Genomic DNA, 45,691 nt, shown 5'->3' with positions numbered 1-45,691 from the left:
CCGCGTGATCGAAGATGTAGCGCAGCCCTTCGTCGCAATCGTCGATCGCCGCCGGGTACGGCTCTTCGGGGGCCAATCGATACTCAACGCTGATACAGACGCAGGTAAGCGACCGGGACCATTCGGCCAAGCGGGAATCGTCCATGAAGCGGTTGCCGATTACCGTCCCGCCGCCGTGCATCCAGTAGAGGACGGGCAGGTCCTCGACTTGATGCGCGGCATCGCGGGGCCGCAGCATGGTCATAGTGACGGCGCCGTCGGGTCCGGTCGTCAGTTCGGTGCGCTCGATGTCCGGCGCCGCGACTGGCATGAATACCGCGTTCTCCCGCATCATCGGCACCGTCTCGGCCGAGAACACGAACTCGGGAATGTCGCGGACGGCCTCGCGGATTTCAGGGTCGAGCGCTTCTCGACGCAGGTTCATCAACCGCCTCCCAGCATATCCCTGGCCGCACCGACCAGGCCGCCGTCAACGCGGATGTCGCATCCGGAGATGAAGCCCGCGCCGTCGGATTCGAGGAAGGCGACAAGTGCGGCGATCTCGCCCACTCGGCCGGGCAGCGGGCTTTCGGGTCGTTTAACCGGCGTCAGCTCGATCATCTGCGGAATGATGGGCTGTCGCTCGAGCTCCAGCCGACCCATCGCAGTATCGATAAGCCCCGGCGAGATGGCAACGACGCGTCCACCTTTGGCACCCCAGGGCGTGGCCAGCCGTTCGGCCAGTCGCATCACCCCGCGCTTGGCCAGTACGTAAGCCGTCGCGCTGTCCATCGGCTGGTCCAGGGCCTGCTCCAATGTATTGAACAGCCCGTCGGTCAGGGGATCGCAGAGCAATTTCTCGACGGCTGGGTCCACGTCGCTGTAGCCGGCGATCGAGCCGAACAGGATTGCTGAACTCCCGGGCTCGACCACGGGGAATACCGCGTCAGTGACGCGCACGCTGCCGACCAGGTCCACCTGGATTATGGTGCGTGCGTCGGCCATCTCGGGGGAGACCCCCACGGTGTGCACAAGACATCGAAGACGGCCTGAGGCGCGTACTCGGTCAGCGAGAGCGGCGACGTCAGCAGGTGAGGTGACGTCGCACTGCAGTGTGTCGACACTCGCTCCCTGTGCGCTGAGCAGGGAGCGCGCTTCCGCGAGTTGCCCCTCGTCGACGTCGACAAGCAGTAAGTGGCCCCGGTCGGCGAGAGCGCCGGCACAAGCGAACCCCATTCCTCCGGCGCCGCCGGTAATCACGAGCACGTTGGTATCGGCCATCTCAGAGCCTCTCGGTGATGGGTTACTTGCTGGCGTTAATATAGTATGACCGTTGCATCTGACGCAGATAGCGTTCTACTGTTGAGATGCGACGCCTTTCAGAAAGAGATCACATGCTTCCCGATGACGCAAGAATCATCTCCGTTGATGACCATGTCATCGAACATCCACGCGTCTGGCTTGACCGGCTTCCTTCCAGGTACGAGGACATCGCGCCGCGCATCGTGAAGCTCCCCGACGGCAACGACACGTGGCTCTACGAAGGGCGACCGTCGGGCAACTTTGCTCTCAATGCCGTTGCCGGCAAGCACCCGCGCGACTTCGGCATGGACCCACGCAGCTATGACGACATGCTGCCCGGCTGCCACGACATCGAGGACCGCATCAAGGACATGGACATCGAGGGCACGTGGGCCCAATTGTGCTTCCCGAATTTTGGCGGCTTCGCGGGCAGCACGTTTTACGCCGCCGAGGACAAGGACTTTGCGAAGCTGTGCATCAGCGCCTACAACGACTTCATCCTCGACGAGTGGTGCGCTTATGCCCCCGAACGCCAGATCCCGTTGATGATGGTGCCGTTCTGGGACGTCGAGGCGTCCGTCGCCGAGATCGAACGGACTGTCACCAAGGGCGCGAAGTCCATCTCGTTCATCGAGGCGCCGCACAAGCTCGGCCTGCCGTCGTTTCACACCGACCATTGGGATCCGATCCTGCGCATCTGCGAGGAAGCCGAACTGCCGTTGTCGTTACATTTCGGCTCGGGCGGCATGCCGCAGGGGCTGGCACCGGATGGGGATATGTTCATCAGCATCGCGCTGTTCGGGCTGAATTCGATGATCACGACCGTCGATCTGTTGATGTCCGACGTGTTTTACAAGTTCCCCAATCTCAAGGTCGCGCTGTCCGAGGGAGGCATCGGCTGGATGCCGTACCTGCTTGAGCGCGTCGACTACTCCTGGGGCCGGCACAAGTACTGGTGCAACGTCAACGCCGACAAGCTGCCCTCCGAACTGTTCCGGGAGCACATCTACGGATGCTTCATCTCCGACCAGTCCGGTATCGAGCAACGTCACCGAATCGGGATCGACAACATCATGTTCGAAAGCGACTATCCGCATTCGGATTCCAACTGGCCGCACACCCGCAAGCTGCTCGCTGAGCACCTAGTCGACGTGCCGGACGACGAGGCCCGAAAGATTGTCGAGCTGAATGCCCGCACCCTGTACCACTTTTGGGCCTGAGGCGGCCGATGACCGATCTCACGGTGGGAAAACGCCTGCGCAGCAACGTATGTGACACCAAGGTCATGAGGATGCCCTGGTTGGCTGGCGACCCGAGGTCTTACGCGCCGGTCGACTCGGAGTTCACGAAGTGACAGGAGAGACGATGTCGGTAGATGGAACCGATCTGAAGTTCGAGCCGTTCAAGCCCGGTCCGCCCGAGCAGCTGCCGTCGATTTACGCAGAGTTGCGAGACCGCTTTCCCGTCTATCGGACCGGCTCGAACATTTGGGTGATATCTCGGTTCGACGACGTAAAAGCCGTTCAGTCGAGCCCCGAAGTGTTCTCTTCGCGACCCAACCCCTACGAGGGTGACACTCCGCGGGACGCTGAGATGAAACCGGAGGTCATCGAACGCCTCCTGGCGCTCGCAGCGGGGATTCCCGTCGACATGGAAGAGATGGCGACGGCTAAGACCATCGCCGCGGCGGATCCGCCCCAGCATACGAGGATGCGAAGAATTGTCAGCAGGGGATTCACGCCTCCGCGCATCAAGGAGATGGGCGACGCCATCAGCGGGATCGTCGACCGCTGCCTGGCCGGAATCGGTGACCAGCCAAGCTTCGATGTGGTCGAAAGGCTCGCGGTTCCGCTGCCCGTTGAGATGATCTGCCACATTCTTGGCATAGACCGAAGCGAGTACGGGCGCGTCAAACACTGGTCCGATGGGTTCGCCGCGGCCGCCGGCAGGCAGTTCACCAGTGCCGCTGAACGCGACGAACTGATGCTGGCGACGATCAAGGAATTCAGCACCTACTTCGTGCCTCTCATCGAGTCGCGGCGTGCCGAGCCGAAGAACGACCTGGTCAGTGTGATGGTTGCGGCGATCGACAACGAATCCCTGAGCAACGTCGAAACCCTGATGATGTCGATCACGATCATGGTGGCCGGCAACGAAACGTCGACGAACCTCATCGGAAACACCGTGGTCGAACTGCTGTCCAACCCTGACCAACTCAAGATCTTGCTCGACGATCCAGCGCTGCTGCCCAATGCCGTCGACGAAGCTAACCGATTGACGGCTCCGATCCAGTTTGCGTTCCGCGAGGCCATCGAGGAGACCGAGGTCGCCGGCACCACCATCCCCAAGGGCGCCATCGTCGCGCTGCACATGGCGGCCGCCAACCGCGATCCACGCCGGTTCGAGGACCCAGATCGCTTCCTGATCACACGGCCTCCCTCCAAGAATCTCTCCTTCGGCCACGGCATTCACTTCTGTCTGGGTGCCCACCTCGCCGGTCTTGAAGTGCGGACCGCGATCGGCGGGTTGTTGCCGCATCTCGCCCACGTCGAGTTGACCGGCGCTCCGCTGCAACGCAATCCGACGGCATTGCTCAATGGTTGGCAAAAGGTTGAGCTCGCGTGGGTCTCGTGACCTATTGCTGATGGAACGTGACCGGTTGAAACACGTCAGCGTCGCTCGACCTGCCGCCGATTGCGGTCGACTACTGCGTGGTATCGGTCGCCCAGCTCGTCGAAACTCACTTTGTGCGCGTCGGCTATTTCCCGCTCGGCGACCAAGGCGCTATCGGTGACGGACGCCCAGCCGGTCGTATAAATCTCCTTGAGGCTCCGCATGATCGGCGCCGGCACCTCGGCGATCTGGGCGGCCAGATCGCGGGCCCGCCCGATCAGTCGATCGTGTGCAACCACCTCGGTCACCAATCCGATCCGCTGGGCGAGGCCCGCGTCTATTACTTCGCTCGTCATCGACAACCGCCGGGCCATGGCTGCGCCGACGAGTTGGGGCAGCCGAGCCGTCATTCCGGCGCGGGGCAGGATGCCGACTCGGGCGTGGGTGTCGGCGAACACCGCCCGCTCGGAGGCGAGCAGGAAGTCGCAGCCAAGCGCCATCTCCAGGCCGCCGGTAAACGTTGCGCCGTTAATCGCTCCGATGATCGGTGTCTTCATCTGCGCGACTGCGGTGATGCAGCTGTGGGATCGCAACCGCTCGAAATACGCCATGCCGTCGCGCTGGGCTTCCTTGAGGTCTACGCCTGCGCAAAACGCCGGGTCCGCTCCGGTGAGCACCACCGCGCGCACTGACTCCTCGGCGTCGGCATCGGTCAGCGCCGAATACAGAGTGCCGATCAGGTCGCTGCTCAACGCGTTGCGTGCCGCTGGCCGATTCATTGTCAATACCCGCACCGAGCCGTGATCGGTGATGATGACGAGCCGCTCGATCGACATGACGCGAAACTATCGGGTTGTAGTTAGGCGCCGAACACCATTTCCACTGCTCAGCGCGTTGATAGATATGCTCACGTCAGCCACCAGCCACGGGTTCGGCCGTCAAGCACTCTGGGGAGCTAGTCCGAGGAGGCCATACATGTTGCCGCCCATCATTTTTCGGACATCAGCGGCGGGAAAGAGCTCACCCATCTCTTTGGCCCAGTGCAGCGGGTCGGCCATGCCCTCGGGGTGCGGGTAGTCAGAGCCGAACAGGATGTGTTCGGGTGACATGAGGTTCACGAGGTCCTCGATGGAGTCTTCCCAGAACGGGTTGATCCACAGGTTGCGCAGAAATATCTCGCGAGGGTGTTCAGCGAACTCCCGTGGCATCTTCTGGTAGGTCTTCTCCAACGCCTTCAGGCATGAGATCGCCCAACTGCCTCCGTTTTCCACGCTGGCGAGTTTGACGGTCGGGAATCTGCTGAGCATGCCGTGGCAGATCGCAGCGGTGATCGTATCGTTGATCGCCCGACCGGAGGAGACGGCGTCGTAGAACGGATTGGGCTTGAACGCCAGCGTTTCGCGGCTGGTGCCCTCCCAGTCGTTGATGTATCGCTGGTAGCCGGAGTCGGACGCGTGCAGGGTGACCAGCACGCCTGATTCGGCCACCCGGGCCCAGAAGGCATCGAATTCCGGCAGGAACGGAGACCGGGTGCCGCGATAGCCGGCTACCGGTGCCGGGCGCATCAACACGACCTTCGCACCCCGGTCGAGCAGCCAATCAAGCTCGGCGATGCCGCGCTCAGGGACCGAAGGGTTCACGATCGGCGTGGCGAAGATCCGGTCCTGGAAGTTGAACGTCCACTCGTCGTAGAGCCACTGGTTGAACGCGTGGATCACGGTGCAGGTCAGCTCCGGGTCGTCGGCGAGGCGGACCTCGAGCAGGCTGGCCAGCGTTGGGAACATCAGCGCGGCGTCCAGGCCGAGGTCGTCGAGCAACTTCAGGCGCGGCTCGGCGGTGCGAAACTCCTCACCTGTTCGCATCGGCTTTCCAGCCAGCTCACGCAGGGACTTACCTTCGGGGTTATTGCCGGAAAAGTATTCGGCGAACGCCCCCGGCCGCGCGACCACTTCGAAGGTGGGGTTCGGGATGTAGTCGCTGATGACGTTATCCACGGCGATCTTGGTACGGCCATTCACCTGTACGTACTTGAAGAGTCCCTCGTACTTCGTCGGTAGGTGGCGGGTAAACGCGTCCTCGGTTTCGTACAGATGGTTATCTGCGTCGAACACCGGGAAGTCGAGCTTTGCCATGGTTCCTCCTGTTTCGGTCATGATCGATTCCGTGGGACCGCTGCATTGGTTCGCACCTCACGGAAGGGACGGTCCAGGTCTTCGGCACGCTCGCGGGGCATCCCGAGCACGCGTTCGCTGATGATGTTGCGGGTGATCTCGGTGGTTCCGCCGCCGATACACGGTCCTTGCCGGCCGAGGTAGGCGACGCCGAGATCTCCGGTCGGATCATCGTCGTGCCAGGCGGCGGCACGATCGCCGGCGATCTCGATCGCGATGCTGGCCAGTCTCACCCGCATCATCCCGTTGGACAGCCGGGGGATCGATCCGGCCGCCGCCGGTAGTCGGCCGGTTCGAATGGACGTGCCGATGCGCCCGACGAGCGCCGTGTGCACGCGAGTCAGGACACGAGCTTCGCCGACTAGCTGACGCACTCGTGGGTCGTTCGCGCCGCCGGACACCTGCGCGAGTGCAGCGGCACTCACCTGGTCACTTTCGTGGGCCGCCGTGCGCGGCGCCATCGCGTACGGGGAGGAGCCGCTCATGGCTTCGCGCTCGTGCAGCAGCAGGCGGGATGCGACCTTCCACCCGCCGTTGACCTGTCCGAGGACGTGGTCGGCGGGGACGGGGACGTCATCGAAGAATTCCTGGCAGAAGTCGTCGGTGCCGTCGACGTGTTTGATCTGGGTGATGGTGATCCCGGGCTGGTGCACCTTCACGATCAGGACGCTCAAACCCTGGTGTTTGGGAACGTCCCAGTCGGTGCGGGCCACGCACAACGCGTAGTCCGATTTCCACGCGTAGGTGCTCCATATCTTCGAGCCGTTCAGGATGAAGACATCACCGTTGCGTTCCGCCCGGGTCAGCGCTCCCGCGAGGTCGGATCCGCCGGTCGGCTCAGACAGGAACTGAACCCAGAGCTCCTCGCCCCTGAGCGCGGCAGGGATGAAGCGTTGCTTCTGCTCCTCGGTACCGAAGTCCAGGATGGTGGGCAAGATGATGGTGAAGGTGGGGGTGTTGAACAGCCTCGGCAGCTCGTAACCGTAGGTCACGTCGATGAATGCGTTCTGGTATTCCACGGGCAGCCCTCGGCCGCCGTACTCGACCGGGTAGCAGAGTCCCGCGAAACCGGCGTCCCACAGTTTGCGCTGGATCGCCTTGGCCCGCACGACATGGTCGGCGTCGTCGATGGCGTGGCCAAGGTAGGGATCCGCGCCATTGAGGGGTTCAAGATTAGCGGTGACCCATTCCGTGGCCCGCCCCCGGAACGTGTCGAGATCCTCGACCAGGCCGCCGGGTGCCGCAGTTGTCGCACTCATCGTTTTCCTATCTGCCGGCAAGGATGGCCACTTGGTCGCGGTGGTGCATCGGATCGCCGTAGGTCTGCCGATCGGAGACGACTCGCCGCAGATAGAGATGGAGGTCGTGTTCCCAGGTCACGCCGATCCCACCGTGCATCTGGATGCAGTCCTGGATCAACTCCGGACATCGCTCGCCGACGTAGGCCTTGGCGACTCGGGCCACCTCAGCGGCTTCGAGAGCACCAGACTGGACGGCCCTGGTGGCGTCGACCGTGATGGCCTGAGCGGACTCGATCCACAGCTTCATGTCAGCGAAACGGTGTTTGAGAGCTTGATAGGAGGCGATCGCGCGACCAAACGAGGACCGGTCGAACGCGTACTGGACGGTGAAGTCAAAAACGTGGTCGGTCGCGCCGACGATCTCGGCGCACTGAAGCACCAACGCGGTTTGGATCTGGCGCTCGAACGCGGCGGCAGCCCCGCCGACGGCGCCGATCACTGCGGACGCGGGCACTCGCACGTCGTCGAATCGGACCTCGGCGTACCTGCGGACGAGGTCGAGCCCGCGCAGGGCGGTGATCCGCACGCCGGGCGCTGAGGACGGGACCAGGAATTGGGACAGGCCGTCGGGGCCGGTGGCGGTCACGAGCAGCCAGTCCGCTTCAGCACCCGCTTCTACCGGTCGTTTCACCCCGTCGAGGATGAAGTCGTCGCCGTCACGTCGCACCTGCAGTGTCATCCCGTCGGCAGTTACCGGCCGCCCCGGCTCCGCGACACACCAGGCCGCGATCGCCTCGCCAGATAGCAGCCCCGCCAGTACCCGCTCGGCGAGATCATCGGAGGCGTCACAGGACAGGGTCTGCGCGACGATATTGGTCGCAATCAGCGGGCCGGGCGACACCATCACGCCCATCTCCTCAGCGACCAGCGCCAAGTCACGCAGGCCCTCACCGGAGACACTCCCGCCGCCGCGCGCCTCGTCGACCAGCAGCGAGGTCCAACCGAGTTCAGCCCCCTTACGCCACCATCCCCGGTCGAACCCGGCCGGGTTCTCCGCGAGGGCCCTGACCTCTGTCAGAGGCACTGTCGCATTCAGGAATTTGCGGGTCGTGTCCCGCAGCAGCTCCTGATCGGGAGTCAGTTCAAGTTCCATACGCAGCCTCGGTCGCCCCAAAGGCGGATAACACCATCGTCACACCGGCCCCACATCGCCGCAGATCCCAGATAAGGACATTCTAGGAATATCAGTATATCGAGTGCGGTGCAAGAGGATGTAAAGTGCATCTAACGGTAATCATGTTTCCGTCTGCGGCGTCATCCGTCTACGGGGAAGGAGGCGGCCCGTTGGTGCGAGACATCCGCGATGGACCGACCGAGCAGTACTGGGATCGGCTCCGGAACATGATGGGCCCCGATGGCCTCATCACGTATTGGTACCTCGGCCGCGCGTTCAACCAGGGCGAAGACCCCGACACCGTGCGGCTGCGGCGCGACATGCGCAATAGCGCCGGTGGGATCATGGCCGCCCCGCTGGCAATCGCCGCTCCCGAGACCGGCGGCTGGCGTGACCGCGAAGTGGTCCCGGCGCCATTGGCCTACGCGCTGCACATCATCGACGACGCGCGCGACGTCGCGGAGATCCGGGTGTCCCGCAGCACCGTACGGCGGGGAAGCAGGATCGGGTTCAGCCGCTCGGAGATCACTGACGCCGCCGACCCCTCCCGGCTCATCGCGATCACGACCGGAGTCGGCGTCAAGCTCGGCGACGCGCCGCCAGCATTTCGGCCAGTGGATCTGCCGCCAGAAACGCCTGACACCGACGATCTCCCACCGCTGCACGTCGTCTTCGGAGCACAGCGCGACCCGGATGGCTGGCGGCTGCCCGCCCTCACGCCGCGTCTCGCCTCGACCTCGGCATCGCTGCACCTGGGTCCCATTCATGTCGGATTCGAGGCCGCAGCCACCGAACTCGCCGCCGAACTCGCCGCCGCCGACACTGTCCAGGTCGAAGACTGGGACGTGCATTTCGTCGCTCCCGGCCGCGCCGGCCCGTTCCTGGTCCTCACCGACGGGTCGGCAGGCCCGGGTGGGCGAGTGGTGGTCCGCTTCACCCTCGTCGATGAGGGCCGCGACGGAGCAGTGGTCGCGGCCGGTGCCGCGGCGTTCCGCGCATCCAGCGTGGAGGCGGGTACTGACGGTGCGGGCTGATCATCCCAACGCGTATGACCTCGAGCAGCATTGGTACGCATCGGGTGCCTACGGCGGCGTCACGCTGCCCCAAGCCGTCCTGGCTGCGTCGAGCGCCCAACCCGACCTTCGGGTCGTTTTCGCGGGCGCAACGCGCCGCACGGTCCTGTCGCTCGGGGAGCTCGCGGAGCGCGCAGGACGCTGCGCGGCGGCCTTCCGCACGCTGGGTGTAGGGCCCGGCGACGCGGTCGCGGTACAACGACTGCGCCCACTCGCCGGCCCGCCGACCCGCGTCGTCACCGGGTGAACGACCCGAGGAAGCATCGTGAACGAAGCCAAGTTGGCGTGGGCACTCGCGCAGGCCGCCCACCCCTACCTCACAGGGATTGAACGTCACGACGTTTACGTCGCAATCGGTGGCGGCGAAACGTTTTCGGCGATTCGCTGCCTGCTCACGGCGGTTGTGCGCGCACGGCAAGCTCTTCCTCGGGATCTGCTCATGAAGTTCGAAGAATGGCTCGACGCCTATGTCGGTAGTGACGATGAACCGGACCTCCGCAAACTCATCAGCCTGGTGAAGAGTCACCCGCTCGATGAGTCATCGGTTCCTGAAGCGCGCTACCGGTATTTGCCCCTCGCGGCCAGGTACGGCGCTGACCGCCCAGGCGAGGGCATCGTTGAGTGACGACGAACGGCTTCGTTCGGTGACTAGTCGCATGGGTGCCTCCTACCTCTCAGTGAATAGCAGGGATAACAGACAGGTAGTGTTATCCGTGCAAATTAAGTACTCGAACGGTGCTAGATTAGGAAGATAGCGTTCTCGTTTGGAAAGTATGCTAGCGGCGCGCCGCGGCGGTTCGTGAAGTCCGGGAGGCAGTGCTGGAGAACGAGATGCAGTGCTGCAGAGCCGAAGGGGCGCGTGGTCATTCCTTGCGGCAGGGTCGACTGTGAAAGGTGGTACGGGATGCAGCAACTGAGCTGGACCGACGACATCATCCTGCGCTGCGAACGCCCAGAAACACCCATGCACATTCAGATGTTGCTTATCTATGACCCCTCGTCAGCCCCTGGCGGCAAGGTGACTTTCAAAGGCATTCTCGAGGAGATGGATGCCCGGCTGCATCTCGCGCCCACCTTTCGACGTCGGCTAACTGATCTGCCGGGCAGTCTGCATATGCCGTACTGGGTGGATGACCCGAACTTCGATCTTGAGCATCACGTCCGCCATATCGCGCTACCTCAGCCCGGTGACTGGCGCCAGTTGTGTATCCAGGTCGCGAGGATTCATGCGCGACAACTCGACCTACGTCGTCCGCCGTGGGAGATCACCGTCATCGAGGGCCTGAATTCCGTGTCGGGAGTATCCGAAGGTGCGTTCGCGATTTTGCTGAAGCTCCACCACTGTGCGGCGGACGGGATGGCGAGCGTCGAGCTGATGGCCGCCATGCACGACCTTGCCGCCGCTGGCCCGCGCCCCGCTGCGCCCACACATCCCTGGCAGCCCGACGCGCTACCTTCGACAGCAAGCATGCTTTCGCAGACAGCGATCAACGGTGCGCGGTACCCGTTGCGGGCGGCCAAGGTACTGGCGCCCAATGCCGTGAAGATAGTCCGAAAGTTGGCCGGTCTGCCGGCCAAGATCGTCGGCGGTGTCGCGTCCAGTGTGGCCGGGGGTGCCGAGTCTCGGTTCGCGCCCCCGACACGATTTAACGATGCGGTGTCGCCGCACCGCGTGTTCGAGGCCCGCTTCCATGATCTAGCCGACATCAAGCGGATCAAGGCGAGCGTGCCAGGGTCGACGATCAACGACGTGGCATTGGCCTACGTCGGGGGCGCCCTTCGGAACTACCTGGATTGTCACGGTGAGCTGCCAGATCAGACTCTGGTTGCCGGGTGCCCGGTCTCGCTGCGCGGCGAGGTCGACAAGAGCAGCGGCGGGAACAGATTTTTTGCCAGGCTCCAAACCCTCGGGACAGACATCGCTGACCCGGCCGAACGGCTCAGGTCCATCGCGGATGCGACTGCCGCGGTCCGTGATACGCCCGATACGTCGAAGAACAACAACAGGTTGCTGGATCTGGTCGGGGTGCTTCCCACTGCGCTGGTCGGGATGACAGTGAAGGCTGCCAGCGTACTTCCGTTCTCCGGCCCCACGATCGCCAACACGATCGTGAGCAATGTGCCTGGGCCGGCCGAGCCGATCTTTTTCCACGGTGCCCGGCTCGTGCGGGTCACTGGTCTAGCGCCGCTGATTGGCGGACTGAATCTCTTCCACATCGTGGCGAGCTACAACGGAACGTTCTCGATCGGCGTGACCGCCGATCGTAGTGCGTTGCCGGATCCGGCCACCTACGCCGACTGCATGCAGACAGCGTTTCAGGAGTTGCTGGCATCGACACAGTGACCGCACTGAGCTCGCAACTCCCGATGCCTGACTACTGACTTGCTGCGCCCTGACCCGAGAGCCACCGCCGAGGCGAGGGCTTGCCCTCTGCGACAAACGAATCCGATCGCGGACGCGGTCAGTCATCACCAACCAGAAAGGCGAGGGCAACTATGCGCAGAGTAATCCAATTCTCCACTGGCAACGTGGGGCGGCATTCGTTGCGAGCAATCATCGGTAGGCCAGATCTAGAACTGGTCGGCGTACATGCCGCAAGTTCCGCGAAGATCGGTCGGGATGCCGCTGAGCTCTGCGGGCTGGACCAACCGACGGGCATCATCGCCACCGACGATGTCGACGCCCTGGTAGACCTCGGCGCCGATTGCGTGGTCTATACATCTCAAGGCGAGACTCGGCCGATGGAGGCGATCGACCAGATGGCCAAGTTTCTGGCGGCGGGCACCAACGTCGTCGGAACCTCAATGGTCTGGCTAGTCGCTCCGCACCATGCCGACGACTGGTTGCGGGTGCCGTTGGAACGCGCCTGTGAGGCCGGCAACGCCTCCCTCTACATCAACGGAATCGACCCGGGCTTCTCAGGCGATACATTGGTGCACTCTGCACTCAGCTTGAGCACCCGCGTCTCTTCGATCACCGTGCAGGAGATTTTCGACTACGGAAACTATGATGACGCCGAGTTCACAGGGGCCGGAATGGGTTTCGGAATGACTGCGGACGACGAGACGCCGATGCTGTTCCTACCCGGGGTCGTTGTGTCGATGTGGGGCGGTCAGGTGCGCAGTCTGGCGGACAACCTCGGCATCGAACTCGACGAAGTGCGCCAGCGCACCGAACGCTGGTTCACACCGGAGCGCATCGACTGCACCATGATGACGGTGGAGCCGGGACAGATGGCCGCGGTTCGGTTTGCCACCGAGGGCGTCCGCGACGCCAAACCGGTGATCACCCTCGAACACGTTTCTAGGCTCACCTCCGCTGCAGCGCCCGACTGGGAGTTCCCACCCGACGGTCATAGCGGCGTACACCGTGTGGTCGTGGAGGGCGAACCACGAGTGGAGATAAATACTCACGTCTCTCATCCAGTTCTCGATTCCAGTGACGCTGGCTGCATCTCGACGGCGGGCCGGGCGATCAATGCGATCGACTGGGTATGCCGCGCACCCAAAGGATTGATCGCTGTCGAGGAAATTCCCCTGTCAGTGACCATGCGCGGCCTGATGTGGAACGAGCGATCCTTGCTCGTTCCACCTGGCCAGTAACCGCGGTCAGATTACCGAGCCGACGTCGTTGCGCACGATGCGCTCGAGCGCCCGCTCAACCACGGCGGCGATGGTCATTGATGGGTTGCACGCCGCCGTGGTCCCCGGGATCAGCGCGCCGTCGAGCACATAGAGACCGCGGTGCCCGCGCAACCGGCCGTCGAGGTCGCATACGTTGCCCATCGGGGCCCCTCCGAGAGGGTGCCAGGTGCTGTTGTGGAGCCGATTGGTGTCGGTGAGGATGCCGGCCCGGCCGGTGATCCGCTTGGCCCTCGCGTGAATGTCGGCCCAGATGGCGGCGTCACCGTTGCGTGGGAAAGACAGCTTCACCTCGTCGGCGTCCCCGTCGTAGCTGAACCGGCCCCGCGCCCGGCTAGCGCCATAGCCGACCAATAGTGTCGTGCGGATGTCCAACCCTCCGAAGGGCGGGAGGGAAGCCTGAATCAGCGTGTTAGCGCGGTGGGGATCGCCCCAATCCTTGCTGCAGTAGACGACAGGGCCACCCTGCGCCCCGCCGAAGGCGTCGGCCAGGTCAGTCCACACGTATATCCGGTCGCCGTTGGTGCCCCAGTTCTCACCCACGCCGTCGGGCAAGTCAGGGATGTGCCCCAGCGCTCCCGCCCGCACCAGCATGCGGCTGGTGTTGACACTGCCGGCGGCCAGCACCAGCGCCGAGGTGGTCAAGATCTTCGTTTCCCGCCTGCGGCCTTGCATGTCGAGCCGGTCCACCTCAACCCGCCAGTGGCCATCCGGCGCCAGGGCGATGCCGGTGACCTTGTGCAGCGTGTGCAGGGTGACTCGGGCCGTGGCGTGCGCTGCGGCTAGGTAGGTCTTGTCGACCGAGTGCTTGCCGGCGTTGTTCACACCCATGACGCAGTCGCCGTTGCTCAGCGACAGCCGCGCCTCACCTCGCAGCTCGGCCAGCGCGCAGTCCCAGTCGATGGGCATAGGCACCTTTTCGACCGAGTAACCTGCGCGGCGGACCCGCGCAGCGAAGACGCGACTCACTCGGTAGTTGCGGCTGTTGATCAGATCGTCAGGCGCCGTCGCCAGCCGCAACATGCTAGCTACCCGCGGATAGTAAACGCGGTCCATTTCGTCGTAGTCGAGAGCCGACGGCAGGTGCGTCTCGAAGAGCTCCCTGGTGGGCTGCAGGCTCATGCCCTGGTACAGCAGCGACCCGCCGCCAACGCCCACGCCCGCGACCGACGTCACGTTGTCTCCGGAGAAGGCGCTGAGCAACCCTGGGTAGGGGCCACCGAGCAGGGGACGCCCGAACACTGCCGGATTGGAATCGAACCACCACATCCTCTTGTCGAGAGGGTTGCTGAACGGGCGCGGAAACGTGTCCCGCTGATTCGACACTTTCCACTCGACGCCCTGCTCGAGCACGGTGACGGGCACACCCGCCTGGGCCAGACGCAGTGCCGTGACCCCGCCGCCGAAACCCGAGCCGACGACGATCACCCGGTGAGTCTCCCGTGTCACCGGCACCCGGGCTGGCTCCTCGGCAGCGCCATCGTCGTGCACTGACGCGATCCGCCCCCGCCCGCCTCGCGCCAGCCCCAGCACCCAGCTGCCGAACTCAGTCATGCGCTGTCCTTCCAGTCCCGCGATGATTCCGCAGACCCTTGGCGCCGCCACCTTGAGGGCTTAAGGCGACCGGGTCGACGTGGTGCAGAGAGCCGCGCTACCCGACCTGCGCCGCCACGGGGTGAACTGTGATTTGCGACTGACGCATGCAGCGCGGTACTGTAACAAGACTAAGAGTCTACTATAGTGCCACATGGTCAATGACAATAGACGGTAACACAATCTGTTTCGCATTGATGGGTAGCCGTTCGGGAGCCTCAAGCGAGATAGCAGCTACGGGCTAAGCCGTGCGTCTGATTGAGGGGTGACCCGCGTGCTCGACGATGACTACGCCCTGCATGAGGGTGGCGCAGCCAAACGATGACCGCGGCAAGACTTTCTCGGTTGCAGGGTCCTGGTGTCCTCGGGGCAACCACGCCTGGACCGGACTTGCTGGCCGCCGAATACCGGGAGACTGAGTACGTCGCCACTGGTACCGCTAGGGCATTCCGCGCCAAGGAGTTGCCCGCCGATGGGCGGCTGTTGCTGCAGCCGAGCGAGTCGGCCCACTATGTCACGCGGCTGCTGATACGTCGGCCCATATCTGCGGAGGCCTTCAACGGCACCGTTGTCGTGGAATGGTTGAACGTCAGCGGCGGGCAGGACGTTGCCCCCGCGTACACCTATCTGGCGCCCGAGCTGATCCGCAGGGGCTATGTCTGGGCGGGTGTATCGGCGCAGTGGACCGGTGTCGAAGGTGGTCGCGCCGCGGTGGCTGGTCCCGACGACGGCCGCCAAAACGACCGCGGGCTCAAGACGCTGGATCCATCTCGTTATCACAAGCTCACACACCCAGGGGACGCCTACTGCTACGACATCTTCACCCAAGTCACCCGGGCCCTCCGCTCACCAGAAGCTGGCCATCCTTTGCACGGACTGGGGGTGCAGAAGGTTCTGGCCGTCGGCGCGTCGCAGTCAGCCGCAACGCTGAGCACATATTTCAACGGGTTTCAACCGCTGAGCCGACTGTTTGATGGCTTTCTGATCCACAGCCGTGCCGCCGGTGTCGCACCACTGGGGGAGAGCGGAGAGCCGATCGCCATCGAGCAAGTCCTACGCGGCGAGCCGACATTAATCCGCTCGGATCAGCAGGTTCCCGCCCTGGTAGTGCAGACCGAGACTGACCTGGTGGGGGCACTGGGATATGCGCGAGCCCGCCAGCCTGATTCGGCGTTCTTCAGGCTCTGGGAGGTCGCCGGTAGCGCGCACGGAGATAAGGCCCAACTCGGCGAGCTGGAATTGCGGCTGGGCTGTCCCGACCCGGTGAACCGGGGGCAACAACGCTACGTACTCAGGGCAGCGTTGCGTTGCCTGGATGCCTGGTCCCGGGGGATCGAGGCCCCGCGGCCGGCTCCTCGGCTGGCTATCGACGCCATCACACCCGCCACCTTCGTCACCGACTCGCACGGCAATGTCGTGGGTGGGGTTCGCACCCCGTGTGTTGACGCACCGGTCGCCGTTCTGTCCGGGACTGCTCGGCCAGGGGTGTCGGGGATTTGTCAGCTCTTCGGTCGCACCCTGCCGTTCACGCCTGCTCGGCTTCGCGCGCTGTACCTGTCGGTGGACGACTATCTGCAGCAATACCGGTGCGCCGCCGAGGGTGCCATCAGAGCCGGCCACGTGCTCGCTGATGACCGCGACGAGCTGCTCGCCGAAGCCCACCCCGAACTGTTCAGCCGATGACCTTGCCGATCGTCATCGCCAACTGAGAGGAGCGCGAAATGAGTGATAGCGATACCGACAGCCCGGAGTCAGCCAAATGGGACCCCGTCCTGACCGAACGCATCATGGGGTTCCTCCGGCCCATCTGCAAGCGATATTTCCGCTCGGAGGTGCGCGGGCTGGAGTCCTTTCCGCCCGGCCCGGCACTGGTGGTGGCCAATCACTCCGGTGGCATGTGGTCCACGGACGTCCCGGTCTTCGCGGTCGCTTTCTACGACCACTTCGGCTACGAGCGCCCGATCTACACGCTCGTTCACGACCTGATGTTGACCGGCCCAGGCCCACTCGCCAAGTTCACCGAGTTTGTAGTGCGCGCCGGCCTCATCCGCGCCAGTCGCGACAACGCCACGACGGCGCTGCGCGCCGGCGGGGTCGTCGTGGTGTTCCCCGGCGGGGAGTACGACGTGTACCGGCCGACGGCCGCGCAAAACGAGATCGACTTCAACGGCCGAACCGGATACGTCAAAACAGCCCTCGAGGCAGGGGTGCCTATCGTGCCGACGGTGTCAATCGGCGCGCAGGAAAGTCAGTTCTTCTTGTCGCGTGGAACGTGGCTGGCTGAGCGGCTGCAGCTGAAGCGGCGGGCGCGCAGCCAGATCTTGCCGATCTCGTTCGGTTTCCCCTTCGGGTTGAGCGCGATGATCCCGCCCAACCTGCCGTTGCCCACCAAGGTCGTCACCCAGGTGCTCGAGCCGATCGATATCGCGGCCGAATTCGGTGACGACCCCGACGTAGGTGAGGTCGACGCCCATGTCCGCGGGGTGATGCAGACCGCCCTCGACCGGCTGGCGCGCGATCGCCGCCTTCCGGTGCTGGGCTGATGACCCAACCGGCCGACAGCAGATGCGCGAGCTGGCGACGACACCGCCAGCTCGCGACGAACCCAATCCGCTCCGTTGACGAGCGCTGAGAAGGCCGCTGTGCGCGCAGGGAGGAAGCGATGACTTACGTGATCACGCAAAACTGCTGCAAGGACGGTAGCTGTGTGCCGGTGTGTCCGGTCGACTGCATTCGCCCGACCGCAGGGCCCGGGGAGTTCACCACATCGGAGATGCTGTACATCGACCCCGTGGCATGTATCGACTGTGGCGCGTGCCTGGAGGAGTGCCCGGTGGATGCGATCTACGCTGATGAGGATCTGCCGCCCGAGCAGGAGCGATTTCGCGATATCAACGCCGCCTATTTCGAGCGGCACCCGTTGGAGTCTGACATGCTGCCGGCCCGCCCGGTCCACGATCCGGTTGAGCCCGCCTCGCTGCGGGTGGCGATCGTCGGAGCCGGTCCGGCTGCGTGCTATGCGGCCAGCGAGCTGCTGCGCGTCGACGGCGTCGAGGTTGACCTCTTCGACCGGATGCCGACCCCGTTCGGGCTGATCAGGGCGGGGGTGGCCCCAGATCATCAGCACACCAAGTCGGTCGTCGACATCTTCGAGCGCGCCTTCACCGACAGCCGGTTGGGTTGTCACCTCAACGTGGAGGTGGGACGCGACCTCAGCCACGACGAGCTGATGGCGTCTCACCACGCGGTCATGTACGCGGTCGGGGCGTCACAAAGCCGCGATCTCGCCATTCCCGGCAAGGATCTGCCCGGGAATTACGCGGCCGCCGACTTTGTCGCCTGGTACAACGGTCACCCGGACCACGCCGGGGACACGTTTGATCTGTCCACCGAGCGCGCGGTGATCATCGGCAATGGCAACGTCGCGCTGGACGTGGCCCGGGTGCTGCTCAAGTCGCCCGAAGAATTGGCCAAAACCGACATCGCCGATCACGCGCTGACGGCACTGGCGGACAGCAAGATTCGCGAGGTCGTCATTCTGGCGCGACGCAGCCCGCGCCACGCTGCGTTTTCGGTCGGCGAGTTTCACGCACTCGGACAGCTGTCCGGTATCGATGTGATCATCGAGAGCGACGATCTGCAGCCCACCGCCGAAGACGATGTCGAGACGGGGCTCAAGCTCGACATCGCGCGTGCGTTCGCCGAACGTGAGCCCTCGTCGGCTAACAAGCGAATCGTGTTTCGCTTCCTGGTCTCCCCGGCTGAATTCATCGGCGACGGGCATGTCGAGGGATTGCGGATAGCACACAACAGCTTGGCTCCCGACGGCACTGCGGTCTGGGGCGCTTCCGAACGTGCGACCGAGGTGCTCGAAACGTCGCTGATCTTGCGGTCGATTGGCTATGCGGGCAGGCCCGTTGAGGGTGTCCCGTTCGATGCCGCAACCGGTGCGGTGCCCAACCACGAGGGCCGGGTGCTCGACGGGCACGGCCAGCCCATCGCCGGGCTTTATGTGACCGGCTGGATCAAGCGCGGGTCAAGCGGGGTGATCGGCACCAATCGCACATGCGCCGAACAGACCGTAGCTTGGCTGTGGGCGGACTTCGACGAGGGTCGGCTGACCCGCGACGTCAAGGACCGCTCAGCGCTTGAGCAGCTTCTCAGTCAACGCGGCGCCGAGCCCATCGATTGGCGCGGCTGGCGCGCGATCGACGCTGTGGAATGCAAGAAGGGCGAGGACGCATCGCGTCCCCGGGTTAAATTCGTCGATGTCGCTGAGATGGTAGCCGTCACCAAGGGCGGACCGTGAGTTCTGGGAGACCCCGAAATTCCTCACTAATTGCTGTCGGCTCACGATGCCGGAATGCCCACCAGGGGTTCTCCCAGCGTGGCGCGGATGGCTCCCCACGGGTCGGCGTACCGACCAGGGGCGTCACGGTAGGCCGCTCGGCGGTTCAGGAACTGCTTCACCACAGGACGGACGAGCGACAGCGGGTAACGCTTCCAACCCGTATTGGCACGCATCTCTGCCAGCATCTCCGGCCACGAATGCTGCTGGAACGCCAGCGCCTCCTGCGCTCGGGTGGTGTCCATCCAATCGGTGACGAACCAATCGTCGGTGCTGTCCGGATCACCGGGCCGGCCCGTGTCGAACGCGCCCGTTAGCCCCATGGCGTCGCCGATGGCCGCCATAATCTGACCTTGTCTCAACAGGTGCGAATCATCGCCGGCGACCAAAAGGGTTTCGCCGGCGACATCGGCTGTGGTAGCGGCGGCAAAGGCCGCTGCTACGTCGCGGACATCGACCGTGTGGACTCGGCCGTCGGTCGGCAGCGCGCTCTCAAAGAACACACCGACCGAACTGACGGGCATGGCCGTCAGGTCGACGCTGAACACACCTCCTAGCCTCAGCACGACCCACTCCAAATTCGACGAATGCACCTGCTCTTCGGCTCCAAGCTTCGTCGCGCCGTATAAGTCGTATGGTTTCGGCGCGGTGTCCGCGTATTCCAAATCGGTCAGACGGTGTGGGTTGCGGGGGCCGTAGACGGCGTTGCTCGAGGCTTGGACGAATCGTGGGGGATTCGGCTGCCCGGCGGCAGAACGGACCAGCGCCGCGGTGGCGTCCACGTTCACCTTGCGGGCTAGGTTGGCATCGCGGTAGATCAGCGGCGGTATGACGGCGGCCAAATGCACGATCGCTGTGGGTGACACTTCAGAAATCAGGCGATTGACCGCGGCCGGATCCGTCAGATCTGCCCACCGGGCGCACGCACCAGCGGGCAGCGCCGGTGCCGCCTTGCGATGGGCGGGTGTCCCGAAGTCTGTGGCGACCACCCGCCGGCCGTCGGCCGCCAGCCGCTTGACGGTCGCCGACCCGACCAAGCCAAATGCACCCGTGACCAGCACGGTCTTAGACATGGGCTTCCTATCGAAGTCACCGTGCTCAGTTGGCAGCAGTGGCCCCGCTCGCTGACCGACTATGCCGTTCTCTTTTGGCAAGAGTATCATGTCCGTTGGTCGGCCTTGTGCAGACACATGAGGGGGGACGGGTGAACGCGAACGCCGTCGACGGCCCGGAGATCCCGAGTGAGAGTCACGGGTGGTGTGGGAATTGAAGCGACTCAACGGCATGGACGCAATGCTGCTGTACAGCGAGACACCAAACCTGCACACGCACACGATGAAGGTGGCGATCATCAACGCCGCCGATTTCGACGGTGAGTTCAACTTTGATGTGTTCCGCCAGACAGTTCAGCGCCGGCTGCACCTGTTAGATCCGTTGAGGTACAAGCTCGTCGAAATTCCGTTTCGACTACATCACCCGATGTGGCTTCAGAATTGCGGTGTTGACCTCGACTACCACGTACGCAGGGTGCGGGTTCCCAGCCCGGGGGGCCGGCGTGAACTCGACCGGGTCATCGGTGAAATCGCCAGCACCCCGCTGGACCGCAACCGCCCGTTGTGGGAATTCCATTTCGCCGAAGGGATGGCCGACGATCGCTTCGCTCTTATCGGCAAGGTGCACCATGCATTGGCCGACGGAGTCGCTTCGGCGAATCTGCTGGCCCGGCTGATGGATCTGACCGGATCGTCGCAGGATGACGGCGGCGATGACGCCACCTGCACGCCTCCGTCGAAAGGAGAGTTGCTTCGGTCAGCCGGCCGCGATCACCTGCAGCAAATCGGCGCTCTGCCCCGCCTAATCAAGGACGCCGTGGCCGGCGTCTCACGGGTGCGGCGGCGATCTCGGGAACGGCGCGACCACCCGGACGTGGCAAAAGCCTTCAACGCGCCCCCAACATTTCTCAACCACATGGTGTCGCCAGGACGGACCTTTGCCACCGCAGCTCTGTCATTAGCTGAGGTTAAGGAGACCGCCAAACACCTCGGAGTGAAATTCACCGACATCGTGCTGGCGATAGCGGCCGGGGGATTGCGGGAACTGTTACTGCGCTACCACGGTGAGGCCGACCAGCCGATACTTGCCACCGTGCCCGTCAGCACGGAAAACTCACCAGACCGCATCTCCGGCAACCAGATCAGCGGCTTAGTCGTGTCCGTGCCGGTGCACATCGACGACCCGCTGCAGCGGGTCCGGCTGATATCGATGGCCACCGCGAGCGCCAAGGAAGATCACGAGCTGATCGGTCCGACGCTACAAGGCCGGATGATGGATTACCTGCCACCGCCGCTGACTCCGGCCATGTTTCGCTGGCAGTCACAACGCGCCGCACACAACAAGGCCTTCAACGTGGCGGTGTCGACCGTGGCAGGACCACGGCAGCGCGGCCACTTCGGTGGCGCTCCCGTGAGTGAAATCTATTCGGTCGGAGTGCTCTCGCCAGCCAGCGCCTTCAACATGACCGTCTGGAGTTACGTCGACCAAGTCGACATTTCCGTGCTCTCCGACGACCTCACCTTCACTGACGTCCATGAAGCCACCGAAGCGATGGTTCAGTCCTTCGCCGAGCTTCGGCGGTCCGCGGGCTTCTCCGGAGATCCAATCGAACCCGACACGGCGTTAGGCCCTGCGCGCGCAGGCGGTTAGCGTGTCATTGCGAACTGAGCGTGGTGGGTGTGACTGTGGGCCTGCTAGCTGTTGCGGGTCATGACGTTGTAGACGCCGACACGGGTTGAGGTGTCCTGGGGGACGGGTTCTTCGGCGGGAGGATGAGAAACGCCAATCCCTCGTCCACCCGAACCGAAGGAACCCGTCCGTGACCCACGGTAATGCCCCGTTGTCAGTTGAAGGCCGTCGTCGACTCGTCGCTCGGTGTGTTGATCGTCCGATCGCTCATGTCGCCGCTGAGATGGGGATTTCGCGGGCCTGTGCTTCCAAGTGGGTCAACCGATTCCGCCGGTTCGGCGAGATCGGCTTGGTGGACCGCTCCTGTACTCCGCATCGCCAGCCCACAGCAACCGCCGCGGAGGTGGTCGTGAAGATCGAGGCGCTGCGTCGGACGCGGAAGTGGTCGGCCTCTCGGATCGCCTTCGAGTTGGGCGCCGCGGGTGTGATGATCAGCCGCCGGACTGTGAGCAGGCATCTGGTGGCATTGGCTTTGAACCGTCGCCGGTTCATCGACCCGTGCGGGCAGACCAACCGGGCACCGCGACCCATCGTGGCGCGCCGGCCGGGTCACATGGTCCACGTCGATGTGAAGAAGGTCGGCCGGATCCCCGATGGTGGCGGCTGGCGTGTTCACGGCAAAGGAAGCGTCCAGGCTAGAGCGGTCGCCTCGGCCACCAAGGCCGGAACCCGAGCCGGCTATGTGTATCTGCATTCGGCGGTCGACGGATTCTCCCGGCTGGCCTACACCGAAGCTCTTGATGACGAAAGAGCCGTCACCGCAATCGGATTTATGCACCGTGCCCGCGTCTGGTTCACCGCGCACGGCATCAACGGGATCGAGCGGATCATCACCGACAACGGCTCGTGTTATCGGGCCAAGGACTTCGCCCACGTCCTGCACGGGGCGCGCCACCAGTTCATCACGCCCTACACCCCGCGCCACAACGGCAAGGTGGAGCGCTACAACCGGATCCTGGCCGAAGAGTTCCTCTACGCCCGAACCTGGACCTCAGAGACCCAACGCACCGAAGCGTTGAAGGTATGGAACATCCACTTCAACTACCATCGACCGCATTCTGCCGCCGCAGGCCAGCCACCAGCATCACAACTCGCCACCGGCGTCACCAACGTCATGGCCTCATACAGCTAGCCGGTCAGCCGCACTGTTTCACAAATTGAATTTGTCTTGTCTTTGATCTTCGTGCCGATTCTCGTCCTGCCGGGCGGCGTGTATTGCGCCTAGAAAGCCAAAGATCGCGGCGGGCGCTATCGTGCTGCCCGGGCCGGGGTAGGTATGGCCCATGACGCTGGCAGTATTGTTGCCGGCTGCGTACAAGCCGCCGATGATTGTTCCGTCCGTGCGCAGCACCCGGGCATGTTCGTCAGTGACGAGGCCGCCCTTCGTGTTCAGATCACCTGGGTAGATTTTCAGCGCTCTGAATGGAGCTTTTTCGAGAGCACCTAGATTGGGGTTCGGCTTGACTAGCGGATTGCTGTAATATCGATCATAAATTGTGCCGCCTCGTTCAAAATCGCGGTCAATACCTCCGCGCGCAAAGTCGTTGAATCGTTGCACTGTCGCCAGGAATGTTTTCTGGTCGACGTTCATCTTGATAGCCAATTCTTCGAGGCTGCGAGCAGACACAAGTTCATTCATCTCCATCAGCTTTTTCCTCGCACCAGGGATGCCCATTACAGGATTAAGGAAATGGGTCGCGTGCCGACGATCTGTCACAAGCCAAGATGGAATTGCTGGGGTTCTCTTGTGGTGTTCGAGCATGTGATGACCAAAATCGATATATGATTCCGATTCGTTCAGATATCGATTGCCCTCTTGGTCGACGACAATACTCCAAGGAACGGATCGCTCATGCAGGATAAAACCATACTGTTGGCGCCCACCAGGCATCGCGGCGGCAGCACCCCACCAGGCATCATCCATCATTCCGAGCGCGCCACCGACCTTTTCTCCAACTTCAATACCCTGTCCTAATTGACCTTCCGGTGCGCTCGTCCATCCTGGCACCCCGTGGTATTTCTGGCGCCACTGTTGGTTGCGCGCAAAGCCTCCAGCGGCGAGCATCACACCTCTTCGAGCCCGGACATGAACGTTTTTGCCTTCTTTGTCGACGATTCCCCCCACGACCCGGCCATCCTCGACAATCAGTTCCGTGACCGGCGAGTTCAGCCATACGGGGATTTCCTCGCGAAGGACGATATGCATCAGCGAACCTGCGAGCGCACCGCCGATGCCGTATTTTAGCTGTCCCGTCAAAAGACTCCCGAGTGTCCGGCACACAAAGAACGCGCCGCGGATAAACCCGCTTGGCGTCGACCACGCCCGGGACAGCAGCCACACGTCGTCGGTCATGAGCGGAGCCGGAAGACTGATTCGGAGCGTCTTGCGCCATTTCCCGAGCTTGCGCACATTGAAAGGCTTCACCTCGAGACCGCGACCGACACGCCCGCCGGGTAGATCGGGATAATAGTCGGGGTAATCTTTCACCCGTGCCCATTTGACACCTTGCTCGCAGAGCATATCAATGTAATTAGGAATGGCATTCAAGAACGCGAGCTTGCGGTCACGGCTCGTCCATGGGCCGACATCGCCGATCGTTTGCTCCATGTACTCGAGTGCCTCTTCGATCGAGTCTTCGACGCCGGCTTTCACCATGAGCGGATTATGCGGAGCCCATAGCCCGCCGCCCGAGATACCAGTCGTGCCTCCCCATTTGTCCGTGCTTTCGACAATGAGCGTCGGCAGTCCATCGCGTTTCGCAGTAATCGCCGCGCTAAGCCCGGCGACACCCGTACCCGCAACCAAAAAATCTACTTCATAATCCCATGCGCGACTCATGATTTTCCTTTTGCAAGATCAGTCGGCACTTGCGCCAGGTAGGTGTACTCCGACGCAGCGTCGGCCCGCCACTGACGTTTACCACTCTGCGAGCAAAGTGCCATTGAAAACTTCCGCTGAGTTTCGCCTGCGCACCCAAAAACGCGCCGCCGCGCGGGGTGCAAGTTAAATCGTCCGGTCAGCGGGCAACGTTGTGGGGCAGCGAGCCTAGCCGTGACTTCTCCCATCTGGACTCCTCTGTTTCCGAATCACCGGACTTGTTCAGGTCATCCACGTCGCAGACGGCGGACGCTGCCACCGCTGTGTGAGAACGCTTAGTTCGCTAGGACGATAGCTTAGTTGCTCAGCAATGTAATAACATCTGCGTTGAAAGAACATGATCGCTGTCGTACTACGCATAGTCGCTGCTCAGTTCGTGTAGAGCAGTCCGGCCCGCGCCTGCGACCGACCTGGCACAGACGGAGGCAACACAACAGTGGGAGCACGCTGGGACTACGACAGCATTTTCATCGACGGAACATGGACATCTGCGGGCACGGCTGGGGTCATCGAGGTCGTAGACCCCGCAACTGAGGAGGTCATCGGCACGGTTCCTGATGCGGACCCCAAGGCCGCACACGCTGCGATCGCGGCCGCTCGCCGGGCGTTCGACGACGGACCCTGGCCGACGATGTCACCCCGTCAGCGCGCGTCAGTGCTGCGGCGATTCGCCGAAGCCCTCGACGAGAACCACGACACGCTCAAACAGCTGGTCGTGGCCGAGACGGGCTCGGTCGGATTCCTTGCCGACATGATCCAGGTGCGCGGCACCATCGACATCGCGCAATGGATCGCCGAAGCGATGGAGTACACGGTCCAGTGGACGGAGGTATCGCCTCCCTCAGGTGGTCCGACCGCGATGGCGGGGCACGCCGTCGTCCGCGAGCCGGTCGGCGTGGTAGCAGCGATCACGCCATTCAACTTTCCGTTCTTCCTGAACATCGTCAAAGTGCTGCCGGCGCTGGCAGCGGGCTGCACCGTTGTTCTCAAGCCGCACCAGTGGACGCCGCTGGACGCTTTCGAGATCGCCAAAGCGGCCGAGGCCGCGGGCGTCCCGCCCGGCGTCCTCAACGTCATCGCCGGCGGTCCCGAGGTGGGCGAGGAGATGACCGCGCATCCGCTGGTAGACATGGTCACGTTCACCGGATCCACCGCTACCGGGCGGGCGATCATGGCCGCGGCGGCACCCACGGTGAAGCGACTGCAATTGGAGCTCGGCGGCAAGAGCGCCTCGATCGTCCTGGACGACGTACCCGAAGAGCACGTTGCGGGGATGGGGGTGCTTACCTCGATGATCCACGCGGGTCAGGGCTGTGCGTTGCAAACGCGGGTTCTTTTGCCTGAGCATCTGCTCGATCCCTACGTCGAAGGCGCCAAGAAGTCCCTGTCCTTCCTCAAAGTGGGTGACCCCAGGGAATCCGACACGCTTATCGGCCCTCTTATCCGTGAGCAGCAGCGGCAGCGGGTCGAGGCCTACGTCGCTTCGGGGATCGACGAGGGAGCCGAGCTCGTGTTCGGCGGCAAACGCCCAGCGCACCTCACCAAGGGGTTCTTCTACGAGCCCACCCTTTTCATCAATGCTCGCAACGACATGCGGATCGCCCAGGAGGAGATCTTCGGGCCAGTACTGACCGTCATTACGTACAGCAGCGAGGATGAGGCAATCCGCATCGCCAACGATTCGATCTATGGGTTGGGCGGCGGAGTTGTCACCGCGAACACCGCGCGCGGATTCAACGTCGCCCGACAGATCCGTGCCGGCAATGTGTCGGTTCAAACCGTCGGAGCAGCGGTGAGCAATTTTGACACGCTGGGCGGCTCGGGCCCGGGTTGGTCGGCAGACCAGTCAAACGGCGTCGGCATCACCGGTGTCTTCGGTGGATACAAACAAAGCGGAGTCGGCAGAGAGTGGGGCCACCACGGCATCGAGGAGTTCACCGAACTCAAGGCGATTGCGTGGGGTTGACGTTCATCCCGCGGGATGGGCCCCCAATCTGACGCGAACCTATTCCGTCTGCGCTGTCCTGATGCTGGCTCAACTAGCGTGTTATTCTCAATGGCGGCAACTCAAAGTACCGCAACGGTAGAACAAGAGGAGCGAGCAGAGAGACCTTCGCCGACGTCATCGGAATCGATTGGGTGAACGGCGGCGCTGGCGCGCTCGGTATCTGACTTTGAAAGAGAATGGCATTGTCGCTCGAGGGACGTGATGACTGAGCGCGCCGGTGGCAGCTTCCGGGCGATGTACGAGCGTGATGGACTCAGCCTCGGGTATTCCTTGGTGGGCGATGGGCAGCCTATTTTGTTTGTCCACGGCGCGACTGCGACTGGCGAATTCGAATGGGGCCAACTGGCGGCCAGGCTGTCGCCTTCCTATCGCTGCGTGCTGCCCGACTTGCGCGGACACGGCCGATCGGGCTTTCGGGCGTCGGACAATACCGGTGACGAGATCTGCGCGGATCTGCTACACCTCGTCGCCCACCTGAAACTCAACAGGCCGCACATCGTGGGCTTCTCCTACGGTTCCGAAATCGCACTCATGCTCGAACTGGCGAAGCCTGGCACTGCACGGTCGCTCGTGCTCATCAGTCCGGGGACCGGACGTCCAAGTGACTACCGCGTTCCCCGACTCGAATATCTTCATCGCAGTTGGCCGTTTGCTCTGCGACGCCTGCACGAATCCCACCACGGACCGGAGCACTGGCGTGTGCTTGTGACTGCTCTACACGAGGACAGCGTCAGCCGACCCGAACTTTCGCCGGAAACGTTGGCCGGGATTGGGTGCCCAGTATTGCTGCTCGCCGGGGACCGCGACGAACCGACACGTCAGTCTCAGGGACGGCGGTTCGCCGAGGTCAAGGCGCATGCACGCTACGTTGAGATCGGCGGCGCTGCCCACGCCGCCCACCAGGAGTGCCCGGACAGGGTTACGGAGGTCATCGAGGACTTCCTCGCCGAAGTCGATCTTGAGAGAACGGGAGCGCCATGGCGCGGCAAAAATCAGCTCAGCTGAAACCGAACGGCCAAACGCCGGTCGAGGACTACGTACCCAGCTGGCAGAAGGGCAGCGTCGATCGCTCGCTGCGGAATGCGCGGGCGCGCGCACAGCAGCGTAGCGACCGCTTCGTCGGGGCTGCCGTTGAGCTTCTCAGCGAGCGCGATGAGAGCGATTTCACCATCCAGGATGTCGTCGATCGTTCCGCCATGTCACAGCGCACCTTTTATACGTTCTTCGACGGCAAAGACAGCTTGATGCTGGCCGTCTACGAGACAATCCTGCGCACCACGGCGGTGCCGTTGTTGCGGGAGCGCTGCGCGGGCATCGAAGATCCCGTGCTGCGGCTGCGGACCTTGATTGAAGCGTTGTCCGAGAGCACCGCGATGCCAGCCCCGCTGTCGCGGGGATTGAGCATTCTTCACTTGCGGCTCACAGAAACTCGACCGATCGATCTCGCGCATGCCCTCGAACCTTTGCATCAACTCATCGTCGAGCTTTTAGCCGATGTCGAGAAGGCGGGCCAGCTTCGGGAGGACGTCGGACTGACCACCCAGGCGGCGCTGCTGCAGGAATTGCTGCTGGCCTCGGCGCACTCCGCGGTGCTGGCCGGCGGCCGTCAGACGAGCAGCGTGGACGACATGTGGGCGTTCTGCTCGGCGGCTATCCTGCGTCGCGACTAAAGAAGCCGGCCGGCTCCTCAGGTGACGGCGCCGGAAACCTTGAGGTCGATCAGCTCATCGTCGGACTTGCCGAGTCCGCGCAGGATCTCATCGGTGTGTTCAGCGAATTGCGGCGCCCGGGTGAGTCGCACGGGCTTCTCATCGAATTGCACGGGGTTGGCGACGAGTTCACGGCGCGTGCCCTCGGTGTCGATCACGTCAGCCACCAATCCATTGGCCCGCAGCGCAGGATCCTGGCCCACTTCCCACGGGTCCTGCGCGATCGCCCACTGGCCTTCCATACCGTCGAACCGCGATGTCCATTCGGTAAGCGTCCTGGTGGCAAGGACCTCCTGAACGATCTGCGCCGCCGCCGCCGCATTCGCCATGAGGACCTCGACCGTGGCGAACCGATCGTCGGTGACGAGGTCCTCACGTCCGATGCGTTGACAGAACTCCGGCCAATATCGCCCCGGCTGAAGCATCGCCAACACGAGCCAACGATCGTCGCCCGTGCGGTAATTACCTACCAGGGGATTTGTCTTCGCCGAACTGCCCGGTGCCCGCCGCGGCGGCGGCCCACCCTCCAACAGTGCGAAGCCGACCGACAAAGCCGTCGCCCAGGCGCCGACACCCAGCAACGAGACGTCGACGACTGAGGTCTCGCCGGTGCGTGCTCGCGCGAAGAGCGCGGCGGCGATACCCCCGGCAATCGTCATTCCACCCATCGAGTCCCCGTACGCGCCAGCCGGCATCGTGCACAGACCGTCATAGTCCACCGGCGTTGTGCCCAGCGCACTGCCGCCCCGGGCCCAGAATGCCGTGCTGTCGTAGCCGCCCTTCTCACTGTCCGGGCCGGCGCGGCCGAACGCCGAGCCCCGCACGTAAATGATGTCGGGATTGATCTTGCGGACGTCGTCCAATTCGATGCCGAGCCTGCAGCGTGCCCGGGGTAGAAAGTTTGTCAGGAACACGTCGCTGGAGCGGATCAGTTCGTGCAGCACGTCTAGCGCATCAGGCTGCTCAAGCGCCAGGCCGATGCTGCGCTTTCCGCGGTTGGGATGCTCCATGAGAGGCGCGAAGGATCCGCTGCCGACAGGCATGTCCATGAGGCGGCTCAGGCCGCGCTGGGCGTCACCGGTTTCGGCGTGCTCGACCTTGATCACGTCGGCACCCCAATCCGCGAGGACCGCGCCTGCGGCCGGGACGAACGTGAACTGCGCCACCTCAAGCACGCGCACGCCCTCCATCGGTCGGATCACAACGCTCTCCTGTTCTGGTTCAGTTCGCTTGGCGCCGAAGCCAATCGCGGTCAGCTACTCGCCGGGCGGACGTGGACCACGTCCATCATCAATTCTCGCGGTCGGGTGAGAACATCATGAAGGGCGTCGGCCACCGTCGCCGCGAGGAGCAGTTCGGTTCCGCTCATCCGGGTCAGATAGCCATCGGCCTCCCAGACCGGCATTGCTCGATCGAGGTCCGCTTGCGTGAAATTCTCGTGTATTCCGGTGCCGCCGACGGCTCCGAGGATGACCAGCGTGACCCGGATGGATTCGCGTCGCAGCTCTTTGGTCATCGCCTCGGTGAAGCCGTTGAGACCGCGCTTGCTGGCGGCGTAAAGGCTCATCATCGGCAGGTGGTCGAGCGTGATTTCCGAGGAGATGTTCATGATGTCGCCGCCGCCGGCCGCCCGTAGCAGCGGGATGGCCGCGCGCGTGGTGTAAATCGGTGCCAGCAGATTGGTGTTCACCGTGACGGCGATGTCCTCGTCGCTGGCCTCTTCAATGAGCCGGATGCGGCTGGCGCCGGCTGAGTTCACCAGCACGTCGATGCGGCCGAACTGCACGGCGACCTGCTCGAACGCGGCGCGGACCTGGGTGCTGCAGGTGACGTCGGTGGCGATCGGCACCGCATTCGGGCCGATCGCTTCCGCGATCTCGTCGAGTAGCACCTTGCGGCGGGCCAGCAGCACGACCGTCGCACCGTCTTGAGCGAACCGCTCTGCGGTTGCTTTACCGACACCCAGCGAGGCCCCTGAGACCACGACGACCTTGCCGTCCATGCTGTTCGACATCGTGAGCCTCCGCGTTCTTTTTTCTTGCCGAACAAAATATGCTGGCTAGGGTGTACCTAAAGGGTAGTGTGGCTTGCATCGCATGCAAATATCGTTCTACCATGACGCGCACGTGATGGTCATCACTGGGACCAGAACTCGTGCCGACAATCGTGTTCGGAAGGACGATCGGAGGGACTACTTGTGGTCACAGGTGTCACAGGTAAGGAAGCCAAGGACTGGGCCGCCGAGCATCTGCGGGGCAACTGCAGCTCGCTGTACACCCCGTTTGCGGGTCTGGACGGCGACGACATCGACTACGAGGCGCTGCGCGCCCTCGTGCGCTATTGCCTGGTGGATCTCGACCAGGACGGGATCTGGCTGACCGGCGGGATCGCCGAGTTTTGGTCGCTGACCACCGACGAACTCAAAGAGGTCGTGCGGGTGGCTGTGGAGGAGGCACGCAAAGTCAAGCCAGGGGCGCTCGTTCAGGTGATGTCCAGTACCGACACCGCCAAGCAGTGCGTCGAGCTCACCCTGCACGCTCAGGAGCTGGGTGTGGACATCTGCTACATCCTGACTCCCTACTTCGAATGCTCTGGCAAGCCAGGAGTCTTGGAATACGTGCGCTATGTCGCCGACCGCACCGATATGCCGCTGGGGTTCTTCAACTCACACTCCACCGGCCTGGTACTCACTCCCGGCGAGTGCGTGGAGTTGTACCGCGAGATCCCCGCGCTGTGCGGGCTGAAAAACGGGATGCTGGACGCCCAGCACAGCCTCGAGGTCCACAAATTGGCGCCGGAGATGGTGCTGTGGGAGGCCAGCGATGAAGCGGGCATCCGATTGGGCATACCTCATCCCGGGGCGCTGGGTTCCGCCCTGTATCTCTACGAAAAACCTGGCCTCAAACTTTTTTCCGAGTGGCGTGAGCTGCTCGTGGCGGGCGACTTCGACCGCGCTGACTCGTTTGCGGCCGAGACCGGTCTGGCCGCCATGCGCGAAGCGAGTCGTCGTTATCAGGCGCACCCCGCACGGCCGGGGACCTTCACGCACTGGGGTGCGGGGTTCAAGTTCGGGGCCTCGCTCCTTGGCCTGCCGGTCGGTGACTATCCGCACTCCCGGCCACCGCAGACCACGTTCCCCGAGGACCTGAAGGGCCCCATTCGGGAGGCCTACGTCGCATCCGGGTTCGTTGCGCCCTAACAGAACGGAGCTGTGCTTTGGAGGTCGCCGAGTTCCGTGACGGCGTGCGGGCCTGGATCGACCGACGTGGCGAAGACCTCGTCTCCGCGGTGGAGGATGACAGCGTCGATGCTCAGCTTGATCACCAGCGCCGCATCCAGCGGATGCTGTTCGACGAGGACTGGATGCGATGGGGCTGGCCGAAACGCCTTGGCGGGCTGGGTGGCTCGCCGATTCTTCGCGCGGTGCTTGGCGAGGAGCTCACCAGCCGCGCACTGGTGCACACCACGTCCTGGTCGATGCACGAGGTTCTGGGTCCGGCGGTCGCCGAATTCGGTCAGCCCGAGATGGTGGACGAGATCTTTCCGCGATTGCTGCGCGGCGATGAGTTTTGGTGCCAAGGGTTCTCCGAGCCCGACGCTGGTAGTGACCTCGGATCGCTGCGGACGACCGCACGCGCGCACGGTGACGACTGGCTGATCAACGGCGAGAAGCTGTGGACCAGCTTCGCACAGCACGCCACCCGTTGCGTTGTGCTGGCCAGGACCGGCGAACCGGGATCCCGCGGTGTCAGTGCGTTTCTCGTGGACATGGGCGCCCCAGGTGTCACCGCGAGCCCGTTGCGCACAATGGGAGGGGTCGACGAGTTCTGCTCGACGTCGTTCGTCGACGTCCAGGTGCCCGTACACCGCCTGCTCGGTGAGGTCAACGGAGGCTGGCGGGTTGCCCAACATATCCTGTCGTGTGAACGCGGACCGATCTTCTGGCAGCGCGGCGCGTGGCTCAGCCAGCACCTCGGCATGCTTCTTGGCGACGTGCTCGACGCGGAGTCCGAGGCCGCGGTCGGCCATGCCTTCCAGCTGCTATGGGCATTCAGGGCGAGGTCGAAGACCACCCAGAATCGCATCGCCAGCGGGGATCTGCCCGGACCGGAGGCCTCCGTGGACAAGATCATGATCGCCGCCGCGGATCAGGCGATTTTCGACGCTGCTCGCGAGTTGATGCCCGGCGTGATCGAAACCGACGACACCCCGGCAGGCCAGTGGTGGCGGCGCGAATGGGCGTACTCGCGTGCCGCGACCATCTACGGGGGCACCAGTGAGATCCAGAAGGACATTGTGGCAACGCGCCTGCTCGGATTGCCGCGGAGCGCCTGATGGCTGAGCCGGTAGCGGCCACCGAGCACGATCTGATGGCCGACACGCTGCGCCGGTTGGCCGAAGGGTTCGACGGTGAGGCGCTGTCAAAGGCACTCGATGATTTCGGGTTCGCTGAACTTCTTGCCGAGGCCCCCCGCGGCGCGGTGTCGGCGCTTTTCGACGCCCTCGGCCGCGCTGGCTCGATGTCAGCGGCGATCCAGGATGTGCTGTTACTGCCCTTGGCCGCCGTCCTGCCCGACGGCACCGATGGCCACTGCGTGGTGCTACCCACGATCGGCGCGACGGTAGTTGGCGCGGGTGACGAAAAGGCGGTGACGCTCAGGGGCCTGCTCCTCGGTCAGCGGCCGGGCCGCGCACTGCTGGCTCCCGTCGCGATGAGTGGTGGAACAGTCTGGGTCCAGATAAAAGACCCGGGCCGACTGTCAACGAGAGTGGTCTCGGGCCTAGATCCTGCACTGGGGATGACAGAGGTCACCGCCGACGGCATCGCGGCGACTGTCGTGGCTGATGGTCAGCAGGCTAGGACCCTCGGGGACGCCGTGGTCACGGCGGGACGGCTGGCATTGGGATACCAGATCGTCGGAGCGGTCGGAAAAATGATCGATCTCGCGATCACACACGCGCGCGATCGCGTGCAGTTCGGCCGCCCGATCGGTTCGTTCCAGGGCGTGCGCAACCGTCTCGCCGACGCCTACGTCGCGCGGGAGGCGGCGGTCAGCGCGCTCGATATGGCCTGGGAGGCCGACGACCCATATCTAGCGGGCATGCTGGCGAAATCCCTGGCGGGACGGTCGGCGCGGATCGCGGCAACGCACTGTCAGCAGGTGCTCGCAGGCATCGGCTTCACCGCAGAACACCCCTTCCACCGCTACCTGGCTCGTGCGCTCGTTCTCGATTCAGTGTTGGGCTCGGCCATCGAACTGCGCAGAGCGATTGGGGCATATGCGATTTCGACCGGGAACATTCCGCGGCTGGTCGAGCTGTGAGCGGCGACGACCGTTCCGCGATGCTCACCGACCCCGCCGTGCGGGTGACGCGCGAGGGACCAGTGGCGGTGGTGATACTTGCCCGGCCGGCGAAGGCCAATGCGATGGACAGCGAGATCACTTATGCCCTGCTCCAGGTAATTCAGGCGCTATGCGACGCCGGCGACGTCCGATCCGTGGTGCTTACCGGTGAGGGTGATGCGTTCAGTGCGGGCGGCGACATCGAGACGATCCGAGAGATGAGAGACAACCGCGGTGTTCGCGAGGCGATTCTCGACGCGCACCAGGAGTTGTTCTGGGCCATGGCCCGGTTGCCGTTCCCGAGCGTCGCGGCCGTCAATGGCGCCGCAGTCGGGGCAGGTGTCACGGTCGCTCTGCTGTGCGATCTAGTTGTCATGGCTCAAGACGCGTACCTGGCCGATCCGCGCGTCTCACTCGGCCTGCTCGACGGTGCCGGCGGAATTGTGCTGTGGCCCTTGCTCACCAGCCTATCGGCGGCAAAGGAGCACCTGTTGCTCGGCGATCGGGTTGACAGCGCCGAAGCTTTTCGGTTGGGATTAGCGAATCGTGTGGTCCCGACGTCCGAGACGTTGCCGCAGGCGTCGCGCCTCGCACACCGCCTCGCGGCGCTGCCACCGCAGGCAGCAGGGGCGGCTAAGCGCTTACTGAACTCCCATATCGAGCGAGCCGCCCCGGTGTTGTCCGAGTGTGCGCGCGCCGAGAGCGCGTGCTTCGACACCGAGGAGCACAGCGTTGCGCTGGAGCGGCTGAGCGCGCGGTTGGTCGCGCGGCACTCGGGGGAGTCGTCGTGATCGCAGGCACGCGTGTCGCACTCGTGACCGGCGGCACCAGGGGGATCGGCCGCGCCGTGACCGAAAGGTTGGCCGATTCCGGGGTCGCCGTGGCCGCCGCATACGCCACCGATTCCGTTGCGGCAGAGTCGGTCCGGGACCGATGCGAGAAGGCGGGTGCCTGTGTGACCCTGCACCGAACGGATGTCGGTGACCCGGACTCCTGCCGGCGCCTCGTCGACGAGGTCATCGACCGGTACGGACGGCTCGACTACCTAGTCAACAACGCGGGCACGGTCACCGAGCAGCGCTGGGGCGACATAACGACCGACGACTGGCAACGGCACCTGGCGGTCAACCTCTCGGCCGCGTTCCACTTGACGCAGTCGGCCATGGGCACCATGATCGAGCACCGCTTCGGACGCATCGTGAACATCGGATCGGTGTCCGCCACGATGGGAAGCCCTGTGCAGATCCCTTACGCCACAGCCAAATCGGGGCTCATCGGCTTGACCAGGTCGACCGCACGCGTCGTCGCCCGCAAGGGGATCACGGTGAACTGTGTGATCCCGGGCAGCTTCGACACCGACCTGTCCGACTCGCTGGCGTTCACCGCCCGCGACGTCGTGACATCCATGATCCCGATCGGGCGGTGGGGACGGCCCGAGGAACTCGCGCACGCGGTCAGCTTCCTGCTCGACGACCTGGCCTCCTACGTCACCGGGGCGGTCCTGACTGTAGACGGCGGAATGAGCATGGGCGGATGAGCCCGACTCCGCTGACGGCCGCGCGCGTCGTCGCCCCCGGCGTACCGGAGGAGCGGCAGGACGAGTACCGGAGGATGGGCTACGTCAGCGACATGACGATATGCGCTTCTGTGAGGCGGGCTGCCCGGCAGTGGGGCTCTCGTCCGGCCCTCGTCGAGGCGGCAAATGAGCTGACCTACCAGGAGTTGCTTGTGCGTGTCGAACGCACCGCCGGATGGCTGACCGCGGCTGGGATCCAACCAGGCGATGTGGTGTGTTGGCAGACGCCGAACTGGTGGGAGGCCCATGTGCTGGGCCTGGCTATCTGGCACGTGGGCGCGGTCAGCGCCCCGATCGCTCCGTTCTACCGAGAGCATGAGCTGCGACAGGTGATCGAGGAGGTGCGGCCCGCGGCCGTCGTCACGGCAGCGTCGTTCCGCGGTTTTGCCCACGCCGAAGCGTTCGATGATTTGCTGCGCGACGCCGGTCTCGGCGCGATTCCCAAGGTCGTGCTTCGCGGTTGCCGCTCCGGGTGGACCCCGTTCGAGGATGTCGTCGCCCACGACCGGCGCCCGGACCCGTCCACAATCGGGGCCGGAGAGCCCTGCCTGGTTCTGTTCACGTCGGGCACCACGTCGCGCGCCAAGGCCGCGGTGCACTCCTCGCGGACGTTGTTGGCAGAGACCCGACAGCTCGCTGATGCGTGGGGACTGGGCTGGGAGGACGTCGCTTACATGGCCGCGCCGCTGCAGCACATCACCGGAATACTCAACGCAATGACAATCCCATTGCTGGTGGGGGCCTGCGCGGTTCTCGCCGAGCGCTGGGACGCTCACCAGGCGGTGGCCGACATGACCCGTCATCGGGTGACCTACTCGGCCGGCGCGACGGTATTCCTGCAGGAGCTCACCGACGCTGCAAGAGATGCCCGGGTCCAATTGCCGCTGAGGATGTTTGCCTGTGGGGGAGCCTCGGTGCCGCGCGCGGTGATGGAGCGCAGCGAGGAGCAGGGCATCCCCGCGGCGCGGGTGTACGGCATGACCGAGCTGCCGACCGTGACGGTCATGAACCGTGCGGACCCGTTCGATCTGCGCGCGACGACCGACGGCGCTGTGGCGCCCGGGGTCGAGGTGCAAGTACTCGACGACGACTGTGAGCCGCTGCCAACGGGTTTCGCCGGTGAGCTTGCGGTGCGAGGACCCGAGCGGATGCTCGGCTATCTGGACCCCGAAGCCAACAAAGCCGCACTCGACGACGCTGGCTGGTTCCGAACCGGCGACGTCGGCATCCTCGACGGAAATGGGTTCCTCACGATCACCGGCCGCATCAAGGACGTCATCAACCGCGGTGGCGAGAAGTTCTCCGCTCGAGACATCGAGGACCTTCTCGCGGCGCACCCCGCCGTGCGCCAGGCCGCTGTCGTCCCGGGTCCCGACGCACGGTTCGGCGAGATACCGGTCGCGTTCGTCGTCCTCCACGACGGCGGCCACGCCTCGGTCGGCGAGCTTGCAGCACACCTGCGCACCGTGGGTCTGGCCCGCCAGAAGACCCCTACCGCATGGCATTTCGTGGACTCACTGCCGATGACGCCCTCCGGCAAGGTCAAGAAGTTCGAGCTGGCCGCCACCGCCCTGGCAGCAAGGAGCACAGGATGAACATCGATCAATTCCGCGCGATGCTCGACCTTCGCCAGGGCCGCGACGCCCGCACTGTTCTTCCGGTGGCTCACGAGGGTGCGGAGCGGATTTTCGGCGGACAGATCCTGGCCCAGTTGGTGGCGGCCGTGTCGCCCGACCGCACGGTGAAATCGCTGCATGTGGCGTTCCCGCGCGAGGGGCGCCCGCGCGACCCCTTGTATTTGGACCTCGAAAACACCCACGACGGCCGCACGCTCGGAGTGCGCCGCGCAGTCGTCTACCAGGACACCGAACGCGCCGGGGAGCGCCGCATCGTTGCCACCGGCACAGTCCTCGTCGATCGCGCCGACGACGGGTACGACTATCAATTCAACGCTCCGGTCCGCGCAGATCCGTTGGCGGCCAAGCCGGTCGACTTCCCCGTGGTACCAGGTGAGACCAGACTCATCAGCGACACCGGGCTGGACGATGCCACCGCGGTGCCCGCCGAACTTGCGTTCTGGATGCGCTGCGGCGACTTCACCGACACCACACTGGCGGGGCCGGTGCTCGCATACGTCTCGGACTGGCCGGTGATAGGCACGCTGCTCAAAGCCGTACCGGATATCAGCCAGCAGGACGCCCACGTCCGGCTGCAGACCGGCGTGGTCACCCAGTCGATCTGGTTTCATCGACCGTTCGACGTCTCGGAATGGCTGCGGGTGGAGGTTCGCGGGGAGCGTCTGGTGGGCGGCCGCGGCTTCGGCACCGGAGCCGTATACACCGAGGCGGGTTGTCTGGTGGCGTCGTTCGCTCAGGAGAGCGTGATCAGAAGTTTCGGATAAGGGAGAGTCATGGAGTCAGAACATTTCGTCCGCCTCGAGAACGACGGTCCGGTAGCGGTGATCACTTTGGACCGGCCGAACGCCGCAAATGCGCAGACGGCAGGTGTCTTAAAGGATCTCGACGATGCATGGCGGCGCGCCGACGAGGACCCTGACGTCCGCGTGATCGTGTTTAAGACGACCGGCAAGCACTTCTCCGCCGGGCACGACATGTCGGGCAAAGATCCCTCGGCGGATGGGCGGCACCTCGGCCCCCGACGCGATGCCGACGGCAAGCTGGTAGCAGAGCAATACTACGACTGGGAGACTCGCGGCTACCTCGACTACGCCAAACGGTGGCGCGACATCCCCAAACCGACGATTGCGGCCGTGCAGGGTAAGTGCATCGCGGCGGGCCTGATGTTGTGCTGGCCCTGCGATCTCATTGTCGCCGCCGACAACGCACAGTTTTCTGATCCGGTGGCCCTGATGGGCATCATGGGTGTCGAATATCACGCTCACACTTGGGAATTCGGTGCTCGTAAGGCTAAGGAAATGCTGTTCACCGCTAGGGCGGTGAGTGCGCAGGAGGCTCTGCAGACGGGGATGGTCAACCACGTGGTGCCTCTTGAAGAGCTGTCAGACTTCACGATGGATCTGGCCCAGCGCATCGCCAAGACTGATCCGTGGGCGCTGCGGATGGCCAAGCGGGCGGTCAACCACACCCTTGACACGATGGGCTTCTCGACGGCGATAGCGTCATGCTTCGACATGCACCACCTCGGCCACGCCCGGGCGCTCGCGGCCACCGGCGGGCGCACTGTCGTGCTAGCGGACCTGGACCGGATGAAGACCGCAGGCCGTTCCGGCTGACCTCAAGCCTGAATCTCAGGCGCTGGGAACGGAACTGGCGTCCTCGGATTGGAAAAACAACATTACCTTAAGGGTGCAGGGCTGACGGTGAACGGGGATCGTCGCGATGTCTTAAGACGGAGTGACGTGCAGATGGAGTTGCTCGTGCCTGCGGACCAGCAGGCTGTCCACCCACTGTGGGGCATGGTCGGGGTCGAGTGTGAAGTTTCGGGTCTGCTCGAGGAGCTCGGTGAGCACGGCGCGGGCTTCTATCCGGGCGAGTGCGGCTCCCACGCAGAAGTGGATGCCGTGCCCAAAGGCCAAGTGACGCTTTGGGGATTCCCGCGTCAAGTCCACGCGGTCGGGCTCGTCGAATTGGGCGGGGTCCCGGTTGCCTGCGGCGAACAGCAGCAGCGCCGTAGAACCCGCCTCGATGTCGGTGCCCCCGAGTGTGGTGTCGTGCGGAACGCTGCGCATCATCTGCCGGAAGGGCGATTCGAGTCGCAGCGCCTCTTCCACGAAAGCGTCGATGTCTTCGGGATGATCGCGTAGACGCTGCTGCAATTCGGGGTCCTCGGCAAGCATCCGGACGGCGTTGCCGAGCAGGCTGGTCGTCGACTCTCCGCCTGCGCTGAGCAGCGTGTGCAGGATGGTCTGCACCTCGCCCATCTGCAAGGTGCCCGCGTCCAGAGCCCGCCGGACCGCCAGCAGGATTGTGTCGTCATCGCCGTCACCTGTGGCCCAAACCTGGTCGGCGATCCACTCCTGGATGACACCGATGCGCGTCACGAGGTCGTTGAGCCGATCCAGCGGCATGGTGCCGCCGACCATCGTGGTGGACTCGAACGCCGCCCGCAGCAGTTGCATCGGGTTGGTGTCGCGGAAGCCGATCAGCTTGGCGACCACAGTGATCGGCACGATGTTGCCCATCGTGGCCATGAAGTCGAAGTTGTTGTGGCGCAGGGCCGAAGCGACGGTCGCTGCCGACAGTGCACGGATGTGATCTTCCAGGGCGCGCATCCGCCGCGCCACCAACTCGGGAAACACTGCCCGCCGGTGGGTGGTGTGCAGCGGGGGATCGGCGGCGGCCAAAGTGGGCAGCGCCGCGTCGCCGAAGTCGAGGCGGGCAGGCAGCCCGTCCTCGTCGCGGTAGATCAGACATTGCATCGTGGACGAGAAATCCTCCGGGCGTGCGACGGCCTCCGATAGCAGGTCGAAGGTGCTGATGACGACGACGTCGGTGCCGGGCACCGGCCAGACGGGTGCCTGCTCGCGCAGCGTCCGATAGAAGTCGTACGGGTCGGCGAGGACTGAGGGGTCCAGCAGCATCGACCTGCTCAGCGTGGTCATGGGCGCTTGGTGATTTGGTCGAACAAGCTCGTCATGTCGCTGTAAACCCACGACTCGTACACCTTGCCGTCAGCGACGGCATAGATCTCGCAACTCTCCACATCGATCTCACGATGAGTCGGCGCGATGCCGCCGTATTCACCGATGTGCACGCCTCGCAGCGTCCAGCGCGCACACACGAAACCCCGTGCGCCGAACAGCAGATCCTCGTCCAGGTGCAGGCGGTCGAACGCGTCGTTCAGCTGGGTGAGGTTCGCCCGGATGTCGCTGATCGTGAGCGGCGTGTCCAGCCCGCTCACCCACCGCGGGGCGTCCGGCAAGAACCCGGCCAGATATCCCTCGACATCGCCGGCGTTGAGAGCGGCGACCGCGCGACGAATCAGCTCCTCTTCAGGTGTTGCGGGATCTGTGGACATTCGTCCACTTTGATGGATGAATGTCCACAAATCAAGACCAACCGGGTTTATGGTGGGCTTGTGACTGACACGGCTCGCGCAGAGTTGCGCAGCCAGCGGCGCGCTGCCCGACGCGCGGAGAACAGAGGCGCGATTCTCGACGCTGCGGAACGGGTCTTCAGCGAAGACGGGCTCCGGACCGGCTCGCTCCGTCGCATCGCCGAGCTGTCGGGCTACTCAACGGCGGCGATCTACAAGTTCTTCGACAGCAAGCAACATCTCGTCGCCGAGGTACTCACCCGGCGAGGCGACGAATATCTCGGTGAGCTCAGAAAGGCTGCGCATTCCGAGGGAACGCCGTTGGACCGCCTGCATCTCATCGTCGACACGGCGGCCGAATACTTCAGTGCGCGTGAACACTTCCGGTCGGTGCTGCGCCAGATGCAAGGAGGCTCAGCGATTCTCGGCCCGATACTTGAGGCGCTCGCCGAGGACGTCTACGGCCGCTACGCCGACGCGATGAAGCTGATGACCGACCTCATCCGCGAAGGACAGCAAGCGGGAGAAATCCGGGCCGGGGATGCCGGCGGTCTGGCGCACCTGGCGTCGGTACTGACCAATGAATACGCATTGGCTGATGTCGCACTGGCGCCCTCGGAGTTTCACGCAGTATTCGACGGCGCCCTGCGCGCGGACCCGGCATGTTGATGCCATCAACACCGACCGCGTATCCGCAGGTCGTTTCGCGTACTTCCGCGTTGTTTCGCGTAGCGAGATCCAGCATTTCCGCAGGTCAGTTAGATTTCTGTACCGGTTTCGATTCCCGGCAGCTCCACAGTTAAAGGCCCAGGTCAGAGAAACATCTCGAGCCTGGGCCTGGCTGCCTCAACAGTTACGTCAACAATCAGGGCTCCGATCATCGGTCATGGCGTCGCTGCGCACCCGCGGCCGCAAGGACAGGACCACGTCCAGCGCCAAACGTCCGACGGATCAGCCGTTGGAGACGACGTTCTCCTTGCCCAGGAGGAACCGCGAGGTGAGGTGCCGGCCACTGGAGCAGGCGATGGAGCTGACCAGAATCCGACCTCGCTTCAGCCGGTGGCCGCTCGGGCAGTGCAGCGGTGGTCGGACCATCCAGTCGCCATCGGTGGAGCGGACCAGATCGCCGACTGCGGGCACGGCCTCTACGTTAAGGGCGTAGACTCCCTGGTGAGTGGGGTTGATCGGCGAACCTGATCTGGTGGCTCCTAATGGAAGCCCAGCCGCAACCCCACCCTCAACTTTCCACCGCTTCCGGTTCGCGCTGTTGACGACGGTTGAAAACCGTCGTCAACAGGCGCACCCGTGTGGCCCGAGCCGGTCACCAGCGCCGAGCTGCCGAGGACCAAACTCACCAACACCAGCAGCCACAAGCCACTAGGGCCGCCCGCCCCAAAAGTCACCAGAGTCGTAGCCAACTCGAGCCGCAGTGCCTATCCGGAGTCGGGTCGCCGCCCGGGCGGCGGTGTTCGGATGCGTGCAGGATGAAGTCCTGCACGGCACACGCGAGAAGGGGGAAACCTATCCGATGGCTGAACTCGACGCACTCGTCGACGAGACTGCCGAAACGCTGCTGAACGCGATCAAGGCGTCCGCCGAGAAGACAAGTGTTCCGAGGCACCTGTTGAGTCTTGCGCAGGCGTACGCGCTCGTAGTTGCTCCGGGATCCGCGCTAGCGCCGGCCGAAACCGACGACTCGGATTGATCCGACTGGCGAGCCCTTCACGCAACGACAGGCTCGGACGGATGAGGCACCTGTCCCACGTAGCAGTCGGGCCGCCACCCGAGCAGGATGACGGGGAAGGTTAACGGGCACTTTAAGCCTCGATGCGCATCACATTTCGGCGCGGGAGCGCACCTCACGCCTCAGCTCGATTACCTGCTTCTCCAGGTCAATCACGCCCTTGACGCACATCGCGGTCAGAGCGATGAGCTTCACGATCGCGGACCAACTCTTGTTCTTGCCTGTGAAGGATTCGTCAAGCTGCTCGAACTTGTCGACAAGCTCCCTACCGACCACGGATTCGGGATCGAGATCTATCCGTCTGATTCTGCTGAACGGCGAGAAATCGTGGATTTCTTTGGGCTCGGGCGCCATATTGCGAGCTTAGCCCGGTCGATGGGGCACCTGTTACTCAATGTAGACGTCGGGCCCGCCACCCAAGCAGGATGACCGGCCCGACGTACGACGGGAGGAACCGAGCGCGGCCGAGCCGCTTGTGTGACGTACCTACGAGCTGTGGTGTGTGACCCTGCGATGTCATGCGGTCACACTCCCGGGCAGGTGGCCACTGCGGAGACTCCAGTACTTTTCACCCGCGCAGTATTTTCGAAACTAAGCTGTCAAATCTTGCCTTGACTAGCGGTTGGTCCACCACCGAAAGAAGAACCCATGACCGACACGCCCGAAGACCCGCCGTCGCCCGACGAGTTCCAGACGGAGATGGCCCAAGTCGACCGCGAGTTCGCCGATGCACGCCGGTATCTGTCGGCGTTGTGCGCCGAAGACAATCAGGCGCTCGGGGCGCTGATGGTGGAGATCCACCGCAGCGGACGGGCCATGAAGGTCCTGGCAGCGATGGCTGTACAGGCCCTCGACTTCGCCCGCCTGTCCGCAGACCGCCTCGGAGGCGATGTCCAGAAGTGGCTCGACGACGCGGAGATGGCCCAGGACACCGCCAAGATCGAGCGGCACAACACCGAACTCGGCGGCGAGGGATAACCTTCGCTGCCGTACCTGCCCCAAGGCATCGGCCCCGGCTGATCGGTGTCCTTTGCAAGGCGACGATAACCGGCACTCGTGGCGAACTTTCAGCAGGAGAGATCTACTCGCAGCCGGACGCTCTTGACTGCTCCCGCGTCACCGGGATCGCCGCTCCCGTGGTCCATGGGTGGTCTCCGCGAAGTGCTCGGCGATTCGAAGAAGCAGCGGCGCGTTTTAGGATTCATGTCATTGGTCACGTCGACCTCGCCGCCGGGTCGCAGGTGCGGATCGAATGGCACTTCGATCACACCTGGTCGCGACTGGCGAATTACTGCGCCAGGATGGTGCGAGTCCGTTGGTTGGCGTGCCCATCGGAGTCGTCGAGCACCAAGACAGTTCGGTGAAGTAGACCCGTCATCCCGTGATTGGCCAGCCACTCCATGGTCTGCGCGGCGGCTGATGCGCCGTCCACCCACGGTGAGGCACGCTGCAGACGTGAGCACCTGCGCGAGCTCCCGCACCGGAAGAAGATGCTGACCCTGCTCACCGCGACGAAGGACATCGACATCAGCGAGGCCGCCCTCCTGGCCAAACTAGTACTCAGCTGACGGTTTCGGGCGCACAATTGAGGTGTCCGTGTAGAACCTGGGAGCCGCGATGAGCGAGCAAAGGTACGACTTTTTCGGCAAGATCTTCCAGCGGTACTTCAGACCCGCCATTGGCGCACATCCGCGAGTAGGTGGAGCACTCGTCGAAAGTTTGCTCACGCTGACTGACGACGTCCCGGATCGATTGGCGGAGACCCGGCGGGCGGCCATCGCATGGGGCAAAGCTGAGACCCCGAACGCCAGGATCACCTCGGAACTCTTCGTGATCACCCAAAACGGACTTATGTATGCCGCCGGGTTGAACGAGTCGCGCGGGGCACTGTATTACCTCGCCACGCCGCCGGCGTTGTTCGATCCGTTCGTCGATCAGGTAGAGACAGCCGAACTGCGTGAGGGCGCGGTGGTCATGGTGGACAGCCGGTTCGGCCGCGACCTCGCATCCGCTCATCCGATGGACGCCGCGCTGCGCCGGATACTCGATGAGCACCTGGCGCTGCGGGTGGATCTGCCCGCTTAGCTATCTCTTCGCCGCCTCAGTTCAATGTTTGCTGGGCGATCCGCGGGGTCCGCCAGTCCGCAACAGAGTTTCTGCTGGCTTGCCGGAACAAACGCAACCAACCGAACGAACCGCGAATTTCGGTCCGAGTAGCCTGAGCACATTCCCATCCAAGGTGAGGCTGACGGCCCGATCCGAGTCGCCGTGCTCTCGCCGATCGCGTGGAGGACACCACCGCGTCACTACGGGCCGTGGGAGCAGTTCGCCTCGTTGCTCACGGAGGGGCTGGTGGCGGCTGGCCATCACGTCACGCTGTTCGCCACTGCAGACTCGATCACCGCCGCCAGCCTCCACGCAACCGCGGCTTGTGGCTGGTCTGAGGATGCGACGATCGACGCCAAGGTCGCAGAGTGCCTGCACATAGCCTCGGTGTTCGAGCGCGCTAGTGAGTTCGACATCATCCACAACGGATTCGACTTCCTGCCGCTCACATACAGCGATCTCGTCGCGACACCGGTGGTCACCACGATCCACGGGTTCTCGTCCGATCGGATCGTTCCTGTCTACGAGCGCTACGACAGCACCACGGCGTACGTGTCGATCAGCGACGCCGATCGACACCCGAATCTGCACTACGCGGCGACCATCCATCACGGCATCGAAATCGACCAATTCGCAATCCATCCGAGTCCCGGCGAGCACCTGCTGTTCTTCGGACGGATCCACCCCGACAAGGGCACCGCCCACGCGATCGAGGTCGCCAGGCGCTGTGGTCGCCGGCTCGATATCGCCGGAATCATTCAGGACGAGCAGTACTTTCGGGACGAGGTCGCGCCGCACGTCGACGGCGAGCAGGTGCGCTACCTCGGTGCCGTCGACACCTCCGCGCGTGCCGAGGTACTGGCTGGTGCGCACGCGCTGCTCCACTTGATCGACTTCGACGAGCCTTTCGGCTACAGCGTTGTCGAGGGGATGGCCTGTGGCACACCGGTCATCGCCAACTCGCGAGGATCGATGGGCGAGCTAATCATGCACGGGCGCACCGGCTTTCTGGTTGACGACATCGATTCGGCGGTGGCCACGGTCGCCAAAGCTGGCGAGCTCAACCGGCGCGAGATCGCCCGGCTCGCCGCCGAACGCTTCACGGTGAGCACCATGATCGACAAGTACGTGAAGGTGTATTGCGACGTTATTGGCAATCGGACGTGACACTGGCCCAACGGGATTGGTGGAAGTCTGCTGTCGTCTACCAGATCTATCCGCGCAGCTTCGCCGACTCGAACGGCGACGGGTTCGGGGATCTGGGTGGAATCATCGGGCGGCTCGACTATCTGCGCACGCTCGGGGTCGACGTGATCTGGTTATCGCCGATTTACCGATCACCGCAGGCAGACAACGGCTACGACATCAGTGACTACCGCGACATCGATCCGTTGTTCGGCACTCTGGCCGAATTCGACGCGCTGTTGGCCA

At 63.9% G+C, this 45,691-nt stretch carries 45 protein-coding genes; 30 read left to right on the top strand and 15 right to left on the bottom strand.

Annotated elements, in window-relative coordinates:
• The coding region (locus QOH60_RS28110) for an alpha/beta hydrolase (RefSeq protein WP_526425170.1) at positions 1–424 on the bottom strand (424 nt) is incomplete at its 3' end.
• Positions 424–1,260 carry an SDR family NAD(P)-dependent oxidoreductase gene (locus tag QOH60_RS28105; protein ID WP_526425169.1) on the bottom strand — a complete coding sequence of 279 codons (837 nt, stop codon included), beginning with the start codon at positions 1,258–1,260 and terminating at the stop codon, positions 424–426. The genes QOH60_RS28110 and QOH60_RS28105, both read right to left, overlap by 1 nt.
• Positions 1,261–1,373: 113 nt before the next feature.
• Between QOH60_RS28105 and QOH60_RS28100 the strand changes: the two genes are divergently transcribed.
• Positions 1,374–2,501, top strand: a complete 1,128-nt coding sequence (locus QOH60_RS28100) for an amidohydrolase family protein (RefSeq protein ID WP_526425168.1) — start codon at positions 1,374–1,376, stop codon at positions 2,499–2,501.
• A 145-nt stretch (positions 2,502–2,646) separates the two neighbouring features.
• Positions 2,647–3,915 (top strand): cytochrome P450, encoded by a 1,269-nt coding sequence (locus QOH60_RS28095; RefSeq protein ID WP_526425167.1) that lies wholly within the window; start codon positions 2,647–2,649, stop codon positions 3,913–3,915.
• A gap of 35 nt (positions 3,916–3,950) precedes the next feature.
• Here the strand turns inward: QOH60_RS28095 and QOH60_RS28090 are convergent, their stop codons facing one another.
• The 4 genes from QOH60_RS28090 to QOH60_RS28075 all read right to left on the bottom strand — a co-directional run bounded on the left by QOH60_RS28090 (position 3,951) and on the right by QOH60_RS28075 (position 8,459).
• On the bottom strand, positions 3,951–4,730 hold the full coding sequence (locus QOH60_RS28090; protein WP_526425166.1) for an enoyl-CoA hydratase: 780 nt from the start codon (positions 4,728–4,730) through the stop codon (positions 3,951–3,953).
• A gap of 102 nt (positions 4,731–4,832) precedes the next feature.
• The gene (locus QOH60_RS28085) at positions 4,833–6,047 is read right to left on the bottom strand and encodes an amidohydrolase family protein (protein ID WP_526425165.1); all 1,215 of its coding nucleotides are present in this window, start codon (positions 6,045–6,047) and stop codon (positions 4,833–4,835) included.
• Complete coding sequence (locus tag QOH60_RS28080) at positions 6,044–7,324, bottom strand: acyl-CoA dehydrogenase family protein (RefSeq protein ID WP_526425164.1); 1,281 nt, start codon at positions 7,322–7,324, stop codon at positions 6,044–6,046. The genes QOH60_RS28085 and QOH60_RS28080 overlap by 4 nt, the downstream gene beginning before the upstream one ends.
• Positions 7,325–7,331: 7 nt before the next feature.
• Positions 7,332–8,459, bottom strand: coding sequence for an acyl-CoA dehydrogenase family protein (locus QOH60_RS28075; RefSeq protein ID WP_526425163.1), 1,128 nt, complete (start codon positions 8,457–8,459; stop codon positions 7,332–7,334).
• Positions 8,460–8,584: 125 nt separating this feature from the next.
• Here QOH60_RS28075 and QOH60_RS28070 point away from each other — a divergent pair, with 125 nt between their 5' ends.
• From QOH60_RS28070 to QOH60_RS28050, 5 genes are all read left to right on the top strand, one after another.
• Positions 8,585–9,514 (top strand): hypothetical protein, encoded by a 930-nt coding sequence (locus QOH60_RS28070; protein ID WP_526425162.1) that lies wholly within the window; start codon positions 8,585–8,587, stop codon positions 9,512–9,514.
• A complete protein-coding gene (locus tag QOH60_RS28065; RefSeq protein ID WP_526425161.1) occupies positions 9,504–9,800 on the top strand; it encodes a hypothetical protein in 297 nt (98 codons plus the stop codon). Before QOH60_RS28070 ends, QOH60_RS28065 begins: the two co-directional genes overlap by 11 nt.
• 18 nt (positions 9,801–9,818) lie before the next feature.
• Positions 9,819–10,178 carry a hypothetical protein gene (locus tag QOH60_RS28060; RefSeq protein ID WP_526425160.1) on the top strand — a complete coding sequence of 120 codons (360 nt, stop codon included), beginning with the start codon at positions 9,819–9,821 and terminating at the stop codon, positions 10,176–10,178.
• 279 nt (positions 10,179–10,457) lie between these two features.
• A complete protein-coding gene (locus tag QOH60_RS28055; RefSeq protein WP_526425159.1) occupies positions 10,458–11,897 on the top strand; it encodes a WS/DGAT/MGAT family O-acyltransferase in 1,440 nt (479 codons plus the stop codon).
• Between the two features lie 152 nt (positions 11,898–12,049).
• Positions 12,050–13,156, top strand: coding sequence for an NAD(P)H-dependent amine dehydrogenase family protein (locus QOH60_RS28050; RefSeq protein WP_526425158.1), 1,107 nt, complete (start codon positions 12,050–12,052; stop codon positions 13,154–13,156).
• Between the two features lie 6 nt (positions 13,157–13,162).
• On the opposite strand, the gene QOH60_RS28045 is transcribed toward QOH60_RS28050, so the two are convergent.
• Entirely contained in the window at positions 13,163–14,749 is a 1,587-nt protein-coding gene (locus tag QOH60_RS28045; protein ID WP_526425157.1) for a GMC oxidoreductase, read from the bottom strand.
• Between the two features lie 360 nt (positions 14,750–15,109).
• Here QOH60_RS28045 and QOH60_RS28040 point away from each other — a divergent pair, with 360 nt between their 5' ends.
• The 3 genes from QOH60_RS28040 (at position 15,110) to QOH60_RS28030 (ending at position 19,097) form a co-directional block, all read left to right on the top strand.
• Positions 15,110–16,471, top strand: a complete 1,362-nt coding sequence (locus QOH60_RS28040) for an alpha/beta hydrolase domain-containing protein (RefSeq protein WP_526425156.1) — start codon at positions 15,110–15,112, stop codon at positions 16,469–16,471.
• Positions 16,472–16,509: 38 nt separating this feature from the next.
• Positions 16,510–17,331: a 1-acyl-sn-glycerol-3-phosphate acyltransferase gene (locus QOH60_RS28035; protein ID WP_526425155.1), complete on the top strand. Its 822-nt coding sequence runs from the start codon at positions 16,510–16,512 to the stop codon at positions 17,329–17,331.
• Between the two features lie 119 nt (positions 17,332–17,450).
• A complete protein-coding gene (locus QOH60_RS28030; protein WP_526425154.1) occupies positions 17,451–19,097 on the top strand; it encodes an FAD-dependent oxidoreductase in 1,647 nt (548 codons plus the stop codon).
• 41 nt (positions 19,098–19,138) lie between these two features.
• Here the strand turns inward: QOH60_RS28030 and QOH60_RS28025 are convergent, their stop codons facing one another.
• Positions 19,139–20,209: an NAD-dependent epimerase/dehydratase family protein gene (locus QOH60_RS28025; protein ID WP_526425153.1), complete on the bottom strand. Its 1,071-nt coding sequence runs from the start codon at positions 20,207–20,209 to the stop codon at positions 19,139–19,141.
• A gap of 193 nt (positions 20,210–20,402) precedes the next feature.
• Here QOH60_RS28025 and QOH60_RS28020 point away from each other — a divergent pair, with 193 nt between their 5' ends.
• Positions 20,403–21,839, top strand: a complete 1,437-nt coding sequence (locus tag QOH60_RS28020; RefSeq protein ID WP_526425172.1) for a WS/DGAT/MGAT family O-acyltransferase — start codon at positions 20,403–20,405, stop codon at positions 21,837–21,839.
• A gap of 169 nt (positions 21,840–22,008) precedes the next feature.
• Positions 22,009–23,010 carry an IS481 family transposase gene (locus tag QOH60_RS28015; protein WP_526425152.1) on the top strand — a complete coding sequence of 334 codons (1,002 nt, stop codon included), beginning with the start codon at positions 22,009–22,011 and terminating at the stop codon, positions 23,008–23,010.
• An 18-nt stretch (positions 23,011–23,028) separates the two neighbouring features.
• Here the strand turns inward: QOH60_RS28015 and QOH60_RS28010 are convergent, their stop codons facing one another.
• Entirely contained in the window at positions 23,029–24,717 is a 1,689-nt protein-coding gene (locus QOH60_RS28010) for an FAD-dependent oxidoreductase (RefSeq protein ID WP_526425151.1), read from the bottom strand.
• 475 nt (positions 24,718–25,192) lie between these two features.
• Between QOH60_RS28010 and QOH60_RS28005 the strand changes: the two genes are divergently transcribed.
• The 3 genes from QOH60_RS28005 (at position 25,193) to QOH60_RS27995 (ending at position 28,434) form a co-directional block, all read left to right on the top strand.
• Complete coding sequence (locus QOH60_RS28005) at positions 25,193–26,722, top strand: aldehyde dehydrogenase family protein (protein ID WP_526425150.1); 1,530 nt, start codon at positions 25,193–25,195, stop codon at positions 26,720–26,722.
• Positions 26,723–26,965: 243 nt separating this feature from the next.
• Positions 26,966–27,769, top strand: coding sequence for an alpha/beta fold hydrolase (locus QOH60_RS28000; protein ID WP_526425149.1), 804 nt, complete (start codon positions 26,966–26,968; stop codon positions 27,767–27,769).
• Complete coding sequence (locus QOH60_RS27995) at positions 27,742–28,434, top strand: TetR/AcrR family transcriptional regulator (RefSeq protein ID WP_526425148.1); 693 nt, start codon at positions 27,742–27,744, stop codon at positions 28,432–28,434. The genes QOH60_RS28000 and QOH60_RS27995 overlap by 28 nt, the downstream gene beginning before the upstream one ends.
• 17 nt (positions 28,435–28,451) lie before the next feature.
• On the opposite strand, the gene QOH60_RS27990 is transcribed toward QOH60_RS27995, so the two are convergent.
• Both QOH60_RS27990 and QOH60_RS27985 read right to left on the bottom strand, forming a co-directional pair.
• The gene (locus QOH60_RS27990; protein ID WP_526425171.1) at positions 28,452–29,663 is read right to left on the bottom strand and encodes a CaiB/BaiF CoA transferase family protein; all 1,212 of its coding nucleotides are present in this window, start codon (positions 29,661–29,663) and stop codon (positions 28,452–28,454) included.
• A 62-nt stretch (positions 29,664–29,725) separates the two neighbouring features.
• Positions 29,726–30,487, bottom strand: a complete 762-nt coding sequence (locus QOH60_RS27985) for an SDR family oxidoreductase (protein ID WP_526425147.1) — start codon at positions 30,485–30,487, stop codon at positions 29,726–29,728.
• A 183-nt stretch (positions 30,488–30,670) separates the two neighbouring features.
• On the opposite strand from QOH60_RS27985, the gene QOH60_RS27980 reads away from it, so the two are divergent.
• Genes QOH60_RS27980 through QOH60_RS27945 form a run of 8 tightly spaced genes read left to right on the top strand, consistent with a single transcriptional unit; the run spans position 30,671 to position 38,647 of the window.
• Positions 30,671–31,672: a dihydrodipicolinate synthase family protein gene (locus QOH60_RS27980; protein WP_526425146.1), complete on the top strand. Its 1,002-nt coding sequence runs from the start codon at positions 30,671–30,673 to the stop codon at positions 31,670–31,672.
• A 17-nt stretch (positions 31,673–31,689) separates the two neighbouring features.
• The gene (locus tag QOH60_RS27975; RefSeq protein ID WP_526425145.1) at positions 31,690–32,808 is read left to right on the top strand and encodes an acyl-CoA dehydrogenase family protein; all 1,119 of its coding nucleotides are present in this window, start codon (positions 31,690–31,692) and stop codon (positions 32,806–32,808) included.
• Entirely contained in the window at positions 32,808–33,797 is a 990-nt protein-coding gene (locus QOH60_RS27970) for an acyl-CoA dehydrogenase family protein (RefSeq protein WP_526425144.1), read from the top strand. Before QOH60_RS27975 ends, QOH60_RS27970 begins: the two co-directional genes overlap by 1 nt.
• Before the next feature lie 20 nt (positions 33,798–33,817).
• Positions 33,818–34,609, top strand: a complete 792-nt coding sequence (locus QOH60_RS27965; RefSeq protein WP_526425143.1) for an enoyl-CoA hydratase/isomerase family protein — start codon at positions 33,818–33,820, stop codon at positions 34,607–34,609.
• Complete coding sequence (locus QOH60_RS27960) at positions 34,606–35,355, top strand: SDR family NAD(P)-dependent oxidoreductase (protein ID WP_526425142.1); 750 nt, start codon at positions 34,606–34,608, stop codon at positions 35,353–35,355. Before QOH60_RS27965 ends, QOH60_RS27960 begins: the two co-directional genes overlap by 4 nt.
• Positions 35,352–36,989 carry an AMP-binding protein gene (locus QOH60_RS27955; RefSeq protein ID WP_526425141.1) on the top strand — a complete coding sequence of 546 codons (1,638 nt, stop codon included), beginning with the start codon at positions 35,352–35,354 and terminating at the stop codon, positions 36,987–36,989. The genes QOH60_RS27960 and QOH60_RS27955 overlap by 4 nt, the downstream gene beginning before the upstream one ends.
• Positions 36,986–37,795, top strand: a complete 810-nt coding sequence (locus QOH60_RS27950) for an acyl-CoA thioesterase (RefSeq protein ID WP_526425140.1) — start codon at positions 36,986–36,988, stop codon at positions 37,793–37,795. Before QOH60_RS27955 ends, QOH60_RS27950 begins: the two co-directional genes overlap by 4 nt.
• Before the next feature lie 9 nt (positions 37,796–37,804).
• Complete coding sequence (locus tag QOH60_RS27945; protein ID WP_526425139.1) at positions 37,805–38,647, top strand: enoyl-CoA hydratase/isomerase family protein; 843 nt, start codon at positions 37,805–37,807, stop codon at positions 38,645–38,647.
• 111 nt (positions 38,648–38,758) lie between these two features.
• On the opposite strand, the gene QOH60_RS27940 is transcribed toward QOH60_RS27945, so the two are convergent.
• Together QOH60_RS27940 and QOH60_RS27935 are read right to left on the bottom strand one after the other, a co-directional pair.
• Positions 38,759–39,976, bottom strand: a complete 1,218-nt coding sequence (locus QOH60_RS27940; RefSeq protein ID WP_526425138.1) for a cytochrome P450 — start codon at positions 39,974–39,976, stop codon at positions 38,759–38,761.
• Positions 39,973–40,392, bottom strand: a complete 420-nt coding sequence (locus tag QOH60_RS27935) for an ester cyclase (protein WP_526425137.1) — start codon at positions 40,390–40,392, stop codon at positions 39,973–39,975. Before QOH60_RS27935 ends, QOH60_RS27940 begins: the two co-directional genes overlap by 4 nt.
• Positions 40,393–40,452: 60 nt before the next feature.
• Between QOH60_RS27935 and QOH60_RS27930 the strand changes: the two genes are divergently transcribed.
• Positions 40,453–41,079, top strand: coding sequence for a TetR/AcrR family transcriptional regulator (locus QOH60_RS27930; protein ID WP_526425136.1), 627 nt, complete (start codon positions 40,453–40,455; stop codon positions 41,077–41,079).
• A gap of 282 nt (positions 41,080–41,361) precedes the next feature.
• On the opposite strand, the gene QOH60_RS27925 is transcribed toward QOH60_RS27930, so the two are convergent.
• Entirely contained in the window at positions 41,362–41,550 is a 189-nt protein-coding gene (locus QOH60_RS27925) for a hypothetical protein (RefSeq protein ID WP_526425135.1), read from the bottom strand.
• Between the two features lie 289 nt (positions 41,551–41,839).
• Between QOH60_RS27925 and QOH60_RS27920 the strand changes: the two genes are divergently transcribed.
• Positions 41,840–42,115: a hypothetical protein gene (locus QOH60_RS27920; protein ID WP_526425134.1), complete on the top strand. Its 276-nt coding sequence runs from the start codon at positions 41,840–41,842 to the stop codon at positions 42,113–42,115.
• Between the two features lie 129 nt (positions 42,116–42,244).
• Here QOH60_RS27920 and QOH60_RS27915 read toward each other — a convergent pair whose 3' ends face one another.
• Positions 42,245–42,508: a hypothetical protein gene (locus tag QOH60_RS27915; protein ID WP_526425133.1), complete on the bottom strand. Its 264-nt coding sequence runs from the start codon at positions 42,506–42,508 to the stop codon at positions 42,245–42,247.
• 294 nt (positions 42,509–42,802) lie between these two features.
• Here QOH60_RS27915 and QOH60_RS27910 point away from each other — a divergent pair, with 294 nt between their 5' ends.
• The 5 genes from QOH60_RS27910 to QOH60_RS27890 form a co-directional block, all read left to right on the top strand.
• Positions 42,803–43,132 (top strand): hypothetical protein, encoded by a 330-nt coding sequence (locus QOH60_RS27910; RefSeq protein ID WP_526425132.1) that lies wholly within the window; start codon positions 42,803–42,805, stop codon positions 43,130–43,132.
• 407 nt (positions 43,133–43,539) lie between these two features.
• The gene (locus QOH60_RS27905; protein ID WP_526425131.1) at positions 43,540–43,722 is read left to right on the top strand and encodes a hypothetical protein; all 183 of its coding nucleotides are present in this window, start codon (positions 43,540–43,542) and stop codon (positions 43,720–43,722) included.
• A gap of 49 nt (positions 43,723–43,771) precedes the next feature.
• Positions 43,772–44,239, top strand: a complete 468-nt coding sequence (locus QOH60_RS27900; protein WP_526425130.1) for a glucose-6-phosphate dehydrogenase — start codon at positions 43,772–43,774, stop codon at positions 44,237–44,239.
• A gap of 183 nt (positions 44,240–44,422) precedes the next feature.
• Positions 44,423–45,427, top strand: coding sequence for a glycosyltransferase family 4 protein (locus tag QOH60_RS27895; protein WP_526425129.1), 1,005 nt, complete (start codon positions 44,423–44,425; stop codon positions 45,425–45,427).
• A partial coding sequence (locus tag QOH60_RS27890; RefSeq protein WP_526425128.1) for an alpha-amylase family glycosyl hydrolase occupies positions 45,424–45,691 on the top strand: 268 nt, incomplete at its 3' end. The genes QOH60_RS27895 and QOH60_RS27890, both read left to right, overlap by 4 nt.

The sequence above is a fragment of the Mycobacterium sp. genome (assembly GCF_032159765.1).
GTDB lineage: Bacteria > Actinomycetota > Actinomycetes > Mycobacteriales > Mycobacteriaceae > Mycobacterium.
This window is presented reverse-complemented; position numbering and strand designations above follow the sequence as displayed.

Bases quoted from the DNA above. Each gene is read 5' to 3' on its own strand.
- QOH60_RS28105 (WP_526425169.1), bottom strand. From the start codon at position 1,260: ATGGCCGATACCAACGTGCTCGTGATTACCGGCGGCGCCGGAGGAATG.
- QOH60_RS28100 (WP_526425168.1), top strand. From the start codon at position 1,374: ATGCTTCCCGATGACGCAAGAATCATCTCCGTTGATGACCATGTCATC.
- QOH60_RS28095 (WP_526425167.1), top strand. From the start codon at position 2,647: ATGTCGGTAGATGGAACCGATCTGAAGTTCGAGCCGTTCAAGCCCGGT.
- QOH60_RS28090 (WP_526425166.1), bottom strand. From the start codon at position 4,730: ATGTCGATCGAGCGGCTCGTCATCATCACCGATCACGGCTCGGTGCGG.
- QOH60_RS28085 (WP_526425165.1), bottom strand. From the start codon at position 6,047: ATGACCGAAACAGGAGGAACCATGGCAAAGCTCGACTTCCCGGTGTTC.
- QOH60_RS28080 (WP_526425164.1), bottom strand. From the start codon at position 7,324: ATGAGTGCGACAACTGCGGCACCCGGCGGCCTGGTCGAGGATCTCGAC.
- QOH60_RS28075 (WP_526425163.1), bottom strand. From the start codon at position 8,459: ATGGAACTTGAACTGACTCCCGATCAGGAGCTGCTGCGGGACACGACC.
- QOH60_RS28055 (WP_526425159.1), top strand. From the start codon at position 10,458: ATGCAGCAACTGAGCTGGACCGACGACATCATCCTGCGCTGCGAACGC.
- QOH60_RS28050 (WP_526425158.1), top strand. From the start codon at position 12,050: ATGCGCAGAGTAATCCAATTCTCCACTGGCAACGTGGGGCGGCATTCG.
- QOH60_RS28045 (WP_526425157.1), bottom strand. From the start codon at position 14,749: ATGACTGAGTTCGGCAGCTGGGTGCTGGGGCTGGCGCGAGGCGGGCGG.
- QOH60_RS28040 (WP_526425156.1), top strand. From the start codon at position 15,110: ATGACCGCGGCAAGACTTTCTCGGTTGCAGGGTCCTGGTGTCCTCGGG.
- QOH60_RS28035 (WP_526425155.1), top strand. From the start codon at position 16,510: ATGAGTGATAGCGATACCGACAGCCCGGAGTCAGCCAAATGGGACCCC.
- QOH60_RS28030 (WP_526425154.1), top strand. From the start codon at position 17,451: ATGACTTACGTGATCACGCAAAACTGCTGCAAGGACGGTAGCTGTGTG.
- QOH60_RS28025 (WP_526425153.1), bottom strand. From the start codon at position 20,209: ATGTCTAAGACCGTGCTGGTCACGGGTGCATTTGGCTTGGTCGGGTCG.
- QOH60_RS28010 (WP_526425151.1), bottom strand. From the start codon at position 24,717: ATGAGTCGCGCATGGGATTATGAAGTAGATTTTTTGGTTGCGGGTACG.
- QOH60_RS28000 (WP_526425149.1), top strand. From the start codon at position 26,966: ATGACTGAGCGCGCCGGTGGCAGCTTCCGGGCGATGTACGAGCGTGAT.
- QOH60_RS27995 (WP_526425148.1), top strand. From the start codon at position 27,742: ATGGCGCGGCAAAAATCAGCTCAGCTGAAACCGAACGGCCAAACGCCG.
- QOH60_RS27990 (WP_526425171.1), bottom strand. From the start codon at position 29,663: ATGGAGGGCGTGCGCGTGCTTGAGGTGGCGCAGTTCACGTTCGTCCCG.
- QOH60_RS27985 (WP_526425147.1), bottom strand. From the start codon at position 30,487: ATGTCGAACAGCATGGACGGCAAGGTCGTCGTGGTCTCAGGGGCCTCG.
- QOH60_RS27970 (WP_526425144.1), top strand. From the start codon at position 32,808: ATGGCTGAGCCGGTAGCGGCCACCGAGCACGATCTGATGGCCGACACG.
- QOH60_RS27965 (WP_526425143.1), top strand. From the start codon at position 33,818: ATGCTCACCGACCCCGCCGTGCGGGTGACGCGCGAGGGACCAGTGGCG.
- QOH60_RS27955 (WP_526425141.1), top strand. From the start codon at position 35,352: ATGAGCCCGACTCCGCTGACGGCCGCGCGCGTCGTCGCCCCCGGCGTA.
- QOH60_RS27950 (WP_526425140.1), top strand. From the start codon at position 36,986: ATGAACATCGATCAATTCCGCGCGATGCTCGACCTTCGCCAGGGCCGC.
- QOH60_RS27945 (WP_526425139.1), top strand. From the start codon at position 37,805: ATGGAGTCAGAACATTTCGTCCGCCTCGAGAACGACGGTCCGGTAGCG.
- QOH60_RS27940 (WP_526425138.1), bottom strand. From the start codon at position 39,976: ATGACCACGCTGAGCAGGTCGATGCTGCTGGACCCCTCAGTCCTCGCC.
- QOH60_RS27935 (WP_526425137.1), bottom strand. From the start codon at position 40,392: ATGTCCACAGATCCCGCAACACCTGAAGAGGAGCTGATTCGTCGCGCG.
- QOH60_RS27915 (WP_526425133.1), bottom strand. From the start codon at position 42,508: ATGGCGCCCGAGCCCAAAGAAATCCACGATTTCTCGCCGTTCAGCAGA.
- QOH60_RS27910 (WP_526425132.1), top strand. From the start codon at position 42,803: ATGACCGACACGCCCGAAGACCCGCCGTCGCCCGACGAGTTCCAGACG.
- QOH60_RS27900 (WP_526425130.1), top strand. From the start codon at position 43,772: ATGAGCGAGCAAAGGTACGACTTTTTCGGCAAGATCTTCCAGCGGTAC.